At 73.5% G+C, this 41,383-nt stretch carries 41 protein-coding genes, 1 tRNA gene and 1 pseudogene; 20 read left to right on the top strand and 23 right to left on the bottom strand.

The features are described from left to right. Positions 1-483 precede the first annotated feature (483 nt). Positions 484-1,134, top strand: coding sequence for a 50S ribosomal protein L25/general stress protein Ctc (locus tag JWP64_RS18905; RefSeq protein ID WP_297498954.1), 651 nt, complete (start codon positions 484-486; stop codon positions 1,132-1,134). 3 nt (positions 1,135-1,137) lie between these two features. Next, the gene (gene pth / locus JWP64_RS18900; protein WP_297498952.1) at positions 1,138-1,725 is read left to right on the top strand and encodes an aminoacyl-tRNA hydrolase; all 588 of its coding nucleotides are present in this window, start codon (positions 1,138-1,140) and stop codon (positions 1,723-1,725) included. A gap of 83 nt (positions 1,726-1,808) precedes the next feature. On the opposite strand, the gene JWP64_RS18895 is transcribed toward pth, so the two are convergent. Continuing rightward, positions 1,809-3,470, bottom strand: coding sequence for a fatty acyl-AMP ligase (locus JWP64_RS18895; RefSeq protein ID WP_297498950.1), 1,662 nt, complete (start codon positions 3,468-3,470; stop codon positions 1,809-1,811). Positions 3,471-3,569: 99 nt separating this feature from the next. Here JWP64_RS18895 and JWP64_RS18890 point away from each other — a divergent pair, with 99 nt between their 5' ends. Continuing rightward, positions 3,570-4,925, top strand: a complete 1,356-nt coding sequence (locus JWP64_RS18890) for a dipeptidase (RefSeq protein WP_297498949.1) — start codon at positions 3,570-3,572, stop codon at positions 4,923-4,925. Between the two features lie 136 nt (positions 4,926-5,061). Here JWP64_RS18890 and JWP64_RS18885 read toward each other — a convergent pair whose 3' ends face one another. From JWP64_RS18885 to metG, 7 genes are all read right to left on the bottom strand, one after another. Continuing rightward, a complete protein-coding gene (locus tag JWP64_RS18885; protein ID WP_297498947.1) occupies positions 5,062-6,858 on the bottom strand; it encodes an ABC-F family ATP-binding cassette domain-containing protein in 1,797 nt (598 codons plus the stop codon). Then, positions 6,858-7,796 (bottom strand): 4-(cytidine 5'-diphospho)-2-C-methyl-D-erythritol kinase, encoded by a 939-nt coding sequence (locus JWP64_RS18880; RefSeq protein WP_297498967.1) that lies wholly within the window; start codon positions 7,794-7,796, stop codon positions 6,858-6,860. The genes JWP64_RS18885 and JWP64_RS18880 overlap by 1 nt, the downstream gene beginning before the upstream one ends. Before the next feature lie 67 nt (positions 7,797-7,863). Beyond that, on the bottom strand, positions 7,864-9,369 hold the full coding sequence (locus JWP64_RS18875) for a DHA2 family efflux MFS transporter permease subunit (protein WP_297498945.1): 1,506 nt from the start codon (positions 9,367-9,369) through the stop codon (positions 7,864-7,866). 186 nt (positions 9,370-9,555) lie between these two features. Then, entirely contained in the window at positions 9,556-10,458 is a 903-nt protein-coding gene (rsmA, locus tag JWP64_RS18870; protein ID WP_297498943.1) for a 16S rRNA (adenine(1518)-N(6)/adenine(1519)-N(6))-dimethyltransferase RsmA, read from the bottom strand. Between the two features lie 41 nt (positions 10,459-10,499). After that, positions 10,500-12,293: a transglycosylase family protein gene (locus JWP64_RS18865; protein ID WP_297498941.1), complete on the bottom strand. Its 1,794-nt coding sequence runs from the start codon at positions 12,291-12,293 to the stop codon at positions 10,500-10,502. A 206-nt stretch (positions 12,294-12,499) separates the two neighbouring features. Next, complete coding sequence (locus JWP64_RS18860) at positions 12,500-13,366, bottom strand: TatD family hydrolase (RefSeq protein WP_297498939.1); 867 nt, start codon at positions 13,364-13,366, stop codon at positions 12,500-12,502. A 73-nt stretch (positions 13,367-13,439) separates the two neighbouring features. Then, positions 13,440-15,233: a methionine--tRNA ligase gene (gene metG / locus JWP64_RS18855; protein WP_297498937.1), complete on the bottom strand. Its 1,794-nt coding sequence runs from the start codon at positions 15,231-15,233 to the stop codon at positions 13,440-13,442. Between the two features lie 84 nt (positions 15,234-15,317). Between metG and JWP64_RS18850 the strand changes: the two genes are divergently transcribed. The 4 genes and pseudogenes from JWP64_RS18850 (at position 15,318) to JWP64_RS18835 (ending at position 18,670) form a co-directional block, all read left to right on the top strand. Continuing rightward, positions 15,318-15,899: a TetR/AcrR family transcriptional regulator gene (locus tag JWP64_RS18850; RefSeq protein WP_297498935.1), complete on the top strand. Its 582-nt coding sequence runs from the start codon at positions 15,318-15,320 to the stop codon at positions 15,897-15,899. Between the two features lie 91 nt (positions 15,900-15,990). Next, positions 15,991-16,473 carry a cation:proton antiporter regulatory subunit gene (locus tag JWP64_RS18845; RefSeq protein ID WP_297498933.1) on the top strand — a complete coding sequence of 161 codons (483 nt, stop codon included), beginning with the start codon at positions 15,991-15,993 and terminating at the stop codon, positions 16,471-16,473. 2 nt (positions 16,474-16,475) lie between these two features. After that, positions 16,476-17,670: pseudogene (locus tag JWP64_RS18840) on the top strand (cation:proton antiporter). A gap of 106 nt (positions 17,671-17,776) precedes the next feature. Next, positions 17,777-18,670: a DUF559 domain-containing protein gene (locus JWP64_RS18835; RefSeq protein ID WP_297498931.1), complete on the top strand. Its 894-nt coding sequence runs from the start codon at positions 17,777-17,779 to the stop codon at positions 18,668-18,670. Between the two features lie 34 nt (positions 18,671-18,704). On the opposite strand, the gene rsmI is transcribed toward JWP64_RS18835, so the two are convergent. Beyond that, a complete protein-coding gene (rsmI, locus tag JWP64_RS18830; protein ID WP_297498929.1) occupies positions 18,705-19,550 on the bottom strand; it encodes a 16S rRNA (cytidine(1402)-2'-O)-methyltransferase in 846 nt (281 codons plus the stop codon). 24 nt (positions 19,551-19,574) lie between these two features. On the opposite strand from rsmI, the gene JWP64_RS18825 reads away from it, so the two are divergent. Further along, entirely contained in the window at positions 19,575-21,203 is a 1,629-nt protein-coding gene (locus tag JWP64_RS18825; RefSeq protein ID WP_297498927.1) for a phospholipid carrier-dependent glycosyltransferase, read from the top strand. A 4-nt stretch (positions 21,204-21,207) separates the two neighbouring features. Here JWP64_RS18825 and JWP64_RS18820 read toward each other — a convergent pair whose 3' ends face one another. Next, the gene (locus tag JWP64_RS18820; RefSeq protein ID WP_297498924.1) at positions 21,208-22,029 is read right to left on the bottom strand and encodes a DMT family transporter; all 822 of its coding nucleotides are present in this window, start codon (positions 22,027-22,029) and stop codon (positions 21,208-21,210) included. Positions 22,030-22,124: 95 nt separating this feature from the next. Here JWP64_RS18820 and JWP64_RS18815 point away from each other — a divergent pair, with 95 nt between their 5' ends. After that, positions 22,125-22,739, top strand: a complete 615-nt coding sequence (locus JWP64_RS18815) for an XRE family transcriptional regulator (protein WP_297498922.1) — start codon at positions 22,125-22,127, stop codon at positions 22,737-22,739. Positions 22,740-22,770: 31 nt separating this feature from the next. Here the strand turns inward: JWP64_RS18815 and JWP64_RS18810 are convergent, their stop codons facing one another. From JWP64_RS18810 to JWP64_RS18785, 6 genes are all read right to left on the bottom strand, one after another. Further along, positions 22,771-23,361: a hypothetical protein gene (locus JWP64_RS18810; RefSeq protein WP_297498920.1), complete on the bottom strand. Its 591-nt coding sequence runs from the start codon at positions 23,359-23,361 to the stop codon at positions 22,771-22,773. Positions 23,362-23,452: 91 nt separating this feature from the next. Continuing rightward, positions 23,453-23,528, bottom strand: a tRNA-Ala gene (locus JWP64_RS18805). A gap of 44 nt (positions 23,529-23,572) precedes the next feature. Further along, positions 23,573-24,727, bottom strand: coding sequence for a gephyrin-like molybdotransferase receptor GlpR (gene glpR, locus JWP64_RS18800; protein ID WP_297498918.1), 1,155 nt, complete (start codon positions 24,725-24,727; stop codon positions 23,573-23,575). 270 nt (positions 24,728-24,997) lie between these two features. Beyond that, positions 24,998-25,681, bottom strand: a complete 684-nt coding sequence (locus tag JWP64_RS18795) for a GNAT family protein (protein ID WP_297498965.1) — start codon at positions 25,679-25,681, stop codon at positions 24,998-25,000. A gap of 11 nt (positions 25,682-25,692) precedes the next feature. Continuing rightward, positions 25,693-26,916, bottom strand: coding sequence for a gephyrin-like molybdotransferase Glp (glp, locus tag JWP64_RS18790; RefSeq protein ID WP_297498916.1), 1,224 nt, complete (start codon positions 26,914-26,916; stop codon positions 25,693-25,695). A gap of 5 nt (positions 26,917-26,921) precedes the next feature. After that, positions 26,922-27,809, bottom strand: a complete 888-nt coding sequence (locus JWP64_RS18785) for a UTP--glucose-1-phosphate uridylyltransferase (RefSeq protein WP_297498914.1) — start codon at positions 27,807-27,809, stop codon at positions 26,922-26,924. 118 nt (positions 27,810-27,927) lie between these two features. On the opposite strand from JWP64_RS18785, the gene JWP64_RS18780 reads away from it, so the two are divergent. The 4 genes from JWP64_RS18780 to mscL all read left to right on the top strand — a co-directional run bounded on the left by JWP64_RS18780 (position 27,928) and on the right by mscL (position 30,202). Further along, positions 27,928-28,551 carry a 5-formyltetrahydrofolate cyclo-ligase gene (locus tag JWP64_RS18780; RefSeq protein ID WP_297498912.1) on the top strand — a complete coding sequence of 208 codons (624 nt, stop codon included), beginning with the start codon at positions 27,928-27,930 and terminating at the stop codon, positions 28,549-28,551. 57 nt (positions 28,552-28,608) lie between these two features. Then, a complete protein-coding gene (locus JWP64_RS18775) occupies positions 28,609-28,953 on the top strand; it encodes an FmdB family zinc ribbon protein (RefSeq protein WP_297498910.1) in 345 nt (114 codons plus the stop codon). Positions 28,954-29,100: 147 nt separating this feature from the next. Continuing rightward, a complete protein-coding gene (locus JWP64_RS18770) occupies positions 29,101-29,757 on the top strand; it encodes an SAF domain-containing protein (RefSeq protein WP_366890210.1) in 657 nt (218 codons plus the stop codon). Between the two features lie 25 nt (positions 29,758-29,782). Further along, entirely contained in the window at positions 29,783-30,202 is a 420-nt protein-coding gene (gene mscL / locus JWP64_RS18765; protein WP_297498960.1) for a large conductance mechanosensitive channel protein MscL, read from the top strand. A 13-nt stretch (positions 30,203-30,215) separates the two neighbouring features. Here the strand turns inward: mscL and JWP64_RS18760 are convergent, their stop codons facing one another. Next, complete coding sequence (locus tag JWP64_RS18760) at positions 30,216-30,392, bottom strand: hypothetical protein (protein ID WP_297498907.1); 177 nt, start codon at positions 30,390-30,392, stop codon at positions 30,216-30,218. A gap of 94 nt (positions 30,393-30,486) precedes the next feature. Here JWP64_RS18760 and JWP64_RS18755 point away from each other — a divergent pair, with 94 nt between their 5' ends. Next, the gene (locus tag JWP64_RS18755; protein WP_297498904.1) at positions 30,487-30,948 is read left to right on the top strand and encodes an antitoxin; all 462 of its coding nucleotides are present in this window, start codon (positions 30,487-30,489) and stop codon (positions 30,946-30,948) included. 33 nt (positions 30,949-30,981) lie between these two features. Here JWP64_RS18755 and JWP64_RS18750 read toward each other — a convergent pair whose 3' ends face one another. Together JWP64_RS18750 and JWP64_RS18745 are read right to left on the bottom strand one after the other, a co-directional pair. After that, entirely contained in the window at positions 30,982-31,482 is a 501-nt protein-coding gene (locus JWP64_RS18750) for a MogA/MoaB family molybdenum cofactor biosynthesis protein (RefSeq protein ID WP_297498901.1), read from the bottom strand. Between the two features lie 193 nt (positions 31,483-31,675). After that, the gene (locus JWP64_RS18745) at positions 31,676-33,061 is read right to left on the bottom strand and encodes a trypsin-like peptidase domain-containing protein (protein ID WP_297498898.1); all 1,386 of its coding nucleotides are present in this window, start codon (positions 33,059-33,061) and stop codon (positions 31,676-31,678) included. A 269-nt stretch (positions 33,062-33,330) separates the two neighbouring features. Here JWP64_RS18745 and JWP64_RS18740 point away from each other — a divergent pair, with 269 nt between their 5' ends. Genes JWP64_RS18740 through JWP64_RS18730 form a run of 3 tightly spaced genes read left to right on the top strand, consistent with a single transcriptional unit; the run spans position 33,331 to position 34,908 of the window. Then, positions 33,331-33,930: a helix-turn-helix domain-containing protein gene (locus JWP64_RS18740; RefSeq protein WP_297498958.1), complete on the top strand. Its 600-nt coding sequence runs from the start codon at positions 33,331-33,333 to the stop codon at positions 33,928-33,930. Next, positions 33,920-34,594: an SRPBCC domain-containing protein gene (locus JWP64_RS18735; RefSeq protein WP_297498892.1), complete on the top strand. Its 675-nt coding sequence runs from the start codon at positions 33,920-33,922 to the stop codon at positions 34,592-34,594. Before JWP64_RS18740 ends, JWP64_RS18735 begins: the two co-directional genes overlap by 11 nt. Then, complete coding sequence (locus tag JWP64_RS18730) at positions 34,591-34,908, top strand: VOC family protein (RefSeq protein ID WP_297498889.1); 318 nt, start codon at positions 34,591-34,593, stop codon at positions 34,906-34,908. Before JWP64_RS18735 ends, JWP64_RS18730 begins: the two co-directional genes overlap by 4 nt. A gap of 90 nt (positions 34,909-34,998) precedes the next feature. Here the strand turns inward: JWP64_RS18730 and JWP64_RS18725 are convergent, their stop codons facing one another. From JWP64_RS18725 to JWP64_RS18715, 3 genes are all read right to left on the bottom strand, one after another. Continuing rightward, positions 34,999-36,360 carry a HAMP domain-containing sensor histidine kinase gene (locus tag JWP64_RS18725; RefSeq protein WP_297498956.1) on the bottom strand — a complete coding sequence of 454 codons (1,362 nt, stop codon included), beginning with the start codon at positions 36,358-36,360 and terminating at the stop codon, positions 34,999-35,001. Between the two features lie 62 nt (positions 36,361-36,422). After that, positions 36,423-37,124, bottom strand: coding sequence for a response regulator transcription factor (locus JWP64_RS18720; protein WP_297498886.1), 702 nt, complete (start codon positions 37,122-37,124; stop codon positions 36,423-36,425). Between the two features lie 67 nt (positions 37,125-37,191). After that, the gene (locus JWP64_RS18715) at positions 37,192-38,067 is read right to left on the bottom strand and encodes an NAD(P)-dependent oxidoreductase (RefSeq protein ID WP_297498883.1); all 876 of its coding nucleotides are present in this window, start codon (positions 38,065-38,067) and stop codon (positions 37,192-37,194) included. Positions 38,068-38,211: 144 nt separating this feature from the next. Between JWP64_RS18715 and JWP64_RS18710 the strand changes: the two genes are divergently transcribed. Beyond that, entirely contained in the window at positions 38,212-38,904 is a 693-nt protein-coding gene (locus tag JWP64_RS18710) for an SGNH/GDSL hydrolase family protein (RefSeq protein ID WP_297498880.1), read from the top strand. On the opposite strand, the gene JWP64_RS18705 is transcribed toward JWP64_RS18710, so the two are convergent. Beyond that, positions 38,891-40,090 carry an MFS transporter gene (locus tag JWP64_RS18705; protein WP_297498877.1) on the bottom strand — a complete coding sequence of 400 codons (1,200 nt, stop codon included), beginning with the start codon at positions 40,088-40,090 and terminating at the stop codon, positions 38,891-38,893. The genes JWP64_RS18710 and JWP64_RS18705 overlap by 14 nt on opposite strands. Positions 40,091-40,193: 103 nt before the next feature. Here JWP64_RS18705 and JWP64_RS18700 point away from each other — a divergent pair, with 103 nt between their 5' ends. Together JWP64_RS18700 and JWP64_RS18695 are read left to right on the top strand one after the other, a co-directional pair. Beyond that, positions 40,194-40,643: a nitroreductase/quinone reductase family protein gene (locus tag JWP64_RS18700; protein WP_297498874.1), complete on the top strand. Its 450-nt coding sequence runs from the start codon at positions 40,194-40,196 to the stop codon at positions 40,641-40,643. Between the two features lie 342 nt (positions 40,644-40,985). Continuing rightward, positions 40,986-41,383: class I SAM-dependent methyltransferase (locus tag JWP64_RS18695; RefSeq protein WP_297498872.1), on the top strand; the 398-nt coding region annotated here is incomplete at its 3' end.

Raw genomic sequence — 41,383 nt, 5'->3', positions numbered from 1 at the left:
CCACGGGCCCGGCGCGGCCCCGCCCGAGCCCGCGGCGGACCAGGCGCTCGGGGCCGTGAGACCCGCCGCGGCGCCGTCGGCGGCCGTCCGCTGGGCCGGGATGCCCGCGACCCACTCGGTCGGCGGCTCCTGCGGCTCGTGGGGACGCGGCGTGGGTACGGACGGCGGTGTGGTCATGGCGGTCCCCGATGAGCGCGAATGGTTGCGACGTTCGGTTCATCGCACAGCGCCATGTGGTTCATTAGCCGCCGCCGCCCGGGATCATCGTTCTTGATGAGGCTTGCCCAAGTCATGATCAACCTGTAGGGACCGCGGCCCGGGTCCGGGCCGTCCCGGGGCCGGGCGTACGATTGTCGGCAGTTCCGCGGCGAGGGCGGGTGTCGTACTAGCCCGCCGTCATCGACGCGTGGGTACCCTTTCGCCCGCCTCGATCGACACCGCCGCGTGCACGCTTCACGACACGCCCGATCGAGGAGATTCACCGTGGCCCAGAGCAAGATCGACGCCGAGACTCGCACCGAGTTCGGCAAGGGCGCCGCCCGCCGTACCCGTCGCGCCGGCAAGATCCCCGCCGTGCTGTACGGACACGGGACGGACCCGCAGCACCTCGCGCTCCCGTCGCTGGAGTTCGCCGCCGTCGTCCGCGAGCAGGGTCGCAACGCGATCCTCGAGCTGAACATCGGCGGGACCCCGTCGCTGGCGCTCACCAAGACGGTCGTGTCGCACCCGATCCGTCCGTACATCGAGCACGTGGACCTGCTGGTCATCCAGCGGGGCGAGAAGGTCGTCGTCGAGGTCTACCTGAACCTCACCGGCGACGCGGCTCCCGGCACCCTGGTCACCCAGGAGCTCAACACCATCGAGGTCGAGGCGGACGCGCTGAACATCCCCGAGACCGTCGAGGTCTCGGTCGAGGGCGCCGCGGCCGGCACCCAGTTCCTCGCCGGCCAGCTGCCCCTCCCCGACGGCGTCGAGCTGCGGACCGACTCGGAGGCGCTCGTCGTCAACGTGGTCGGCGCGCCGACCGCCGCGGACCTGGAGGCCACCGAGGACGCCGAGGGCGCCGGTGTCGTCGAGGACGCCCCGGAGACCCCGGCCGCCGAGTCCGAGGCCTCCGCCTCCTCCGAGAGCTGATCCGTGGAGCCGGGCCCCGCTCTGGTGGTCGGGCTCGGCAACCCCGGGTCCGAGTACGCCGAGACCCGGCACAACGTCGGCTTCGGCGTCGTCGAACTCCTGGCGGCGCGGGCCGGCGCGGGCCGGTTCTCGGTGCACAAGCGCTCGAACTCCGACGTCGCCGAGGGCAGGCTGGCCGGTCGTAAGATCGTGCTGGCCCGCCCCCGGACGTACATGAACGTCTCGGGCGGCCCGGTCGCCGGGCTGGTGAAGTACTTCTCGGTCCCACCGGAGGAGATCGTGGTCGTCCACGACGACCTCGACCTCGACTTCGGCGTGATCCGGCTCAAGCGCGGCGGCGGCGAGGGCGGGCACAACGGTCTGCGTTCGATCAGCCGCTCGCTCGGCACGAAGGACTACTACCGGGTCCGCGTCGGCATCGGCCGCCCGCCGGGCCGTCAGGACCCGGCGGACTTCGTGCTCAAGCGGTTCTCCTCCGTCGAACGCAAGGAGCTCGAGTTCGCGCTCGACCTCGCCGCGGACGCGACGGAGGCCCTGTTGCAGGAGGGCCTGGAGCCGGCCCAGAACCGGTTCCACGCGCTCAGCGGCTGAGCTGCACCTCTGTTGGTCTCGCGCGTTCGGCACTTTCGCTCAGATCTACCGGGCGAAAGTGCCGTTCGTGCGTTCGAGGCCGTTCAGCGCGCGGCCAGCATCTCCCCTGTCGACGCCCGGCGGAGCTTGCCCGACGGGGTCTTCGGGAGGCTTCCCGGCGGCAGCACCGACACCTCGGCGGGCCGCACCCCCACCGCGGACACAACCCGGGACGTCACGTCCTTGCGGATGAGCCGCTCCGCCTCGGCGTCTCCGGCCTTCCGGGACTCGACGGCCACCGCGAACGACTCCCGGTGCCGTCCCTCCCCCGCGGCCAGCCGGACCGCGACGACGTTTCCCGCGCGCACCCCGTCGGCCTCCGCGGCGGCCCGCTCGATGTCCGTCGGGTAGATGTTGCGGCCGCCCATGATGATCACGTCCTTGCGCCGCCCGCAGACGACGACCTGGCCGCCGGTGACGTATCCCTCGTCGCCGGTGTCGAACCAGCCGTCCGCGTCCTGGGTCGCCTTCGGCCCGTCGACGGTCAGGTACCCGGGCGTCACCGACGAACCGCGGAGCTGCAGCACCCCGACGCCGCCCGCGTCGAGCACCTCGCCCTGCTCCCCCACGATCCGCACCTCGATGCCGGGCAGCGGCGGCCCGAGCTTCGGGAACCGGCGGACCGCACCGCCCCCGCCCGGGACGGCGCGGTGCTGCGTCTCGAGCGCGTCCGCGTCGATCTCGTCGACGGCCAGTCCGGTCTCGACGGGCGCGAACGCCACCCCGAGCGCGGTCTCGGCCATGCCATAGGCGCAGAGCACGGACTCCGGCCGCAGCCCGAACCGCGCGCCGGCATCGGTGAAGGACCGCACGGCGTCCGGGTCGACGGGCTCGGCGCCGTTGAGCGCGATCCGCAGGCTGGAGAGGTCGAGGTCCGCGTCCGCCCGGGCGAGCTGGCGGGCGAGGACGGCGTAGGCGAAGTTCGGCGCGGCGGTGACGGTGCCGTGGTACTTCGAGATCAGCTCCGCCCAGAGCAGCGGCCGGGACAGGAAGTCCACCGGCGTGACCGTCACCAGGTCCAGCCCGGTGACCATGGGGACCGTCAGGAAGCCGACCATCCCCATGTCGTGGAAGAGCGGCAGCCAGGACACCATCACGTCGCGGTCGACGTCCAGGCGCGCGGCTTCGATCATCGCCTGGATGTTGGCGTACAGGTTGCCGTGGGTGATCCGGACGGCCTTCGGCTCCGCCGTCGAACCACTGGTGAGCTGCAGCAACGCCGTGGCGTCCTCGCCGGACACGTCGACGTCGGGGGAGACGCTCGCCGCGTCGCCGGTCAGCGAGTCCAGGGTGCGGAACGGGATGCCGCGCTCGGCGAGGACCGGGGCGAGGGCGTCGAACGGGGCACCGAGCAGGACCATCGACGCGTCGATCATCCGCAGCACGCCCACCGTGTCCTCGGCCCACGACGCGAGATCGGTGCGGGCGGTGGGCTGGTGCAGCATCGTCACGCTGCCGCCGGTGAGCCAGACGGCCTGTGCGAGCGGCGCGATCGACGCCGGCTCGCCCGCGAGGACGCCGACGGCACGGCCCGGCTCGAGGGCCGGCACGTCGCCGCTCGGGGTGCGCAGCGCCGCGGCGTACCCGCGGGCGGTCTCGTGCACGTCCGCCCAGCTGCGACTGACGGGGGCGGCGGGTTCGCCGGTGGTCATCCCGCGGCCGGTGGTGGACGCGGACTCCAGCAGCATCGCCAGGAAGCGGGACATGCTCGCAGCCTACGACGACGTTGACCTTCGCCGCCCGGGCCCGCAGAGCCCGACTCGGCGCGCACTGCACCCCGACTCGCGGGAACTAGGGTGGGGGGCGTGCCGAACAGCTCCTCTTCTCGCAGCAGGGTGGCGGCCGCGGTCGACGCCGTCGTCCTCTCCGCCCTCGACGACCTGCGACGGCTCGTCGCGATCCCGAGCATCTGGGCCGATCCCGCCCACGCCGTGGACACCGAGGCCAGCGCGGCCGCGGTCGTCGAGCTCGCGCGCGCGCTCGGGCCGGAGTCCGTGCAGATCCTGCGGGCCGAAGGTGGCGCGCCCGCGGTCGTCGCGCACTGGCCGGCGCCCGAGGGGCAGCCCACGGTCCTGCTCTACGCCCACCACGACGTCCAGCCGACGGGCGGCGACGAGAACTGGACCAGCCCGCCGTTCGAGGCGACGGAGCGGAACGGCCGGCTCTACGGGCGTGGCGCGGCCGACGACAAGGCCGGTGTCATGACCCACCTCGCGGTGCTCCGCGCCTACGAGGGCAGGCCCCCGGTCGGCGTCACGCTGTTCGTCGAGGGCGAGGAGGAGTCCGGCTCGCCGACGCTCCCGGCGCTGCTGCGCGAGCACCACGAGCTGCTCGCCGCGGACGTCATCGTGATCGCGGACGCCGCCAACCCCGCCGTCGACGTGCCGGCGCTGACGACGAGCCTGCGCGGCCTGGTGGACATCGTGATCGAGGTGTCCATGCTGGAGCGCCCGGTGCACTCCGGGGTCTTCGGCGGCCCGGTCGGCGACGCGCTCACCGCGCTGTGTCACTCGCTCGCGAGCCTGCACGACGCGAAGGGCGAGGTCGCCGTCGCCGGGCTGCAGCAGAACTCCTCGGACGCCCCGGACATGGCGGAGGACACCTTCCGCTCGGACGTCGGCATGCTGGACGGCGTCGAGCTGCTCGGCACCGGCACCATCCCGGAGCGGGTGTGGCACAAGCCCGCGATCGCCGTCCTCGGGATCGACGCGCCGACCGTGGCGCAGGCGTCGAACGTCCTGCTGCCGCGGGCCCGCGCCATGGTGAGCATGCGGCTCGCGCCCGGCGAGGACGCCGTCGCCGGCCGGGAGAAGCTGGCCGAGCACCTGCGGGCGCACGTCCCGTGGGGCGCCCACGTGGAGATCACCCCCGGAGGCGGCGTCGCCGAGCCGTTCCGCATCGACGCCCGGGGCGGCGCGTACGACGCCGCCCGCCGCGCGTTCTCCGAGGCCTTCGGGAACGCGGCCGTCGAGACCGGGATCGGCGGGTCCATCCCGTTCATCGCGGAGTTCGCGCGGACCTTCCCGGGCGCCGCGGTGCTGGTCACCGGGGTCGGGGACCCGGCGAGCCGCTGGCACGGCATCGACGAGAGCCTCGACCTGAAGATGTTCGCGACGGGGGCGAAGGCCGAGGCGTTCCTGCTGGAGGAGCTGCGTCGCTGATCTCGGTGTCCCCCCGTCCGCAGGCACGGCAGACTTGCCGGTGTCGCCGGGGGGAGGCTCGACGCCCTCACCGGGCTGCGCGCGGAGGCTGCTGTCGCGGGCCCTTTGCTCTGCGCACAGCAACGCTCGCGCGCCGTCACCCCTCGGCGCGCTCCGCAACCTCGAGCCACTCGACCTCGACGGTCTCCTGCTCGGCGAGGACGGCCTTCAGCTCGGCGTCCAGCTCGAGGAGCCGCGCCGGGTCCGTCGCCGCGGCGGCGAGCTTCTCGTGCAGCTGCGCCTCCTGCTTCGTCAGCTGCGTCATCCGGCGTTCCAGCCGGGACGCCTCCTTGCGCGCAGCCCGCTGCTCCGCCGCGCTCACCGTCTGCGCGGTGGGCTGCGGCGATGGGGCGTCGGCCGCCCGCGGCGTCGCGGTGGACGTCCCCGTGGCGGCCCGGCGTCGCAGGTACTCCTCGATCCCGCCCGGCAGGTGCGTGATCTTCCCGTCCCCGAACAGCGCGACGACCGTGTCACACACCCGCTCGGTCAGGTAGCGGTCGTGGCTGACCACGATCAGCGTGCCCGGCCAGCCGTCGAGCAGGTCCTCGAGGTTGGACAGCGTGTCGACGTCCAGGTCGTTCGTCGGCTCGTCGAGCAGCAGGACGTTGGGCTCGGCCATGAGCAGCCGGGTGAGCTGCAGGCGTCGCCGCTCGCCGCCGGAGAGCCGCCCGACCGGCGTCCACTGCCGCGCCGCGGGGAAGCCGAGCCGCTCCAGCACCTGCGACGCCGTCATCTCCTGCTTGCCGAACCTCACGTACTTGGCGACCTCCTCGGTCGCCTCCAGCACCCGCATCTCCTTGGGCAGGTCGATGAGGTCCTGCGTGAGCTCGGCGAGCTGCACCGTCGTGCCCTGGACCCGCTTCCCGCCGTCGAGCGGACGTTCGCCGGTGAGCGAGCGCAGCAGCGTCGTCTTCCCGGAGCCGTTCACGCCGACGATCCCGATCCGGTCCCCCGGCCCGAGCTTCCAGGTCACGTGGTCCAGCAGGGTGCGATCGGCGATCTTGACGGTGGCCTCGTCGAGCTCCAGCACGGTGCGGCCCAGCCGGTTCGTCGCGAAGCCGAGCAGCTCGACCGTGTTGCGCGGCGGCGGCACGTCCGCGATCAGGGCCTCGGCGGCCTCGATCCGGAACCGCGGCTTCGACGTCCGGGCGGGCGGCCCGCGCCGCAGCCACGCCAGCTCCTTGCGCGCCAGGTTGCGCCGACGGGCCTCGGCCGCGTCCGACTGCTTGGTCCGCTCCGCGCGGGCGTAGATCCAGTCCTGGTAGCCGCCGAGGTAGCTCTCGACCTGGCCGTTCGCGACCTCCCAGGTCCGCGTGCAGACCGTGTCCAGGAACCAGCGGTCGTGCGTGACGACCACGACGCCGCAGCGCCGCTCCTGCAGGTGCCCGGCCAGCCAGGTGATGCCCTCGAGGTCCAGGTGGTTCGTCGGCTCGTCCAGGACGACGAGATCCGGCTCGCCGACGAGCGTCGCCGCCAGCGCGACCCGGCGCTTCTCGCCGCCGGACAGGCCGTCCACGGTGCGCTCGAGGTCGCTGATGCCGAGGCCCTCGAGGACGTCGCGCACCCGCGGGTCCGCCGCCCACTCGTGCTCGGCGCCGTAGTCGCGCAGCACGATGTCCCGGATCCGGGCGCCGCGCGGAAAGTCGTCGCCCTGGGTCAGGTAGGCCAGCTTGAGCCCGCCGACCCGGCTGACCCGGCCGGACTGCGGCTCCCGCCGGCCGGCGAGCACCTCCAGCAGGGTGGTCTTGCCGCCCCCGTTCAGGCCGACGACGCCGACGCGCTCGCCGCGCTCGACGCCGAGGGACACGCCGTCGAGGAGGACACGCGAGGCGTCGCCGGGGACGTGCGCGGTGACGGATTCGAGGTTGATCAGGTTCTGTCCGGCGCGTGCCATCAGGCCTTCGCTCTCGGTCGTGGGGAGCCGGTGGGACCGGTGTCGTCGCCGGGGTCGACGACCCGGGCACCGGGGACGGGGCCGTGTGCCACCCGCACCGTCCGGCAGACGCCGACGCCCGCGAGCTCGGCGGCCACCTCGACGGCGGAGTCCGCGTCGGCGCACAGGAACGCGCAGGTCGGGCCGGATCCGGAGACGATCCCGGCGAGCGCGCCGGCGTTGACCCCGGCGCGCAGGGTGCGGCGCAGGTCCGGCGCGATGCTGACGGCGGCGGCCTGCAGGTCGTTGCCCAGGGACAGCGCGAGCTGACGCGGATCACCGCCGGCCAGCGCCGCCAGGACGGGTTCGACGGGCCGTTCGGCCGGCTCGTCGGCACCGCGGAGCCGGTCCAGCTCGCGGAAGACGGTGGGGGTCGAGAGGCCCTTCCGGTGCAGCGCGATCACCCAGTGCAACGGGTGCCGCGACAACACCGGGACGATCCGTTCGCCCCGCCCGGTGCCGACGGCCGTGCCGCCGTGCAGGGCGAACGTGACGTCGCTGCCGATCCGCGCGGCGAAGCCCGCGAGCTCCTCGCGGCCGAGGTCCAGCTTCCAGAGCGCGGACAGGGCGACCAGCGTGCCCGCGGCGTCCGCGCTGCCGCCGGCCATCCCGCCCGCGACGGGGATCCCCTTGCGCAGCACGACGCGCACGTCCGGATCGCGGTCCGCGTGCCGGGCGAGCATGTCCACGGCCTGCCAGGCCAGGTTCGTGTCGTCCACGGGGACCTCGGAGACGCCCTCACCGTGGACCTCGAGCCCGGGCTCGTCGGACTGCTGGACCGTCACCTCGTCGAACAGGCTGACGGCGTGGAACACCGTCACCAGGTCGTGGAAGCCGTCCGCACGGAGCCCACCCACCGCGAGGTGCAGGTTGATCTTCGCAGGCACACGGCTGGTCACCTGTCGGGCGGGGGAGAACACCCTTCAACCCTACGTGCGTGTCCCTGCCCCCCGGCGGTGGCGGGCCTCACCCGACGGGCTGTGTCTCCTTCGAGGCGCTCTCCCGGCGCAGATGCGCGGGGGTCGAGAAGGCGAGCACCGCGACCAGCCCGACGACGAGCACGACCGCGGGCAGCAAGAGGGACTGCGCCATTGCCGTCGTGTAGGCGTCGTGCAGCGGCGACGGGAGCTTCGAGATCCCCACCTCTCCGCCGGCCGCGCCGGAGCCGGGCAGCAGCGCGCCGAGCCGGGACTGCATCAGCACCGCGATCCCCGCGCTGCCCAGCACCGCCCCGACCTGCCGCGCGGTGTTGTAGACGCCGGCGCCGGCACCGGCCTGGGCCATCGGCAGGTTGCGGGTGGCGGTGGTGCCGACCGGCGCCCAGATGAACCCGTTGGCTACGCCGAGCAGCGCCATCGGCAGCAGCAGCTGCCAGATCGGCGTCGCCGGGCCCATCACCAGCACGAACCAGAGCAGCGCGACCGGGAAGCAGGCCATGCCGAACCCGGCGACCCACCGCGGGTGCGCCCGGTCCGTGAGCTTCCCGACGTAGGGCGAGAGCGCGCCGGACACGACGGCCATCGGCACCAGCAGCAGGGCGGAGCGCGTCGGGGAGAGCCCCAGGACACCCTGGGCGAAGAACATGATCGGGAAGATCTGGGCCGTGACCGCGAAGCCGATCGTGGTGATCGCGACGTTGGCCAGGCTGAAGTTGCGGTCCCGGAACAGCGTCAGCGACATCAGCGGCTCGGCCCGGTTGCGCGACTGCCAGAACACGAACGCCCCGAGCACGACGACGCCCGACGCGATCAGCGCCCACACCCCGGGGGCCCAGTCGTAGCTCTGCCCCTCCTGGATCCCGAAGACCAGCAGGAACATCCCGATGGCGCTCAGCGCCACGCCGAGCAGGTCGAACCGGCGCACGTGCGTGGGCAGGACCGGGACGAGCCGGACCGCGAGCACGACGGCGAGCACGCCGACCGGCACGTTGATGAAGAAGATCCACTCCCAGCCGAGCCCGTCGACGAGGACCCCGCCGAGGATCGGTCCGACGAGCGTCGCGACGCCCGCGACCGCGCCCCACAGGCTCATCGCCCGGCCGCGCTGGGTGGCCGGGAAGGTCCTGGTGATCACTGCCATCGTCTGCGGGGTCATCAGCGAGGCGCCGAGCCCCTGCACGACCCGGGCCGCGACGAGCCCGCCGATGTCCCCGGTCAGCCCGCACCAGAGCGACGCGAGGGTGAAGATCGTGAGCCCGGCGAGGTAGACGTACTTGGGGCCGAAGCGGTCACCGAGGCGGCCGGTGATCAGCAGCGGCACGGCGTAGGCCAGCAGGTACGCGCTCGTCACCCAGACGACGCTGTCGACGCCCGCCCCGAGCCCGGCCATGATCGCCGGGGTCGCGACGGACACGATCGTCGAGTCCACGAGGATCATGAAGAACCCGAGGACGAGCGCCCAGAGCGCCGGCCAAGGGCTCCGTGCGGCGCCCGGGTCGGCGGCGGCGGCGTCCGTCGCGTCTCGCGTGCTCATGGCGCTCCCCGTCGTCGATCATCGACCGGGGCCGTCGCTGGTCGACGCCGCCGGCGGCATTGCACGACGATACGTTCGGCCGCCACGCGGCGCGCGTCGATCCCCCGCCCCTCGCGTTGTGGAGCCACAACGCGAAAATTCTGCCCCTGGACCGCGTCGTGGCTCCACAACGCGGTCGGGGTGGCGTCACGCGTCCGGGGGGCGGGCCGCGGCCAGGGCGGCGAACTGCTCGATGCCCAGGGTCTCCGCGCGGGCGAGCGGGTCGATGCCCGCGGCGCGCAGGGCGGTCTCGGCGACGGCCGGGGACCCGGCCCACCCCGAGAGGCCGGAGCGCAGAGTCTTACGACGCTGCGCGAACGCGGCGTCGATCAGCCGGAAGACGTCCTCGCGCGCGACGCCCGTGGGCGGCTCCCGGCGGGTGAAGGCGAGCAGGCCGGAGTCCACGTTCGGGACCGGCCAGAACACCGCCCGGGGCACCGGCCCGGCGCGGCGGGCCTCGGCGAACCAGGCGAGCTTCGCGCTCGGGACGCCGTAGGTCTTGCTCCCCGGCCCCGCGGCCAGCCGTTCGGCGACCTCGGCCTGCACCATCACCAGCCCGCACCGGACCTCCGGCAGCTCGGCGAGCAGGTGCAGCAGGACCGGGACGCCGACGTTGTAGGGCAGGTTCGCGACGACCGCGGTGGGCGTGGGCCCGGTGAGCTGGTCCGCGCGCACCCGCATGGCGTCCGCGGTCGTCACGGTCAACCGGTTCGCGAGCGTCGGCGCGCGCTCCGCGACCGTGCCCGGGAGCGCCCCGGCCAGCACGGGATCGATCTCCACGGCGTGCACGGCGGCGACGGCCGGCAGCAGCGCCAGGGTCAGCGAGCCGAGCCCGGGGCCGACCTCCACCACCACGTCGTCCGCGGTGAGCTCGGCGGCGCGGACGATGCGCCGCACCGTGTTCGGGTCGTGCACGAAGTTCTGCCCGAGCCGCTTGGTCGGCCGGATGCCCAGCCCCTCGGCCAGCGTCCGGACCTCGGCCGGGCCGAGAAGGCGCGACGCGGGATCGTCGGGCGACGGGGCGTCGACCGCAGGCTCGGGAGTGCTCACCGCCCCATCATCCCGGGCGGCGCCGCGCGCGCTGCGGGGGCCTAGTGGGGAAGGCCGAGCTTGCGGGCGCAGGCCGGCCAGGCGCCGTAACCGCCCCGGTCGTCCCGGACCTTGCTGCCGACGGCGATCTGCTCCTCGCGGCTGGCCTGGTGCGGCAGAGGCGCGTACCCGGTGCCGCCGTAGGCCCGCCACGTCGAGGCGTCGAACTGCAGGCCGCCGTAGTAGCCGTTGCCGGTGTTGATCCCCCAGTTGCCGCCGGCCTCGCACTTCGCGAGCGAGTCCCAGGCGGCGGCGTCGGAGACCGTGGGGGCGGTGCCGGTCCCCTGCTCCTCCGGCGGCTGCTCGTCGTTGGTGCCGACCTTGACGATCCGCGGCGTCGGCGCGGTGCTCGCGCCGCCGCGGATCTGCTCGCGCCGGACCTCGTGGCCGTCCTGCACGTAGACGCGCATCACAGCGGTCTGCTCGCCCGGCTTGCCGGGGTCCACGACCTCGCGCTTGCCGCGGGGCAGCTCCGGGTCCTCGATCTCCTGCGTCGGCGGCTCGATCCGCTTGACCTCGACGACCTCACCGACGCCGTTGCGCACGACGTGGACGTTCATCCCGTCCGTGAGCTGGCTGTCGCTGCTGGGCACCGCGATGTCGTCCGGCCCGAGCTGGACGCCCTTCTCGGCGAGCAGCCCGGCGACCGTCCCGGAGTCCGTGGTGAGGGCCTCCTGGGCGCCGGTGCCGTCTGTGAAGGTGACATTGCGCGGCACCTTGAGCTGGACGTGCAGCCCGTCCATCGGGATGACGGCGTCCGGGGACATCGACATCTGGATCGGCTGGACCTCGATGCCCATGCCCTTGAGCGCCTCGTCGACCGACGACGCCGTGGTCCACACCTGCCGGCTCTGCGAGCCCTCGACCAGCGTCAGCGGCCGGGCCCGGTTGACGATCACCTGGTCCCCGTCCGCGAGGTCCGTCATCAGCGCCGGCTCCACGCGGTCCTGCGGGGAGGTGCTGACGCCGGCCGCGGCGAGCACGCCGCTCACGTCGCCGGCGAACGTGTGCACGATCCGGTCCTGCCCGTCGAGGGTGACGGTGATCGTCTTGTCCATCGCGAGCGCGGTGGTGCTGCCGGCGGTGAGGGTGAGCAGGACGGCGACGACGACGGCCTTGACGCCGGTGCCGCCGCGCGCGGCGCGGCGACGGGTGGCGGCCCGGCCGGTGGGGCCGGTCCGCCGGGGTGACGGGGCGGCGGCCGGCTCCTGCTCGACGGGCTCGACCGCGGGCTTCGCGGGAGCCTCGACGGTGGCCTTCGCAGCGACGGCGGCGAACACGTCCGTGGCCGGGTCCAGGGGCGCCGCGGCGGGGACGACGGTCAGCGCGCCGGTGGCGGCGTCCTCGTCGGCGTCCGCGGGAAGAGCGGCGAACGCCCCGGTCGGGCTGTCGTACCCGGCGTCGGCCTGGCCGACGTCCCGGGCGGGAGCGTCCGCGAGGGGGCGCCGGGCCGGCGCGAAGAGGTCCGCGGTGATCCGCGGGAGCCGTCCGGTCGCGGCGGCGTCCCGCACCGCGTCGAAGGGCACGGTGAACGGGTCCTCGACGAGCTCGTCGAGGTGGTCGTCCGGGGCGGTGTGCCGCGAACCGACGACCGGGATCGGGCCGGAGATCGCGGAGTCCGGGACGTCGACGTAGGTGCGCTCGAGGTACGGCGCGCTCTCGGCGAAGAGGTCGACGGGGCCGTCCTGGTCCAGGTATCCCTCGTCCACCGGGGCGACGGGCAGCCCGGCGTCGCGCCCGAGGCGGGCACGGGCGGCGTGCCGCCGCGCGCGCGCAGATACGTCGACCACTGGCATCCAGACGCTCGTCGGACCGGGCAGGAGAAGAAGACGGTCACGGTGGGCCCGGAGGCAGGTGGTTCGGGGGAGCGCCCCGGGCCACACCGTGTCCGCCTGGCTGGGGAGCGTTCTCCACCCCGGCTTTCAGCGATTACGGAACCGTAACGGGCGGTGACGGGCTCACGTACGCCGCGACACGGCGGCAGCGCCGAATGGACGGTCCGCTACGCCGAACGAGGGTCGGACACGGTGGACGTCGTCTCCGTGGCGACAGACGGCAGTTCACCGAGCCGGAAGACCCGTTCGGCGTTCCGCTCGGTGATCTCCGCAATTCGATCCGCCGGCACCCCACGGAGTTCGGCCAGGCCGCGCACCGTCCACGGCAGGCAGTACGGCTCGTTGGCCCGGCCGCGGTGGGGGTGCGGGGTGAGGAAGGGGGCGTCGGTCTCGACCAGCAGGAGATCGTCCGGCGGCACCGAAGCCGCCGCCCGGAGCGGCTTCGCGTTACGGAACGTCACCGGGCCGGCGAACGACAGAACGTAACCGGCGTCACTGCAGACGCGGGCCATCTCGGCGTCCCCGGAGAAGCAGTGGAAGATCACCGTCTCCGGCGCGCCCTCCTCGCGGAGGATCCGCAGGACGTCGGAGTGGGCGTCCCGGTCGTGGATCATCAGCGGCTTGCCGAGCCGCTTGGCGAGGTCGATGTGCCGGCGGAAGGACGCCTGCTGGGCCTCGGGCGGAGAGTAGTCCCAGTAGTAGTCCAGGCCCGTCTCCCCCACCGCGACCACGCGCGGGTCCGCCGCGAGCCGCTCGATCTCCGCGAACTCGTCGTCGGTCACGGCGGCGGTGCGGGTGGGGTGCAGTGCGACGGCCGCGAAGACCCGGGGGTCCCAGTGCGCGGCCTGCGCCGCCCAGCGGGCCGAGGGCAGGTCGTCCGCGATCGTGACGGCCCGGGTGACCCCGACCGCCGACGCCCGGTCCATGGCCGCCGCGACGTCCGCGGCCGTCTCGCAGCCGCAGGCGTCGAGGTGGGTGTGCGCGTCGACGGTGGTGGCGCCCAGGGGTTCCGGCGGCTCGGGCCGTTCCCTCATGACCGCGGCTCCGCCGCTCGTACGCCGTGAGTGGTGCGGGAGCACCCCTTACCGCGCCCGGGCGCCTCAGCGCTCACGAGGACTGGATCGGGGCCCACTCCGGGCCGGTCTCGCCGAGCTTCGGGTCCAGCTTCGGGAAGATCGGCGCCGGCTTCTCCAGCGGGCGGCCGACCTCGATCGGGGTGGACTCCCAGCGCGCGGCCTCGGCGTCGTAGTCCCCCATGAGGACCGGGTACGACGGGCCGTCCGCGAGGTCCTCGACCTCGCGCATCTCCGGCTGCGCCGCCCACACGCCGCTGCCGCCGAGGGCCTCGTGCACCTTCTGCGCGGCGTGCGGCAGGAACGGCGTGAGCAGCGTGTTCGCGTCCTGGACGACCTGCAGCGCCGTGTGCAGGATCGTGTCCCGGCGGTCCGGGTCGTCCTTGCGCTTCCAGGGCTCCTGGTCGGACATGTACTTGTTCGCCGCCGAGACGACGCGCATGGCCTCGCCGAGTGCCTGCTTGAACTTGCTGCGGCCCAGCAGGTCGCCGACAGTGGCGAACCCGGCCCTCGAGACGGCGAGCAGCTCGTGGTCCGCGTCCGTGGGCGCGGTCGGCTTCGGGATGGCCCCGACGTTCTTGTGCGCCATGGACAGCGAGCGGTTGACGAGGTTGCCCCACTCGTTGGCCAGCTCGAAGTTGGTCCGGCGCACGAACTCGTCCCAGGTGAAGTCCGTGTCCTGGTTCTCCGGGCCCGCGGCGGCGATGAAGTACCGCAGCGTGTCCGGCCCGAACTCCTTCAGGAAGTCCCCGACGTAGATCACGTTGCCGCGGGACGTCGACAACTTCGACCCGCTCATGGTGAGGAACTCCGACGACACGATCTCGTCCGGCAGGTTCAGGGTGCCGAACGCGCCCGGCTCGCCCCCGTGGTCCCCCGCGCCGTTCTGCCCGAGCAGCAGCGCCGGCCAGATGACCGAGTGGAAGACGATGTTGTCCTTACCCATGAAGTAGTAGGACTCGGCCGCCGGGTCCGTCCACCACTGCTTCCAGGCGTCGGGGTCCGGCCCGCGGCGCGCCCACTCGACCGACGCCGAGAGGTAGCCGATCACCGCGTCGAACCAGACGTAGAGCCGCTTCATGGACTGGTCCCGCCAGCCGTCCAGCGGCACCGGGACGCCCCAGTCCAGGTCGCGGGTGATCGCGCGCGGCTTGAGGTCGTTCACCAGGTTCGTGGCGAACCGCAGCACGTTCGGCCGCCAGTCCGTGCGCGTCGACAGCCACCCGCCGAGGGACTCGGCGAACGCGGGCAGGTCCAGGAAGAAGTGCTCGGTCTCGATGAACTTCGGGACCTCGCCGTTGATCTTCGAGCGCGGGTTGATCAGGTCCGCCGGGTCCAGCTGGTTTCCGCAGTTGTCGCACTGGTCGCCCCGGGCGCCGTCGTAACCGCAGATCGGGCAGGTGCCCTCGACGTAGCGGTCCGGCAGCGTCCGGCCCGTCGACGGGCTGATCGCGCCCATCGTGGTACGCGGGACGACGTAGCCGTTCTTGTACAGCGCCAGGAACAGCTCCTGCACCACGGCGTAGTGGTTCGACGTGGTGGTGCGGGTGAACAGGTCGTAGCCCAGCCCGAGACCCTGCAGGTCCTTGGCGATCACGAAGTTGTACTTGTCCGCGAGCTGCCGCGCGGTCAGCCCCTCGGCCTCGGCCTGCACCTGGATGGGCGTGCCGTGCTCGTCGGTGCCGCTGACCATCAGCACCCGGTCCCCGCTCATTCGGCGGAAACGGGAGAAGACGTCGGAGGGCACACCGAAACCGGAGACATGGCCGATGTGCCGCGGGCCGTTGGCGTAGGGCCACGCCACGGCGGTCAGCACGCGGGAACTCATGCGACCAGCGTATTCGCTCCCGCCACCGGCTCACCCGGCGGGCGGAGGGCCCGGATCTACCAGTGGCTGCGCCACAATGGCCGAGTGACGAAGGACTCAGCGGGTGCGGACGTCCGCGCGTCGTTGCTGGACGCCGGGCTGCAGGTCTGGTCCGACGCCGGTTGGGCGGCGGTCACCCCGGCGGCCGTGTGCGCGGCCGCCGGCGTCGACGACGCGTCGTTCCACGCCGAGTTCGCCTCGGCCGAGGACCTGTTGATCGAGATCTTCGACGAGGGCACCGAGGAACGCGCCGCGCTCGTGCTCGTCGCGATGGACGCCGCCGGGCCGGGCCGCGGCGAGCAGATCCGCGCCTGCCTCGACGCCTACACGTCCTATCTCTTGCAGGACCCGCGGCACGCCGTGGTGCTGGTCGAGGCGATCGGCTGCCCGCCGCTGCGGGGGCGGCGGCGCCGGGCGAACACGGGGTTCGGGGCGCTGATCGCCGGGGAGACGGCCAAGCTGCCGAACCCGCCGCCCGCGGAGAAGGTCCAGGTCGCGGCCCAATTCTGCCTCGGTGGGCTCGTCGAGCTGACCCTCGCCTGGCTGGACGGGACGTCACCGGTCACCCGGGGCCAGATCGTCGACCACGGCACCCGGCTCTTCGAGTCCGCCCTCATGACCCGCTGACACGCGCGGCGCACACGCGCGGGGAGAAGACCGTGCCGGCCGCCGGCACCACACCGGACAGACGTCGCATTCGTCGGGTCACGGTGGTCGCGTGAACGTAGAGGTCACTCCGCTGCCGGGGATCGGCGTACGCAAGGACTTCGCCCTGCGCAACGGCCGGCGCATCGGTGTGGTCACCCATCGGGACGGGAAGATCGAACTGATCGTCTCGAAGTCCGACGACCCGGACGCCTGCCTGGCCGAGCTGCCGCTGACGTCCGACGAGGCGTCCGCCCTGGCCAACCTGCTCGGCGCGCCGCAGCTCGTCGCGCAGCTCAACGAGGAGCAGCGGGACCTGCCCGGGATCCACACCCGGCAGATCCCGGTCCGCACGGACAGCCCGTTCGACGGGCGCACGCTGGGGGACACGGCGCTGCGCACACGCACGGGGGTGTCGGTCGTCGCGGTGATGCGAGCGGGCCAGGCGCACCCCTCCCCCACGCCGGACTTCACCCTGACCGCCGGGGACCTGCTGGTCACCGTCGGCACGTCGGAGGGGCTCGACAACGCTGTCAAGATCCTCAGCAACGGCTGAGCGTGGACCACACCGCGCTCGAACTGATCGAGCTCGGCGCCGTCTTCTTCGGACTGGGCCTGCTGGGCAGGCTCGCGGGCCGGATCGGCCTCTCGCCCATGCCGCTCTACCTCGTGGGCGGGCTGTGCTTCGGGTCCGGCGGCTTCTTCCCGCTCGGGGACATCGGCGACTTCACGTCGCCGGCCAGCGAGGTCGGCGTCGTGCTACTGCTCCTGCTGCTCGGCCTGGAGTACTCCGCCGCCGAGCTGATCACCGGGTTGAAACGCTCGTGGACCGGCGGCGTACTGGACATCGTGCTGAACGCCGCGCCGGGTGTCGCCGTCGCGCTGATCCTCGGCTGGGTCCCGTCGGGGCGATGGTCCTGGGCGGCGTCACCTACATCTCGTCGTCCGGGATCGTCGCGAAGGTGCTCTCGGACCTGGGCCGGCTCGGTAACCGCGAGACGCCGGCGGTCCTCTCGATCCTGGTGTTGGAGGACCTGGTCATGGCCGTCTACCTGCCGATCCTCACCGCGCTGCTGATCGGCGTGACGTTCCTCGGCGGGCCCGAGGCGGTGAGCATCTCCCTCGCGTGATCGCGATCGTGCTCGTGGTGGCGCTGCGCTACGGCCGCCACGTGTCCATGGTCGTCGACAGCCCGGACCGCGAGGTCTTCCTGCTCAAGGTGCTCGGCGCCGCACTTCTGGTCGCCGGGCTGGCGTCCGCGCTGCAGGTGTCCGCCGCGGTCGGGGCGTTCCTGCTCGGCATCGCGATCCCGGGCTCGACGGCGCACAACGCCACCCGGCTCCTCGAACCCCTGCGGGACCTGTTCGCCGCGGTGTTCTTCGTGGTCTTCGGCCTCAACACGGACCCGCGCGCGATCCCGCCGGTGCTGGGCTGGGCGATCGTGCTGGCCGGCCCGACGTCGCTGACCAAGCTCGCGACGGGGTGGTGGGCCGCGCGACGGCAGGGCATCGGGAAGCTCGGCCGGGCCCGCGCGGGTGCCGCGCTGATCGCCCGCGGGGAGTTCTCGATCGTCATCGCGGGGCTCGCGGTGTCCTACGCCGCGGTCCCGGCGGAGCTCTCCGCGCTGGCCACGGCGTACGTGCTGATCATGGCGATCCTGGGCCCGATCGCGGCGAAGTTCGTCGAGCCGGTCGCCAAGGCCCTTCAGGTCAGACGCACCGCAGCCCAACCGAGCCCCATCGTGGGTCAGTAGCTCGTCGAGTGCAACGTCACGCTGGTTCGATCACGAACGGGACCAGCGTGACGTCGCGTTCGGTGAAACGGCCTCGGAACTCGCGCCGGTCGGGGACGCTTCTGCGGTGCTCGACGGTGTCTTTCGTGGGTCGCTGGCCGTGCGCGCCGGGGTGGTGACCTGGAACCAGCTGGCCGGTCCGCGGTTCGTGCGGGTCTTCCCGGACGTCTACGTCCGGGCCGGCAGGCAACTGGATCTGGCGACGCGCTCGGCGGCGGCGTACCTCGTGATCGGCGACCGGGGCGGCGCGCTCGCCGGCTATTCCGCGGCGCTGCTGCTCGGCGCGGACTGCGGGCCGCGGAACGCCCCGGCCGAGGTCGTCGTCGCCGGGGATCAGCGTGCCCACCCGGGCCTGCGGGTGGTCCGCGGCCGGCTCGAACCCGAGGACACGGTCGAGGTCCGCGGATGCCGGCTCACCTCCCCGCTGCGGACCGCCTGGGATCTGGGCCGCCGGCTCGGGCCCGTCGAGGCCGTGGTGGCGGTGGACGCCCTCGCCCGGCGACGCGTGCGCGACGGCTTCGCGCCCGTCCAGCTCCTGGCCCTGCGGGCGAGCCGGCCCGGCGCGCGGGGATCCCGGCGGCTGGACCGGGTCGGGGAGTTGGCCGACCCGCGCGCGGAGTCGCCGATGGAGACCCGGCTGCGGCTCATCCTCGTGCTCGGCGGGCTCCCGAGACCCGCGGTGCAGCACGAGTTGCTCGACGAGCACGGCTTCGTCGTCGCCCGGTTCGACCTCGCCTACCCGCAGGCCCGGCTCGTGATCGAGTACGACGGCGGCGGCCACGCGGGCCGGGTGTTCAGCGCCGACGACCGCTGGCGCGACGCGACGACGAGCGGCTTCGGCTGGCAGACCCTGCGCTTCACCCGCGACGACGTCGTGCTCACCGCGCCTCGCACGATCCAGGCCGTGGCCGACGCACTGGCCCATCGGCCCCCGTCGAGCGTGACACCACACTGGTCATAGGCATGATCGAACCAGCACCACGTCGCACTCGAGGTCAGGTGGCGGTGAGGGTGGCGTTGTAGAGGTCCCGCTTCGGGACGCCTGCGGCCACGGCCACCGCGGCGACGGCGTCCTTGAGGCGTTCGCCGTCCGCCACCCGTTCCTGGACCGCGCCGACCAGGCTCTCGACGGTCGGGGCCTCGCTGGGCGCGGCACCCGCGAGCACGACGGTGATCTCGCCGCGGACCTCCACCGAGCCCGCCCACTCCAGCAGCGAGGCGAGGGTCCCCCGCTTGACCTCCTCGTAGGTCTTCGTCAGCTCTCGGCACACCGCGGCCGGGCGCTCCCCGCCGAGCACCGTGACCGCGTCCGCCAGGGTGTCCGCGAGCCTGCGCGGGGACTCGAAGAACACCACCGCCCGGGACTCGGTGAGGAGCGTGCCCAGCCACGCCCGGCGCTCGCCACCCTTGCGCGGGGCGAAGCCCTCGAAGCAGAACCGGTCGCACGGCAGGCCGGAGAGGACCAGCGCGGTCGTCACGGCGGACGGGCCGGGCAGGCACGTCACCGGCAGGTCCTCGGCCGCGGCCGCGGCGACCAGGCGGTACCCCGGATCGGACACCGCGGGCATCCCCGCGTCGCTCACCACGAGCACGGTGCTGCCGGACCGGACCGCCTCCAGCAGGCCGGGCATCCGCGCGGCCTCGACGGCGTCGTAGTGGCTGATCACCTTTCCCGTCACCGTGACGTCCAACGCGCTCGCCAGGTGCCGCAACCGTCGGGTGTCCTCCGCGGCGATCACGTCCGCCGTCGCGAGGGTCTCGCGCAGCCTGGCCGACGCGTCCCGGGCGTCGCCCAGGGGTGTGGCCGCGAGGACCAGCCGACCGGCGTTCGTGCGTTCCATACCCCGCAGCCTACGATCGGCCCGATGCGACCGACCGGCGTGAGGGGCGACTCCACCGTCTCCCGGGCTGCGACCGAGACGGTCGTCGACGCTTCCGAGGTGCCCGGCGTGGCGCCCGCCAGCAGCCCGCCACCCCTCGCCGCGGTGGAGCCCGGTGCTCCCCGCCTCGGCCCGCCGCACCCCACGGACACCGCGCGCGGCTGGCTCGTCGCGATCGGGCTGGCGATCCTCGGCGGCATCCTGCGCTTCTCCGGCCTGGGCTACCCCACGGACGGCGGCACCCCCGTCTTCGACGAGAAGCACTACGTCCCGCAGGCCTGGCAGATGCTGGGCAACGGCGGCGTCGAGGACAACCCGGCCTACGAACTGGTCGTGCACCCGCCGCTGGCCAAGCAGCTGATCGCGCTCGGCGAGCTGGCGTTCGGCTACGACGGCGTCGGCTGGCGGGTGTCCGCGGCGCTGTGCGGGACGCTCTGCATCCTGATGATCGTCCGGGTCGCGCGGCGGATGACCGGGTCGACGCTGCTCGGCGGCATCGCGGGCATCCTGCTGATCTGCGACGGCGTGAGCCACGTCCAGTCCCGGATGGGCATGCTCGACGCCTTCCAGGCCTTCTTCGTGCTCGCCGCCTTCGCCACGCTCATCCGGGACCGGGACGACGTGCGCGAGCGGATGGCCGTCGTCGTCGCCGAGGGGCGGATCGGGGACTCGCCGTTCGGCCCGCGGCTCGGGGTGCGCTGGTGGCGGCTCACCACCGGCGTGCTGCTCGGGCTCGGCTGCGGGGTCAAGTGGTCCGGCGTCTACTGGGTGGTCGCGTTCGCGCTCCTCGTGGTCCTGTTCGACGCGACGGCGCGCCGGGCGGCAGGCGTCGAACGTCCCTGGGTCGGGACGCTGCGCCGCGACGTCGGGCCGGGGATCTGGGCCCTCGCGGTCGTCCCGGTGATCGCCTACCTGTCCTGCTGGTGGGCCTGGTTCGGCAGCGAGACCGGCGTCGACCGGCACGCCGTCGGGGACCAGGTCGGTACCGGCGGTCCTTGGTCGTTCCTGCCGGACGCGCTGCGCTCGCTCTGGTACTACAGCGGGCACGTGCTCGCGTTCCACGAGGGCCTGGACACCCCGCCGACCAGCCCGCACCCGTGGGAGTCGAAGCCCTGGACGTGGCCGATGGGGCTGCGCCCGATGCTCTACTACTACGAGTCCGGCACCGACGTCAGCGGCTGCGGCGCCACTGAGTGCACGAGCGCGGTCATGCTCGTCGGGACGCCGGCGCTGTGGTGGCCGGCGATCCCGGTGCTGCTCTGGAGCGTCTGGCGCGCGGTCACCCGGCTGGACTGGCGCTACGCCGCGGTGCTGGTCGGCTACGGCGCGGGGTTCCTGCCGTGGTTCCTCAACATCGACCGGCAGATGTACTTCTTCTACATGGCGCCGGTGGCGCCGTTCCTGGTGCTGGCGACGGTCCTGGTCATGGGCGACATCCTGGGCCGGGCGCCGCGGACCGCGACCTCCGAGCGACGGCAGACGGGCCTGCTGGTCATCTCGCTTTGGGTGGGGCTGACCGTCGCGAACTTCGCCTGGCTGTGGCCCATCCTGGTCGGGCTGCCGATCACCCCGGAGCACTGGCAGGCGGAGCTCTGGCTGCCGTCCTGGCGCTGAGTTCTCAGCCGCCCGTCGCGAGCAGGACCGACGCCCCCAGGGCGAGCGCCACGCTCGTCAGCTGGACGCCCGTGAGCCGTTCCCGCAGCACCGCGCGGGCCAGCAGCACGACGGCGACCGGGTACAAGGAGACGATCACCGCCGTCACCCCGAGCGAGCCCACGCGCGTGGCCAGCAGGAACAGCACATTCGCCACCGTGTCCAGCAGCCCGCTGACGACCATGAGCCCGGGCTTGGCCGGCACGCCCGCCCGCCGGACGACCAGCGCGATCGCCAGCAGCGCGACCGACGTGGCCCGGCCCGCGAGGAGAGGCCAGAGCCCGGAGTCCTCCGGTGTGAGGTCCAGGGCGATGAAGAACAGCCCGAAGCCGGCCCCGGAGGCGATCCCGAGCAGGATCCCGCTCAGCGCCGCCGGCTCGCGCCGGGACCCGGCCGTGGCCAGCACGATCGCGACCAGCGCGAGCGCCATCGCCCCGATCGTCACCGGCCCGGGGCGCTCCCCCGCCACGATCCCGATCAGCAGCGGCAGCCCCGCGCCGACCACCGCGGAGAGCGGCGCGACGGTGCCCATCGGCCCGACGGCGAGCCCGCGGAAGTAGAGCAGCAGGCCGCCGACGCCCGCGAGTCCCGCCAGCGCCCCGATGCCCGCGGCGGACCAGCTGAACACGCCGGGCAGCAGGAACACCGCCGGGACGAGCAGGATCAGACCCGCGAGCTGCGCGACGGCCGTCACGACCAGGACGGGAGCCCGACGGGAGGCGAGGCCGCCCGCGAAGTCCGCGAACCCGTAGGCGATGGCGGACGGGACGGCGAATCCGGCGCTCATGGGGCCGGTACAGCGAACTGGACTACAGAGAACACGCTGATGAACCTAACACGGGGTACAGCGGAATATCCTTCCTAGTACGGCAGGATGTTCCCGTGCAGTCCTCCGACGAGGTCGCGGCGGCCGTCGGCCGCAACGTCCGGGCCCTCCGCACCCAACGGCGGATGACGATCGACGCACTCGCCGCCGCCGCCGGTGTCAGCCGCGGCACGGTGATCCAGATCGAGACCGCCCGCGGCAACCCGAGCATCGGCACGCTGGTGCACCTGGCCGAGGCGCTGCGGGTGGGCGTCGCGTCCCTGGTCGACGGCGACGCGTCGCCCCGGGTGGTCGTGCGGCGCGCCGAGCAGGCGGTGCCGCTGTGGAGCAGCGACGCAGGGAGCACCGCGGTCTTCCGGATCGGGACGGACCCGCCGGACGTCGTCGAGCTGTGGGACTGGACCTTGCAGCCCGGGGACTCCTTCGACGGCGAGGCACACCCGATGGGCACCGCGGAGGTGCTGTCCGTGCTCGAGGGGCGGCTCGGCCTGCGGGTCGGGGCGGCGGAGCACGAGCTGGACACCGGGGACACGCTGATGTTCCAGGCCCACGTGCCGCACCGGTACTCCGGCGCGGGTGCGGAGCCCGTGCGGTTCACGATGGTGGTGGTCCAGCCCGGCGACGCAGGTCTGGTGCCCCCGGGCGCGATCGCGCAGGCGGTCGACCAATAAGGGGGCGTGTCTCCCGGATCTCCAGCCGGCCCTAGCAGCCGTCGAGCCGCAGCGGGCTGTGCACCGGGTCCACCGAGAGCGTCACCTCGTCGACGGTGGAGCGGTAGCCGCAGCCCGCGCCCGCCACGACCTCGACGACCGTGCCCGCCGCGGTCGGGACACCGAACCGGAACGTCGTGGGCGCGGCGCCCTCCGAGAGCCCCAGCCAGACCGGCGAGTCCTGCTCGAACGGCCCGCTGCCGGCCCGGACCCGCACCGAGTAGACGATCGGGTCGGCGGCGAGGGTCCCGCTCTGGACGAGCACCAGCCGGACCCGCGAACCGGGCGGGGCCGGGACCTCGCGCAGCACGGCCTCGCCCGGCAGGAAGCTGATCGCCAACCAGCTGAACGCCACCCACACCAGGGCGACCAGCAGCCCGGCGCCGCCCACCAGGACCCGCACGAGGCCGCGCACCCACAGCACGATCCACAGGGTCACGAGGACGACGGCGAGGGTGCCGAGCACGCCCGCGTACCAGGCCGCGAGGCGGAGGTGGAACGGGTCCGCCAGGGCGAACGCCGCCAGCGCCAGCACGACGAGCGCGACCGCCGCGAGCACGGGCCGGGTGCGGCGGGTCGTCACCGGAACTCGCCTCCCACGATCACCGATCATCCGGACAGACGAGAACCGCCACCATCCGAAACCCGGATGATGGCGGTCTGTGAGGGGGTGATGGTGGAGCTGAGGGGAATCGAACCCCTGACCTTCTCGATGCGAACGAGACGCGCTACCAACTGCGCTACAGCCCCATGCCTGCCCGCCTTCCGGCGGGCAGGAAGAACCATATCAGCCGCTATTCACCGGCCGCACGGCGGTAGGCACTCGCCCCCGGCTTGGCGTCCACGACGAGGCCGTCCTCCTCCTCGTCGACGTCCACGAGCTGCGTTCCCGCAGGCAGCGGCGGCGGCGGGGCCGGCTGCAGGCGCGGCAGGGCGGACTCCACCTCGTCCGCGGCGGGGTCCTCGTCGTCGTCGGAACGGGCCGTGCGCCGGCGGGCGGGCAGGACGCCGATGGGCTCGCCGGTGCCCCGCACGCGCTCGGGCGTGACGTCGTCGGTGGTCCAGGCCTCGTCGTCGGACTCGTCGTCGGACCGGTCCTCGCCCGCGGCCGAGACGTCGGACTCGTCGTAGTCGTAGTAACCGCCGTAGCCGTCGTCCTGCGCCTGCGCGGCGGCCTCCTTGCCGCGACGGGCCCAGTCGTCGAGCTCGGGGTCGTCGGCCGCGGAGGGGCGCCGCGTGCCCGCCATCCGCGCGGCCCGGCGCTCCCGGATCGCCTCCTCCATGCGGACCTGGCGGCGCAGGTACACCAGGTAGCCGACGAGCGAGACGTCGATCAGCGCGTGCGGCCACCACAGCGCGGGCAGCGCGATCGCGGCGATCAGCGCGGTGGCCACCGCGCCGACCAGCAGGCCGATGACGACGCGCTGGCGGAACGTGTAGCGGGCGCGCGCGGTGAGCGCGGCCGCCTCGGCGTCGAACCCGCCGCGGCCGGGACGGTAGCGGGCGGGCGGGCGCTGCCACTCGCGCTCCTCCGCGTCGCCGGGGCGCTCGGCTGGATCGGCGCGGCGCGATCCCGCGGGCTCCCCGTCGTGCGCGTCGAGCTCGAGCTCGCCGTCGACGTCCCGGTCCTCATCCCGGTCGGTGTCGCCGTGGTCCGGGCGGGCGTGGACGTCCTCCTCCGCCCGGGCCGCCGGGACCCGTGCCGCCGCGGCCTGGGCGGGCTCGGGGCGCGTCGTGGCGGCACGTGCCGCCCGGGACTCCGTCGGGGTATCGGACTCGTCCATCTGGTCCACCTCCTGGATCCGGTGCCGCACCGGCCGTGCGAGCACCCGGCCGGCGAGAGCGGCCTCGCTGGGCCGGGCCACCTCCTGCTGGCGCCGCGCGACCGCCGGAACGAGGATGAGCAGCCAGACCACCACGAGGCCCACGAAGATCAGAGAGCTGGGCACGGCTGCTTCCTCCCCCCGAACGGCGCAGTCGAAACGTTGTCCTGTGCCACGCCCCCGCGAAGATCACCTCGCGAGAACCGCCGCAGAGATCACGCCCGGACCTTCACGGTAGTGAGCCCGAACGCGGGATCCCGGAAGCGACGCGCCGTAGTCACCCGGATCTCCCACGATTCCACCGGGACGGGGGTGACGGATGGTGCACGAGTGGGTGCGGCCCGTGAATACCGAACGTGATGCAACCGTGATCATCCGAGATCCCCGCAGGGACCCTCAGACGCGCGAGGCACGCCCTTCGGCGACGAGCCGCGCGGCGAGGCCGCCGTGCGGGAGCTCCTCGACGGTCTGGGCGAAGCAGAGATGGTCCCGCCACGCCCCGTCGACGTCGAGGTAGCGCCGGAAGAGCCCCTCCTGCCGGAACCCGAGCTTCGCCAGCACCCGCAGGCTCGCGCCGTTCTCCGGGCGGACGGTGGCCTCGATCCGGTGCAGCCCGACGGCGGTGAAGCAGTGGTCGACGACCATCGCGACGGCCGCCGTCGTCACCCCGCCGCCATTGACCCGGGCGTCGCACCAGTAGCCGACGTAGGCCGACAGCAGGGGTTCGCGCACGACGTTGCCGACCATCACCTGCCCCACCAGCCGGCCGTCGAGCAGGATCGCGAAGGGCAGGGCCGCGCCCCGGCGGGCGGCGCCGCGCAGCAGCCACCAGCGCCCGGGCCACTCCACGGGGGCGTTGCGCCGGGCCCAGCCACCGGGCGTGGTGGGCTCCCAGGGTGTGAGGTGCTGCTCGTCCCGCAGCCGGATCTCCGACCAGGCCGACCCGTCGGAGAGCCTGACCCCCCGCAGCGTGACCACGCCGGCGGGCACCCGCAGTGGACCGAGCCCGGCGGGCCAGCCCGGATGCCGGCCGACGTTCTCCTGCAGGCCGTGGCGCGGGTCGGGCCGGCTGTGTGCCACCTGCCGGCCCGTCAACGACGCGACGAGAGCAGGGCGACGTCCACGCGCTCGTCGACGGTCGCGTCGGTGACGTCCTCCCCCACGACGATCAGGCCGTTGGCCTCGGCCAGGGAGGACAGCAGATGGGTGCCCGCGACGGCGAGGGGCTGCACGAGGTAGTCCCCCGTCGCCTGCTCGCGCAGCAGCCGTCCGCGCAGGTAGGAGCGTCGGCCCTTGGGCGAGGAGATCGGCGAGGTGAGGCGCGCGGAGACCGCCTTGCGGTGGGGCTCGGCGCCCAGCCCCACCCGGATCACCGGGCGGACCAGGACCTCGAAGAGGACGAGCGCGGTGGCCGGGTGGGCCGGGAACAGGAAGGTGGGCACGGCGTCGTCGCCCAGCCGGACGAACGCCTGCGACGAGCCGGGGTGCATCGCCACCCGGGTCGCGTCGATCTCGCCCAGCCCGGCGAACGCCGCCTTGGCCTCGGCGCCGGCGTTCCCGCCCGCCCCACCGGCCACGACGATGATCTCGCTGACGGGCAGCAGGTCCTCCACGGCCGCGCGCAGCTCCCGGGCGTCGCAGCGGACGGTCCGGGCCCGCGCGGTCTCCGCGCCGCACTCCCGGGCGGCCGCGGTGAGGGCGTGCGAGCAGATGTCCGGCACCTGCCCGTTCGACGGCGGGCGCGCCACGTCGACGAGCTCGTCCCCGACCGAGATGACCGAGACGCGCGGGCGCGGGTGCACGAGCAGCTTGTCCCGGCCGGCGGCCGCGAGCAGCGCGACCTGGGCCGCGCCGACGATCGCGTCCCGGCGCACGGCGACGTCGCCGGGCTGGACGTCCTCGCCGACCCGGCGCACGAAGGACGCCGAGGGCACGCCGCGGAAGACCTGCAGGCGGGCCGAGCCGCCGTCGGTGTTGTCCAGCGGCACGACGGCGTCCGCGAGGGTGGGCAGCGGCGCCCCGGCCATGACCCGCACGGCCTGGCCGGGCTGCAGGCGCAGCGGCTGGCGCGATCCCGCCGGGATCTCCCCCACGACCGGGATGCTCACGGGCTCCGCCTCCACGGCACCCGAGAGGTCCACGCTCCGCACGGCGTACCCGTCGATCGCGGCCTGGTCGAAACCGGGCATCGGCCGCGCCGTCACGACCTCCTCCGCGCTGCGCAGGCCCTGCGCGTCCGAGATCGCCACCCTGACCGGGGCGGGCCGGACCGCGATCTCCAGGACCCGGCGGAGCTGCTCGTCGACCGTCCGCACCCTCGCTAACCCTCCAGACGCGCGGCGAGCCAGCTGCGCAGATCGTCACCGTAGTCCGGATGCCGCAGCGCAAAGTCGACGAACGCGCGGGCGTAGCCGCCCGGATTGCCGAGATCGTGCCGCCCGCCCCGGTGGACGACGACGTGCACGGGGTGTCCCTCGTCGATCAGCAGCTGGACCGCGTCGGTGAGCTGCAGCTCGCCGCCGCTGCCCGGGGTGATCCGGCGGAGCGCGTCGAAGATCGCGCGGTCCAGCACGTACCGGCCGGCCGCGGCGTAGGTCGACGGCGCCTCCTCCGCGGAGGGCTTCTCGACCATCCCGTGGACCTGCTTGACGTCCGGGTCGTCGGTGTCGGAGACGTCGAAGACGCCGTAGGGCGAGATCTGCGCCTTGGGGACGTCGAAGGCGCACAGCACGCTGCCGCCCTTCTCCGCCCGCACCTGCGCCATCCGGCCGAGCACCCCCGTCGGCAGGACGAGGTCGTCCGGCAGCAGCACGGCGATGGCCTGCTCGTCGTCCGCGAGGGCCTGCTCGGCCTGCGCGACGGCGTGCCCCAGCCCGAGCGGCTCGTACTGGTAGACGGTCTTCACCGCCAGCAGCGACGGCGCCCGGCGGACCGCGGCGAGCTGGGCGGTCTTGCCCTTCTCCGCGAGGTTCTTCTCGAGCTCCGGCGCCGGTTCGAAGTACGCGGCCACGGACTCCTTGCCGGGTGAGGTCACGATCAGCAGCTGCTCGGCGCCGGCCTCGGCGGCCTCCGCGGCGACGAGCTCGATGCCCGGCGTGTCGACCACGGGCAGGAGCTCCTTGGGCACGGACTTGGTGGCCGGCAGGAACCGGGTGCCCAGTCCCGCGGCCGGAACCACGGCCGAGCGGATGTCGGAGGGCGCGCTCATGGTCGGCGAGCCTATCGGCGCCACGGGCACCGACGTGCCACGGCACGCTCGACAGGGTGAGGATGTCGACGAGGATCGACGCGAAGTCCACCCCGTGGTGGCATCGGGAGGGCGGCCCATGACCGACGGATCGGGTGACAAGACCCACAGTCGGCCCCTCGACGACCGCAAGGCGGAGCTCCGACGACGGTTGGTGGCGGCCCGTCGCGCCCTCCCCCCGGAGACCCGCGCGGCCCATGCCGAGGCGCTGCGCCCGCGCGTGCTGGCGCTCGCCGCGGGCGCCGGGGAGACCGTCTGCGCCTACCTCCCGATCGGCTCCGAACCAGGCTCCGCCGCCCTCCTCGACGCGTTGCGGGCCGGGGGGCACGAGGTACTGGTGCCGGTCGTCCCGCCCGCGCCCGGCCCGCTGGACTGGGGGCGCTACACCGGCCCGGACGACGTCGGCGCAGGTCCGCTGGGTCTGCGCGAGCCGCTCGGCCCCCGGCTCGGGGTCGGCGCGATCGGTCGCGCCGCGCTCGTCCTGCTGCCGGGTCTGGCCGCGGACCCGAGTGGCGTCCGGCTCGGCCGGGGCGGCGGCTACTACGACCGGACCCTGCCCGGGGCGCGGCCGGGGACCCCGCTCGCCGTCCTGCTGCACGAGGGCGAGCTGGTCGACGCTCTCCCGGCGGACACCTACGATGTGTTCGTGACGGCGGCAGTACTGCCGGTTCGCGGAACCGTTCCGCTGGGGAACATCCACTGACCCGGGCGGGTTATGCTGGCACTCGCCGTCTCGGAGTGCCAGTTCCCGGAGGATCCCGTGCCCACCTACCAGTACGCCTGCACCGCCTGCGACCACAGGTTCGAGGCGGTCCAGTCCTTCTCCGACGATGCGCTGTCGGTGTGTCCGGAGTGCGGCGGGAAGCTCCGCAAGGTCTTCTCCTCCGTCGGCATCGTCTTCAAGGGCAGCGGCTTCTACCGCACCGACAGCCGGGCCGGGGCCGTCCCCGCGGGCTCCTCGAGCTCGGACTCGTCCGGCAGCTCGTCGGACGGCTCGTCGTCGAAGTCCGAGTCGAAGTCCGAGTCGAAGTCCTCGTCGAGCTCGACGTCGTCGGACACGAAGTCCGCCAGCACCTCGAGCTCCCCCGCCGCCGCGGCATCCTGACACGCCCTCCCGTCGCCCCCGCGGCGGAACGTGCCGGACACCCGGAGTTGTCCACAGGGCCTCTCCACGATCCACAGGCCCGCCGCTCACCCGTGCGCAGCACCGTCGTCCCCCTAGCCTTCGAAAATCGAGGCGCAGGGGGTTGTGGTGGACGAACGGGTGGGCGGGATCGCGCCGCGCTGGCGGCAGCGGGCCGGTGAACTCCTGCACAGTCCGGGTTGGCGGCGGAGGGCGCTGCTCCGCCGTGGCCTCGCCCTCGTGCTGCTCGTGCTGGCCGGGATCCTCGCGCTGACCCCCGCCAGGCCCGGCGTCGACGTCGTCGTGGCCGGGCGGGACCTCCCGCCGGGCGCCACGATCTCCGCCGCGGACGTGGTCCTGCGCAGCTGGCCCGCCGATCTCGTGCCGGGCGGGGCGCTACGCGCCACGGCCGACGTCGACGGGCGGGTGCTGGCCGGCGCGGCCCGCGCCGGGGAACCCCTCACGGACCTGCGCCTCGCCGGGCCCGCGCTCGCGGCCGGCGCGACCGGGCTACCGGACGCGACGGGAGTCCCCGTGCGACTGGCGGATCCGGACGTCGCGGCCCTGCTCGGGCCGGGGAGCCGGGTGGACGTCGTCACCACGGCCGCGGACGGCGCCGAAGCGGTTCTGCTCGCCGCCGATGCGGTGGTGCTCACGGTCCTGGCGGACGACGGGCGCGGCGCCGCAGGTCGCGGCCGTCTCGTGCTCGTGGCGCTGCCGAGGGAGATCGCGACGCGCGTCGCCGCTGCGTCGCTCTCCGCTCAGGTGGCCGTTACCCTCCGATGATCGAGATCATCCGAGGGGGATGCACATGCTCAAGGGGTTCAAGGACTTCGTCCTGCGCGGCAACGTCGTCGACCTGGCCGTCGCGGTCGTCGTCGGTGCGGCGTTCTCGGCGATCGTCACCGCGTTCACCGCCGGCATCATCCAGCCCCTGGTCAACGCGATCACGCCGCCGTCGAGCCCGGGCCTCGGCCTCCAACTGGTCCCCGGCAAGCCCCGCGCGTACATCGACTTCGCCGCGGTCATCACCGCCGCGATCAACTTCCTCATCGTCGCCGCGGTCGTCTACTTCGTGATCGTGATGCCGCTCAACGCGCTCAAGAACCGGCGCAAGCGGGGCGAGGAGCCGGGCCCGGCCGAGCCGACGGACGTCGAGCTGCTCGCCGAGATCCGGGACCTTCTCCGGGCGCAGGCCGCGACGGACGGGGACGGCAGGCACCAGGCGTGACCTGAGGGCGCGGTCAGTCCGTGTCGACGTGATGCGGCGGCCGGTTGGCCTTCAACCACTCCTCGTCCGCCCGTTCGGCCCCGGGGCGCTCCGAGGCGTCGTCCGCCAGTTCGTCCCGGGTCACCGACGGCAGCGCGTCTCCGAAGATCTCGTCCAGCTTGCGGCGCATCTGATGCGGCAGTTCTGCCATCTCTCCATGGTGCCGTATCCGCCGGGCCGGGCGATTCGGTGCCACCATGGTCCTCAGTGGCCCGACCGGCGGGCTGACGAGACCGAGGGACGCCATGGGATTCCTGGACAAGGTGAAGGAGATCGCGGACACCGCCATCGAGAAGGCGGGTCCGTACGCGGAGAAGGCCAGGGAGAAGGCCGGCCCGTACATGGACAAGGCCGCGGAGAAGGCCGGGCCGTACGCCGAGAAGGCCAAGCCCTACGCGGAGAAGGCGGCCGTCAAGGCCAAGGAGGGCCTCGGCAAGGCCGCCGAGAAGGCGGACAAGGCCACCGGCGGCAAGTACAGCGAGCAGATCGGCACGGTGAAGGGCAAGGTCGGCGAGGTGCTGGACCGCGGCACCACCGGTGCAGCGGACCCAGCCCCGAACGTGGGGTCGCCGTCGGGGGGCCCGACGCCCGCCGCGCCGACCGGGACCACCGGCACCGCGGACACCCCGACGTCCACGGGGACGCCGATCACGCCCTCCGCCCCGGCCGCGGGTCTCGACGACACCGACGAGGGCACGAAGGCCTGATCCGAGGTCCCGGCTGCAGCGTCGCGGCCGGGATCAGTCCTCGGCGAGGCCGGAGAGCTCGCCGATCACGTGCGCCACCAGGGGGCTGAGCGTCGCCATGCCGTCGCGGACCGCGGCGCGTGAGGACGCCAGGTTCACCACCAGCGTGCTGCCCGAGACGCCGACGAGCCCACGGGACAGACCCGCGTCGACCGCACCCGCGGCCAGCCCGGACGCCCGGATCGCCTCGGCGATCCCGGGGATCGGCCGGTCGAGGACGCCCGCGGTCGCGTCGGCGGTGACGGCCCGCGGGGACACGCCGGTGCCTCCGACGGTGATCACCAGGTCCACGCCGCCGATCACGGCCGTGTTCAGCGCGTTGCGGATCGCGACGGCCTCTCCGGGGACGACGACGACGGCGTCGACGACGAGGCCGGCCTCCTCGAGCAGTTCCTTGACCAGCGGGCCCGTGGCGTCCTGACGTTCGCCGTGGCTCACCCGGTCGTCGACGATCACCACGAGGGCACGGCCGATCTGCGGTGGCGCCATCTCCATGTGCTCACCGTAGTGGGGCGTGGACCGGAGCACGGCGGGGGGCCGCGCCGACGCTGGGAGGGGGTTCCGGCGCCGACGCGGCCCTTGCGAGTCCCGGCGCGCGGGGCACCACGTTCCGGGACGGGCCGAACACCATCATGTTCCCGGTGCGCGCGTCAACGAAACCCGAGGGAGACCGGTCCGAACCGGACGGTCACCCGGTCCGGCCCTCCAAAGTGACCTGGACCTGACGGGCGCCGAGGAACAGCGTGACGACGTCCCCCGGGGCGTGGTCGCGGACAGCCGCGACGAGCTCGTCGGAGTCCGTGACCACGCGGTCGTCGATCCTGGTCACGACGTCGCCGGGGCGGATCCCGGCCCGCTCCGCGGGTCCGCCGGGGTTCACCTGACCGACGACCGCGCCGCCCGTCGCGGGGACGCCGACGCTGGTCAGGCTCAGCCCGAGCGCGGGCCGCGTCGCCTTGCCCGTGCGCTCCAGCTCGTCCGCGACGCGCTTGGCCTGGTTGATCGGGATCGAGAAGCCGACGCCGATCGAGCCGCCCTGCGCGCCGCCGGTGCTCGCGATCGCCGAGTTGATCCCGACGACCCTGCCCTGGACGTCGACGAGCGGGCCGCCGGAGTTGCCCGGGTTGATCGCGGCGTCGGTTTGCACGGCGTTGAGGACCGTCGCGTCGCCGCCGGTTTCGCCGCCGACGCTCACCGCCCGGTCGAGCGCGCTGACGATGCCGGTCGTGACGGTCCCGCCGAGCCCGAGGGGCGACCCGATTGCGACGACCTGCTGCCCGACCCGCAGTGAGTCCGAGTTGCCGAGCTCGATCGGCACGAGGCCGGTGGCGCCGTCCGCCCGAACGACGGCGATGTCCGAGCTGGGATCGGTGCCGATGACGCGGACCGGCACCGCCCGGCCGTCCTGCAGCACGGCGGTGACCGTCGCCCCGGCCGCGGCGCCCTGGACGACGTGGTTGTTGGTGAGGATCAGCCCGTCGGCGCTGAGCACCATGCCGGAGCCCTCGCCCTCCGTGCCGCGGCTGCCGGCTCCCTGGCCGTCGACCTTCAGCTGGACCACGCTCGGCAACGCCTTCGCCGCGACGGCCTCGATCGGCCCTTCGGACGGGTCGACCTGCGGCAGGGGCACGCTCAACACGCCCCGGTCGCCCCCGTCGCCGCGGCTTGCGAGGGCGTAGCCGATGCCGCCCCCCACGGCCCCGGCGAGCAGCGCGATCGCCAGCGCCCCGACGAGCGGGACGAGCCAGGCGGGACGGGAGCGGCCGTCCTGCAGGCGGTGGTCCGGGGGCCGGGGGTCGTCCGCGAGGGCGTGCGCCGGTTCGCGATCCGCCGGCGCGGCCTCGGCCTCGGTCCTCCCTGTGGACTCCCGGGACGCCGCGGACGGGACCGCGGGCTCCGCGGACGGGACCGCGATACCTCCCGGCGGGGTCGGCGCCTCGGCCGCCCGGGCCTCGGCCTCCGCCGCCGATGACCCCGGCCCGGGTTCCGCGGCGAGCGGGACGCCCGGTGCCGGCGTCCCGGGAGCCGGGGTGTTCGCGACCGGCGTCCCCCACGCCGGACTCCGCGGGGGCACACCCTCCACGGCAGGAGCCCCTTCCCCCGGCGTGCGCGGGGCTTCACCGGACCCGGGCGTCCCGCCGATTGGCTCGTGCTCGCGAAGGGGGTCGGGGGCGGCGCCGCCGCGGGCATCCGTCATGTGCTCTCCGTGTCCGGATCCGGGGGCCGGCGGACCCGGCCCGGAGGTGTCAGGAGGGTATGGCCAACCCGGGCCGACCGCTCGGCCACCCACCGACAACAAAGCTTGTCTTGACAGTTGTATTCGTCGGTGGCACGGTCGTCGACGTGCAGGAGACGGCGGTGATCGCGGACCCGGCCGCGGCGGCGGTGGCGTTGGACCCCGTCCGGGCGCGGCTGCTCCGCGAGCTCGCGGAGCCCGCGTCGGCCACCACGCTGAGCCTGAAAGTGGGCCTGACCAGGCAGAAGGTGAACTACCACCTGCGCGCGCTGGAGGCGCACGGCCTCGTCGAACTCGTCGAGGAGCGGCGCAAGGGCAACATGACCGAGCGTGTGATGCGGGCCTCGGCCGGCGCCTATGTGATCTCGCCCGAGGCGTGGGCCCTGGTCGCCCCGGATCCCGCCCGCGCGCCGGACCGGCTGTCCGCGCAGTGGCTCCTCGCGGTCGCCGCGCGGCTTCTGCGGGACGTGGGCACGCTGATCCTCGCCGGCACCCGGGCCCATAAGCGGGTCGCCACGTTCGCCCTGGACGCCGAGGTGCGGTTCGCCTCCGCGGCGGACCGCGCGGCGTTCACTCGGGAGCTGACGGACGCCGTCGGCGGCCTCGTCGCGCGCTACCACGACCAGGGGGCCGAAGGCGGCCGCCGGCACCGCGTCGTCGTCGCCCTCCATCCCTCGATGACCCCGGAGGACCCGGATGCCACGTGAGTTCGAGATCCGCCGCGAGGTCGCGCTCCCGGCCACTCCTGAACAGGTGTGGGCCGCGATCTCCACACCCGACGGGCTCGCGGGCTGGTTCATGCCGATGGACGTGCGCAGGGACGCCACGGTGGAGGTCGACAGGGCGCCGGAGCGGCTGAAGTGCCGCGCCGGGACGGACGCGTTCGAGTACGTGATCGAGGGCCGGGACGGCACGACCGTCCTGCGGTTCGTCCACAGCGGGGTCCTCGGCGACGACTGGGACGACGAGTTCGAGGGCATGACGGCCCTCGGCTGGAGCATGTACCTGCACAGCCTCGGCCAGTACCTCCGCCACTTCGCCGGCCGCCCGGCCCTCTACGCCGACGCGGACGCCCCCGCGGACCCGGCCGTCTGGCCCCGCATCCGCGCCGCCCTGGACGTCGCCGCCGTCGGCGATCCCGTCCACCTCGAGCTCGACGGCCGGGTCCTCGACGGCGAGATCGACTACCTGACGGACCGATACGTCGGCCTCCGCACCGGCGACGCGCTCGTCCGCTTCCACGAACGGTCCGCGATCGGCCTGCCGGTCGCGGTCGGGCACCACCACTTCGGCCCCGGCGAGACCGCCGGGGCCCTCACCGAGGCCTGGCGGGACTGGCTCGCTGCCGTCGCCCGAGAGGACCATCCATGACCGCCCCCGCGCAGAAGATCACCCCGTTCCTGATGTTCACCGGTGCCGCGGAGGAGGCGATGACCTTCTACACCTCGCTCTTCGACGACGGCGAGATCCTCGAGATCGAGCGCTGCGGCCTCGGCGAGCCCGGCGCGGAGGGCAGCGTCCGGCAGGCGCGGATGGTCGTCGCCGGCCAGCAGGTGATCTGCGTGGACAGTGCGATGTCGCACGACTTCACGTTCACGCCGTCGGTCTCGCTGTTCGTCCGCTGCGACTCCACGGACGAGCAGGAGCGCCTCTGGAAGGCCTCTCGGACGGCGGCGCGCCGCTGATGCCGTTGGGCGACCACGGGTTCGGCTCCTTCGGCTGGACCAACGACCGGTTCGGGGTCTCCTGGCAGCTCGCCCTGGCCTGAGGTCGGGCTAGGCCGGCCGCCGCCCGGGCAGCCGCAGGCTCAGCAATGCACCGCCCTCCGGCGCCCGCGCTGCCCACACCGCCCCGCCGTGCCGCACCGCCACCTGCCGGACGATCGCCAGGCCGAGCCCGGAGCCGGGCATCGTCCGCGAGGTGTCGGCGCGGTAGAAGCGGTCGAACACCCGCGGCAGGTCCTCGTCCGCGATGCCGGGGCCGGAGTCCGCGACCTCCAGGACGACCGTCCACTCGTCGACCGGGACCATCGAGACTCGCACGGTGCCGCCCGGCGTGCTCCACTTCACCCCGTTGTCCAGCAGGTTCAGCACCGCGCGCTCCAGCGCCGTCGAGTCCCCGATGAGGGTCCAGGGCATCAGGTGCACGTCGAAGGTGACGTCCGTGGTGGCCCGGCGGCGGGCGCGTTCGAGGGCCCGGTCCACGACGTCGGTGAACTCGACGGGCTCGATCATCACCATCTGGGGGTCGTCGCGCGCGAGCTCGACGAGGTCCCCGACCAGCTGGGTCAGCTCCTCGACCTGCCCGCGGACGTCGTCGACCATCTCCCGGCGGTCCTGCTCCGGCAGGTCCGGGGCGCCGGGCCGGGCCGCCGCGGCGAGCAGCTCGAGGTTGGTGCGCAAGGAGGTGAGCGGGGTCCGCAGCTCGTGTCCGGCGTCCGCGACGAGCCGGCGTTGCTGTTCCTGCGACGACGCGAGCGCGCCGAGCATCTCGTTGAAGCTGACGGTGAGCCTGGCCAGCTCGTCCGAGCCGGAGACACGGATGGGCCGCAGGTCCCCGGTGGACGCGACGCGCTCGGCGGCGGTCGTGAGGCGTTGTACCGGGCGCAGCCCCGCACGGGCGACGGCGACGCCCAGCGCGGCCGCCAGCACGATGCCGACCCCGCCGATCACGGGCAGGGCGATCGCGAGCTTCGCCAGGACCTGCTGGGTGGGCTCGAGCTTCTGCGCCATGACCAGGGCGCGGCCCGGACCCGCGGCGACCGCGACGACCTCGTAGTCCCCGGCCGTCCGCACCGAGTAGGGCCTGACCCCCTGCGCGACCTCGAGCTCCGTCTGGCTCAGCGGTGGCGAGGACGCACGCGCCTCCGCGGACTGCGCGAGGCCCGACGAGTAGAACAGCGCGATCCGGATGTCCCCGGCGCCGAGCACCTCGGGCGAGGTGGTGGCGAGCTGCTCCGGATCCGCCAGCGCGCTCTGCGCGGCGGCCGTGGCCCGCTGCAGCAGGTTGTCGTCGAGCGTCTCGAAGATGCTCTGCCGGACGATCAGGAAGACCGCCGTGGACACGAGCACCACCACACCCGCGGCGACCCCGGCGGCGAGGATCCCGATCCGGGCGCGCAGGCTGAAGCGGTCCAGGCGCTGGGAGCGGCCGTGCGGATGATCCTGGTCGGTGCGGTGCTCGGCGGGACCGGCAGCCGTCACGGCGGGGACTCCCGCAGCACGTAGCCGACGCCCCGGACGGTGTGGATCAGCCGGGGCTCGCCGTCGGCCTCGGTCTTGCGGCGCAGGTAGCCGATGTAGACCTCCAGCGCGTTGCCGGTGGTCGGGAAGTCGTAGCCCCACACCTGCTCGAGGATCTGCGCCCGGCTCAGCACCCGGCGGGGGTTGGTGAGCAGCAGCTCCAGCAGCGAGAACTCGGTCCGGGTGAGGCTGATCCGGCGCTCGCCGCGGCGGACCTCGCGGGTGTCCGGGTCCAGCGAGAGGTCCGCGAACTCCAGCGGCTTGCTCAGCCCGGCCGCGGCCGCGGCGATGTCGTCGACGGAGCGGCGGCGCAGCAGCGCGCGGAGCCGGGCGAGCAGCTCCTCGAGGGCGAAGGGCTTGGGCAGGTAGTCGTCCGCGCCGGCGTCCAGGCCGGCGACCCGGTCCGACACGGCGTCCCGCGCGGTGAGCACGAGGATCGGCAGCTCGTCGCCGGCCGCGCGCATGCGCCGGCACACCTCGAGACCGTCGAGGCGGGGCATCATCACGTCGAGCACCATCGCGTCGGGGCGCTGGGCCAGCAGCGAGTCCAGGGCCTGCTGGCCGTCGCTCGCCAGCTCCACCTGGTAGCCGTTGAACGCGAGCGAACGGCGCAGGGACTCGCGCACCGCACGGTCGTCGTCGACGACGAGGATTCGCATGCGGCCAGTCTCTACCGACCTTCTGAGACGGGCCTGAGAACCCCCCGTGGTCACATCGCGAGACGGGTCACTCGTCGAAGCTGGCGTAGTAGGCGCCGGCGATGTCGTCGTCCCCGTGGCCGCGGTCGGCGGCGCGGTGGAAGCGCTCGAGGGCGGCCGGGGCGAGATCCAGCCGGACGCCCGCGTCCAGCGCAGCCCCGGTGATCAGGCCGAGGTCCTTCGCGCCGTTGCGCACGGTGAAGCTCGCGCTCATGTCTCCGGTCAGGATCGCCTCGGCCTTCACCCGCAGGTAGGGCAGGTCCAGCGGGCCGCCCTCGACGGCGTCGAGGAACGCCTGCGGGTCCACACCGAGGCCCTTGGCCAGGGCGAGCGTCTCCCCCACCGCCGCGGTCAGCTCCAGCACCCAGTTGTTGGCGACGAGCTTGAGCCGGCTCGCCGTCGCCTCCTCGGCCTTCTCCCCCAGCCAGACGGTCCTGCTCCCCACGGCCTCGAAGACGGGGTCGAGCACCGCCCGAGCACTCGACGGTCCCGCCGCGAAGATCTGCAGCTGTCCTGCCTCGGCGGGACCCTTGGTCCCGAGCACCGGCGCGTCGACCGGCACCAGTTCGTGCTCCCTCGCGAACGCGACGAGATCGTTCAGTGGAGCGATTCCCACGGTCGTCATCTGGGCCCAGACCTGACCGGGCCGCAGACCCGCCGCCGCGGACCGCATGACGTCGAGCACGTGGGAGCCGTCGCCGAGCATCGTGACGACGACGTCCGCGCCCCGGACCGCATCCGCAGGGGCCTCCGCGAGCCGCGCCCCGTCGTCGACGAGGGGCCGGGCCTTGTCCGCGGTCCGGTTCCAGACGGTCAGCGGCAGGCCCGCGGCCAGGATGTTGCGCGCCATCCCGCTGCCCATGATCCCGGTGCCCAGCAGTGCGACGCTCGGTGTGTCGGTCATGGCTGCGACGCTAGTGTCCGCGGGCAGGGGCCGCCGCGCTCCGCGGGCGATACGGGCGGATCATCCGGTGCGGAAGTGTGTGATCTCGTGGGACGAACACCCGCTCACGGGCCGCGGCCACCGAGTCCTGGTTCACTGGATCGCGTGCCCGAATCCCTCCCCGCGGACTTCGCGTTCTCCAACCTGACGGGTCGGCCACCGGGTCCGGTCGTGTCGTTCCTGTCCCGCCTCCTGCCCGGGGTGCGCGACGTCCAGGCGCAGACCGCCCCCTACGCGCAGGCCTGGGCGGAGCACAATCCCGAGGCGCTCGTCGCCACCGGCCCACTGTGGGTGGTCCTCGGGGACTCGATGTCCCAGGGCATCGGCGCCAGCCGGTACGACCGCGGCTGGGTCGGGCAGCTCGCGCCGTCGCTGCCCGGCCACCGCTGCGTGAACCTGTCCATGAGCGGTGGCCGGATCCAGGACGTGCTGGATCTCCAGCTGCCCGCCATGGCGTCGCTCGGCGTGGAGCCGGCGCTCCTGACGGTGATGATCGGCACGAACGACCTGATGAGCCCGCCGCACCGGGGCGGCGCGGCCCGGCGGCTGAGCACGCTGCTGGACCGGCTCCCGCCCGGGACGATCATCGGCAACCAGCCCGGCCGGTACTCGGATGCACTCGAGTTCAACCGCCTGATCGACGAGGCGGTGGTCCACCGGGGCCAGGTCCTCGCCGAGTTCCGGGACCCGCGGATGCGGGGGTGGAAGGGCCGGCTCGCCGCCGACCACTTCCATCCCAACGACGCCGGCTACGCGGTGATGGCCGAGATCATCGGCGAGGCGCTCACCCGGCGCTGACCAGCGCGTCGTCGCCGACCTGGGAGCGTGCGCGGCGCTCCCACCAGCCGGCGAAGAGCGCGATCGCGCCCCCGAGGAAGGCGAGCCCGGCCGCGACGAAAGCCGGCGCCGTGTAGCCGAACCCGGCGGCGATCACCAGGCCGCCGAGCCAGGCGCCCATGGCGTTGGCCGCGTTGAACGCCATGTGCATCGCGCCGGAGGCCATGTGCGGCGCCTCTCCCGCCCCGTTGATGATGCGCAGCTGGATCCCCGGGATGGTGCCGAACACCGAGACCGCGAAGAGGAACAGCACGATCGCCGCGGTGACCCGGTTCTGCAGCGCGGGCACCAGCAGCAGCGCGAGCACGACGTCGAGGCCGAAGAACAGGACCACCGCGCGCACCGGGCCGCGGTCCGCGAGCCGCGCCCCGACCAGGTTGCCGACGGTCATGCCGATGCCGAACAGCGCGAGGATCAGCGTGACGGCGGCCGGGGAGTAACCGGCGACGTCGGTGAGCATCGGCGCGATGTAGCTGTAGACGGAGAACAGCGCCGCGCCGCCGACGATGCAGACCAGCAACGTGATCCACACCGGGAAGCGGCGGAGCGCCTTGATCTCCTCGATCAGCCGCGGCGCGGCCACCCCGCGCACGGCCGGCACCGCGAACGTCACCGCGGCGGCGGCGAGCAGCGCGATCAGCCCGACGACGCCGAACACCCATCGCCAGCCGACGATCTGCCCGAGCAGGGTGGACGCCGGGACCCCGAGGATGTTCGCGACCGTGAGCCCGGAGAACATCATCGCCATCGCCCGCGCCTGCTTCGACGGGTCCACCAGGCGGCCGGCGACGATCGCGCCGATGCCGAAGAAGGCGCCGTGCGGAAGGCCGGCGAGGAAGCGCGCGACCAGCATCCAGCCGTAGTCCGGGGCGATCGCGGAGAGCAGATGGGCCCCGCCGTAGACCGCGATGAGGACGACGAGCGCGGTGCGCCGCGGCAGCGTCGAGGCCGCCGCGATCAGCAGCGGGGCTCCGACGACGACACCGAGCGCGTACGCCGAGATCAACGTGCCCGCGTGCGGGATGCTCACCTGCAGGCCCGTCGCCGCCTCGGGCAGCAGGCCCATGATCGCGAACTCCCCGGTGCCGATCGCGAACGCCCCGAGCGCCAGTGCCAACAGTGCCCATCGGACGTGCGTCTTCGTCATCCGTAGTCCCCCCTTCCGCCTTTCCGATGCCGAATGTCCACGGTAAGCGCGGACGAGCGGCAACTCGGTGTCCGATCGATCACCCCCGCGCTAGGGTCCGGCAATGCAGAAGCCCCCGCCCGCGGACTCGCCGTTCTGGAAGCTCTTCCACCTCGCGACCCGGGTGAACCTGCTGCTGTTCCGGGCCACCAAGGGGAAGGTCGGCGGCCGGCTCGGATCGTCGCCCGTCCTCGTGCTGCACCACGTCGGCCGGAAGTCCGGCCAGGCGCGGGTCAGCCCGCTGAACTACCTCGACGACGCCGCGAACCTCGTTGTCGTGGCGTCGAAGGGCGGTACGGACGCCAACCCTGCCTGGTTCCACAACCTCATGGCGATGGACTCCACCGAGGTCGAGCTGCCGGGCGGGGAGAAGCGCCGGGTGCGGCCGCGGGTCGCGGAGGGCGAGGAGCGGGACGCCCTGTGGCCGCGGCTGGTGGAGATGTACAAGCCGTACGAGGAGTATGCGAGCTTCACCGAACGCCGGATCCCGGTGGTCGTGCTCGAGCCGGCCTGAGGGCGGCGGCTAGAGTGTCCTCGCACGCCCTCGTAGCTCAGGGGATAGAGCACCGCTCTCCTAACGCGAACCAGGCTCGCTTCCTGCCTGTGTGTTTCCCTCGGAACCCTCGATCACCAGCCCACCCGCTGCCACGTCGTGTCAGCGGGTGTCGGGCTGTCCCGGCCCTGATGTGCCCCAGATGTGCCCCGCCAGCCCGACCGGCGCGGAACTGTCGGCGCCGAGTGCTATCCCTGACTCCATGCCACCACTGAACCAGCGCGCCCTGGAGCCGCGGCCGTGAGTCAACGTCCAGGGTCTTGGCCTGCCGATCTTGACATCGTTCGCGATTCCTACGACCGCGTGGCTGACAACTACGTGGACATGGTGGCGACGACGAGCCTCGGCGACATCCGCGCCCAGCCTTGGCTCCGTGCCGCGATGGATGTCTTCGCCGACGCAGTCGGCGGTCTGGGCCCGGTGCTCGACGTCGGCTGCGGACCGGGCGCCGTCACCGCCTACCTGGCCGAACGCGGGCTCGACGTCTCGGGAGTGGACCTGTCACCCCGCATGATCGAGGACGCGCGTCGTCTCCATCCGGAGTGCACGTTCAGCGTCGGGTCGTCGACCGACCTCGATCTGGCCGAGGCGTCGTGGGGAGGGTTGCTGGGCTGGTGGTCGTTGTTCAACCTGCCTCGGCACGTCCTGCCGCAGGTGCTCTCGTCCTTCGCCAGAGCACTGGTACCAGGTGGTCAGCTGAT

The organism is Pseudonocardia sp. (genome assembly GCF_025465255.1).
Lineage (GTDB): Bacteria > Actinomycetota > Actinomycetes > Mycobacteriales > Pseudonocardiaceae > Pseudonocardia.
The sequence above is the reverse complement of the archived record's forward strand: the minus strand, read 5'-3'. Positions and strand labels throughout refer to the sequence as shown.

Coding starts and splice junctions, on each gene's coding strand:
- JWP64_RS18895 (WP_297498950.1), bottom strand. CDS start 3,470: ATGTCCCGCTTCCTGGCGATGCTGCTGGAGTCCGCGTCCACCACCGGC.
- JWP64_RS18885 (WP_297498947.1), bottom strand. CDS start 6,858: ATGGCACGCGCCGGACAGAACCTGATCAACCTCGAATCCGTCACCGCG.
- JWP64_RS18875 (WP_297498945.1), bottom strand. CDS start 9,369: ATGAGCACGCGAGACGCGACGGACGCCGCCGCCGCCGACCCGGGCGCC.
- JWP64_RS18865 (WP_297498941.1), bottom strand. CDS start 12,293: ATGCCAGTGGTCGACGTATCTGCGCGCGCGCGGCGGCACGCCGCCCGT.
- JWP64_RS18860 (WP_297498939.1), bottom strand. CDS start 13,366: ATGAGGGAACGGCCCGAGCCGCCGGAACCCCTGGGCGCCACCACCGTC.
- metG (WP_297498937.1), bottom strand. CDS start 15,233: ATGAGTTCCCGCGTGCTGACCGCCGTGGCGTGGCCCTACGCCAACGGC.
- rsmI (WP_297498929.1), bottom strand. CDS start 19,550: ATGGAACGCACGAACGCCGGTCGGCTGGTCCTCGCGGCCACACCCCTG.
- JWP64_RS18825 (WP_297498927.1), top strand. CDS start 19,575: ATGCGACCGACCGGCGTGAGGGGCGACTCCACCGTCTCCCGGGCTGCG.
- JWP64_RS18820 (WP_297498924.1), bottom strand. CDS start 22,029: ATGAGCGCCGGATTCGCCGTCCCGTCCGCCATCGCCTACGGGTTCGCG.
- JWP64_RS18785 (WP_297498914.1), bottom strand. CDS start 27,809: ATGAGCGCGCCCTCCGACATCCGCTCGGCCGTGGTTCCGGCCGCGGGA.
- JWP64_RS18780 (WP_297498912.1), top strand. CDS start 27,928: ATGACCGACGGATCGGGTGACAAGACCCACAGTCGGCCCCTCGACGAC.
- mscL (WP_297498960.1), top strand. CDS start 29,783: ATGCTCAAGGGGTTCAAGGACTTCGTCCTGCGCGGCAACGTCGTCGAC.
- JWP64_RS18760 (WP_297498907.1), bottom strand. CDS start 30,392: ATGGCAGAACTGCCGCATCAGATGCGCCGCAAGCTGGACGAGATCTTC.
- JWP64_RS18755 (WP_297498904.1), top strand. CDS start 30,487: ATGGGATTCCTGGACAAGGTGAAGGAGATCGCGGACACCGCCATCGAG.
- JWP64_RS18750 (WP_297498901.1), bottom strand. CDS start 31,482: ATGGAGATGGCGCCACCGCAGATCGGCCGTGCCCTCGTGGTGATCGTC.
- JWP64_RS18735 (WP_297498892.1), top strand. CDS start 33,920: ATGCCACGTGAGTTCGAGATCCGCCGCGAGGTCGCGCTCCCGGCCACT.
- JWP64_RS18730 (WP_297498889.1), top strand. CDS start 34,591: ATGACCGCCCCCGCGCAGAAGATCACCCCGTTCCTGATGTTCACCGGT.
- JWP64_RS18720 (WP_297498886.1), bottom strand. CDS start 37,124: ATGCGAATCCTCGTCGTCGACGACGACCGTGCGGTGCGCGAGTCCCTG.
- JWP64_RS18715 (WP_297498883.1), bottom strand. CDS start 38,067: ATGACCGACACACCGAGCGTCGCACTGCTGGGCACCGGGATCATGGGC.
- JWP64_RS18705 (WP_297498877.1), bottom strand. CDS start 40,090: ATGACGAAGACGCACGTCCGATGGGCACTGTTGGCACTGGCGCTCGGG.
- JWP64_RS18700 (WP_297498874.1), top strand. CDS start 40,194: ATGCAGAAGCCCCCGCCCGCGGACTCGCCGTTCTGGAAGCTCTTCCAC.